3 protein-coding genes (1 of these 3 running past the window's edge) are annotated in these 57,671 nt (G+C 74.4%); all 3 read right to left on the bottom strand.

All coding sequences use genetic code 11. The features are described 5' to 3' along the window. Window positions 1-19,148 carry the 5' portion of a type I polyketide synthase gene (locus ACGFMK_RS25605; protein WP_392767955.1) on the bottom strand. The gene continues 3,532 nt to the left of window position 1, outside the view, so only the first 19,148 of its 22,680 coding nucleotides appear in the window; its start codon is at window positions 19,146-19,148; the stop codon falls past the left edge of the window. 48 nt (window positions 19,149-19,196) lie between these two features. Next, window positions 19,197-35,342: an SDR family NAD(P)-dependent oxidoreductase gene (locus ACGFMK_RS25600; RefSeq protein ID WP_392767953.1), complete on the bottom strand. Its 16,146-nt coding sequence runs from the start codon at window positions 35,340-35,342 to the stop codon at window positions 19,197-19,199. A 250-nt stretch (window positions 35,343-35,592) separates the two neighbouring features. Next, window positions 35,593-57,671 (bottom strand): type I polyketide synthase (locus ACGFMK_RS25595; RefSeq protein ID WP_392767951.1); only part of this gene is annotated, 22,079 nt, incomplete at its 5' end.

Below are 57,671 nucleotides of genomic sequence, written 5' to 3'. Positions count from 1 at the left end.
GCGGCCCAGTCCACCTTGGACGATGGCTCGTCGACGTGCAACGTCTTCGGCAACACTCCGTGCTGCATCGCCTGGACCATCTTGATGATCCCGCCGACACCCGCAGCGGCCTGCGTGTGCCCGATGTTGGACTTCAACGACCCAAGCAACAACGGCGTCTCACGATCCTGGCCGTAGGTGGCCAGCAACGCCTGCGCTTCGATCGGGTCGCCTAGTGTCGTGCCGGTGCCGTGACCTTCGACGGCGTCGACGTCCGAAGTGGACAGACCGGCACTGGCCAGCGCCTGCCGGATCACGCGCTGCTGCGCGGGACCGTTGGGCGCGGTCAAGCCGTTCGACGCGCCATCCTGATTGATCGCGCTCCCCCGGACGATCGCCAGCACCGGGTGACCGTTGCGCTGCGCGTCGGACAGCCGCTCCAGCAGGAGCATGCCGACGCCTTCACCCCAGCCGGTGCCGTCGGCGGCCTCGGCGAAGGCCTTGCAGCGGCCGTCCGCCGACAGTGCGCGCTGGCGGGAGAACTCGATGAACGTGCCCGGGGTGGCCATGACCAGGACACCGCCGGCCAGCGCGAGTTCGCACTCGCCCTGCCGCAGCGCCTGGGCCGCGAGGTGCACCGCGACCAGCGACGACGAGCAGGCCGTGTCGACCGTCAGCGCCGGGCCTTCCAGGCCGAACGTGTAGGAGAGCCGTCCGGAGACGACGCTCGCCGCGTTGCTGGTGGCGACGTACCCCTCGGTGTTCTCCGCCGCGCCGAACAGCAGCGCCGCGTAGTCCTGGCTGTTGGTGCCCGCGAACACGCCGGTCCGGCTGCCGCGGAAGGCCTCCGGCGGGATGCCCGCGCGCTCGAACGCCTCCCACGACGTCTCCAGCAGCAGCCGCTGCTGCGGGTCCATCGCGAGGGCTTCGCGCGGGCTGATCCCGAAGAACGCCGGGTCGAAGTCCGCCGCGCCGCGCAGGAACCCGCCTTCCTTGGCGTAGCTCGTGCCGGGCGCTTCCTGGCTCGGGTCGTACAGCGTGCCCAGGTCCCAGCCGCGGTCGGCGGGGAACTCGCTCACCGCGTCGACCCCGTCGGCGACCAGGTGCCAGAGGTCTTCCGGCGACCGTACGCCACCGGGGTAGCGGCAGCTCATCGCCACGATGACGATCGGGTCGTCGTCCACAGTGGACACGGTTTCGACGGTCGCGATCGTCGTCTCGCCGACCAGGTCCGCCCGCAGGCTCGCGGCCAGCGCGGTCGTGTTCGGGTGGTCGAAGACGAGGGTCGCGGGCAGCCGGACGCCGGTCGCGGCGGTGAGCCGGTTGCGGAGTTCGACGGCGGTGAGCGAGTCGAAGCCGAGGTCCTTGAACGCCCGGCCGGGCTCGATCGCCGCGGCGCCGTCGTGCCCGAGCACCGCGGCCGCCTCGGCCCGGACCAGCGCGACGAGCGTCCGGTCCTGTTCGGCGCGACCCATCTCGATCAGCCGGGTGCGGAACGTGTTGTCGCCGGTCACCGGCCCGGCCTCGGCCGCGGCGAGGGCGGCTCGGGCCTCGGGCACACCGTCGAGCAGCGGACGCGGGCGGACCGAGGCGAACGCCGGCGCGAACCGCGTCCAGTCCACATCGGCCACGACCACGGCCGGTTCCTGGTTCACCGCCTGGGCGAGCGCGGCGATCGCCGCCTCCGGCCGCATCGGCGTGACACCGCGGCGGCGCAGGTGCGCGGTCGCGTCCCCGCGCGAAGCCATGCCACCGCCGGCCCACGGCCCCCAGGCGACGGCCGTGGCCGGCAGCCCGCGGTCGCGGCGCGACTGGGCGAGCGCGTCCAGGTAGGCGTTGGCGGCGGAGTAGGCGGCCTGCCCGCCCGCGCCCCACACACCGGAGATCGAGGAGAAGAGGACGAACGCGTCGACGTCCCCGGCGAGGCTGTCCAGGTGGGCCGCCCCGAGCACCTTCGCGGACAGCACCTCGGCGAACGCCTCGGTGTCCACAGTGGTCAGATCGGTCGGCAGGTCGACACCCGCGGTGTGCACCACGGCGTTCACCGGGTACTCGGCCAGCAGTGCCTCTACCGCACTGCGGTCGGCGACGTCGCAGGCAGCGATCACGACGTCCACACCGGACTCGGCGAGTTCGTCGCGCAGCTGCACGGCCCCCGGCGCGTCGAGGCCGCGGCGACTGGTGAGGACCAGCCGTTCGGCGCCGTTCGCGGCGGCCCAGCGGGCGACTTCCGCGCCCAGAGCGCCGGTGCCGCCGGTGACCAGGACGGTTCCGCGCGGTGTCCACGACGCGGTGGCGGCCGGTCGCGGGGCCCGGACGAGACGGCGCACGTAGACCCCCGAGCCGCGGACGGCCACCTGATCTTCGTTGCCGCCGTTGAGGATCGCGGTGAGGCGGCCGCCGGCGCGCTCGTCGAGGTTCTCGGGCAGGTCGATCAGGCCGCCCCAGCGCTGGGGCAGTTCGAGCGCGGCGACGCGGCCGAGGCCCCAGACCATCGCCTGGGCGGCACTACGCAGCCGGTCGGCCCGGCCGGTCGAGACGGCGCCGCTGGTCAGCACCCATAGCGGGGCGTCGACGCCGGCCTGCACTGCGGTCAGCGCAGCCTTGACGCTGCCCGGCATCGCGAGTTCGCCGTCGTGCTCGGCGAGCACGGCCAGCACACCCGCCACCTCGCCGACGTCGGCGAGCTGCGCGGCGAGGGTCTCGTCCAGGGTGATCCGGACGACGTCTGCGCCGGCCCTGGTCACGGCGTCGGCCACGGCGGGGTCGCCGTCGGAAACCAGCCAGGTGCCGGACAGGGTGGGCTCGCCGAGATCCGTCCAGGGCTGCCAGGTCGTCCGGTAGCGCCAGCCGTCCACTGTGGACTCGGTGTGCTGCTGCCGTCGCCAGGCCGACAGCGCGGGCAGGACCTCGCTGAAGGGCTCGTCGCCGGTGAGCGCGAGGGTGCCGGTGAGGCGGTCGAGGTCGGCGTTCTCCACCGCGGTCCAGAACTCGCGCTCGGCTTCGGTCCCGGCCACAGGCTCGGCCGGGGCCGGGGCCGGGGCCTCGGGCCAGAAACGACGGCGCTGGAACGCGTAGGTCGGCAGCTCGACGTGGGCACCACGGCCACCGGCCACGGCCACCCAGTCCGGCGAAACGCCGTTAACGTGCGCGGTGGCGACGGCCGCGACGAGCGCGTCCTCCTCGGGACGGTCACCCCGCAGCGCCGGGGCGAACACCCCGCCGGCCACGCAGTCCTGGGCGAGGGTGGTCAGCACGCCGTCCGGGCCCAGCTCGAGGAACGTCGAGACCCCGGCAGCTTCCAGCGTCCGCATCCCGTCGACGAATCGGACGGCCTCGCGCACGTGGCGGACCCAGTACTCCGCGTCGAACTCGGTGATCAGCTCACCCGTGACGTTCGAGACTATCGGTATAACCGTCTTACCGTAAGACAGAGAGTCCGTAATACTGCGGAACTCGGCCAGCATCGGGTCCATCAGCGGTGAGTGGAACGCGTGGCTGACCGTGAGCCGCTTGGTCTTGCGGTCCGCGAAGTGCGCCGTGACCGCGAGCACGGCGTCCTCGTCGCCGGAGATCACGGTTGAGGTCGGGCCGTTGAGGGCGGCGATGGTCACACGGTCTGACAGATATACCGAAACCTCGGCCTCGGTCGCCTGGATCGCGACCATCGCGCCGCCGGACGGCAGCGCCTGCATCAGGCGGCCTCGTGCGGCGACCAGCGTGACGGCGTCGGACAGCGTCAGCACGCCCGAGACGTGCGCCGCGGCCAGCTCGCCGATCGAGTGGCCGACCAGGAAGTCCGGTCGCAGGCCCCAGTGCTCCAGCAGCCGGAACAGGGCGACCTCGAGCGCGAACAGCGCGGCCTGGGTGTAGGCGGTCTGGTCGAGCAGAGCCGAGTCCTCGAAGACGACTGTCCGGAGTGGACGGTCCAGGTGGGTGTCGAACTCGGCGCAGACCGCGTCCAGGGCGTCGGCGAAGACCGGGTGGGCCGTGTAAAGCTCACGTCCCATCCCGGCGCGCTGGCTGCCCTGGCCGGTGAACAGGAAGGCCAGGCGGCCGCCGGTCGCCGTGCCGGTGACGATTCCGGCCCCGGCTTCGCCGCGGCAGAGGGCGCCGAGGGCGGCGCGCAGCTCGTCGCGCCCGGTGGCCAGGAGCGCGGCGCGCGCCGGCAGCGCGGCCCGGGTGGTCGCCGTCGCGACGGCCAGCTCGGCCGGCGCCACCTGCGGAGCGGCGTCCCAGTGCGCGAGCAGTCGACGGGCCTGCGCCCGGACGGCCTCGGCATCGGTACCCGACACCAGCAGCGGCACGCGGCCGACCGGACGACTCTCCGGCGCGGTGCCCGCCGGCGACGCCGGTGTGAGGCCTGGCTCCTGCCCGGTGACCGCCTCCGCGCCGGAGCCTGGCAGCGACACCCGGCTGACCTGCGACTCCGGCACAACGTCCGGCGCCTGCTCGATCACCGCATGCGCATTGGTCCCGCTCATTCCGAACGACGACACCGCGGCCCGCCGCGGCCGGTCCACCGAAGGCCACTCGACCGCCTCGGTCAGCAGCGAAACCGCCCCAGCCGTCCAGTCGACGTGCGGAGAAGGCTCGTCTACGTGCAGGGTCTTCGGGAGCACGCCGTGGCGCATCGCCTCGACCATCTTGATGATCCCGCCGACGCCCGCCGCGGCCTGGGTGTGGCCGATGTTCGACTTCAGCGAGCCTAAGAACAAGCGCTCGGACCGGTCCTGGCCGTAGGTCGCGAGCACCGCCTGGGCCTCGATCGGGTCGCCCAGCACCGTGCCGGTGCCGTGCGCCTCCACCGCGTCGACGTCCGAAGTGGAAAGTCCGGCGTTGGCCAGCGCCTGGTGGATGACGCGCTGCTGGGCCGGGCCGCTGGGGGCGGTGAGGCCGTTGGACGCGCCGTCCTGGTTGATCGCCGTGCCGCGGACCAGGGCGAGCACCGGGTGACCGTGGCGGCGCGCGTCGGAAAGCCGCTCCAGCAGCAGCATTCCGGCGCCCTCGCCCCAGCCCGTGCCGTCGGCGGCCGCGGCGAACGCCTTGCAGCGGCCGTCCGGCGCGAGGCCGCGCTGGCGCGAGAACTCGACGAACGTGCCCGGCGTGGCCATCACCAGCGCGCCGCCGGCCAGGGCCAGCGAGCACTCGCCGTTGCGCAGGGCCTGCGCCGCGAGGTGCAGCGCCACCAGCGAAGACGAGCACGCGGTGTCCACCGTGACGGCCGGGCCTTCGAGCCCGAAGGTGTAGGCGAGCCGGCCGGAGACGACGCTGGCGGAGTTGCCGGTCGCGACGTGCCCTTCGGCGCCCTGCGGCGCGGTCATCAGCAGCGCCGCGTAGTCCTGGCTGTTGGTGCCGGCGAACACACCGACCTCGGTGCCGCGCACCGACTTCGGGTCGATCCCGGCGCGTTCGAACGCCTCCCAGGTGATCTCCAGCAGCAGCCGCTGCTGCGGGTCCATCCCGAGCGCTTCACGCGGCGAGATGCCGAAGAAGCCGGCGTCGAACTCGGCCACGTCGTGCAGGAAGCCGCCTTCGCGGGCGTAGGACGTGCCCTCGCTCTCAGGGTCCGGGTCGTACAGCGCGTCGAGGTCCCAGCCGCGGTCGCCGGGCATCTCGGACACGGCGTCACGGCCCTCGGCCACCAGCCGCCAGAGGTCCTCCGGCGAGCGGACGCCGCCGGGGTACCGGCAGCTCATGGCCACGATCGCGATCGGGTCGTCGGCGTCGCGCACGGTGCTGACCGCGGCCCGCGCGACGACCTCGCCGCCGAGCAGCTGCGTGGCGAGGTGGGTGGCCAGCACGGACGGCGTCGGGTGGTCGAACACGAGCGTCGCGGACAGGCGCAGGCCGGTCGCGGTGCCCAGGGCGTTGCGCAGCTCGACCGCGGTGAGCGAGTCGAAACCCAGCTCACGGAAGGCTCGGCGCGGTGCTATCTGGTCGACACCCGAGTGGCCGAGCACCGCGGCCGCGTGCGTGCGCACCAGGTCCAGCAGCACCCGCTCACGCTCGGCGCCGGCCAGCCCGGCCAGCTGCCGGGCGAACTCGGACGTCTCGGCTGTTTCCTCATCACCGGCCAGCGCCGCGGCGACCTCGGGGATCGTGTCGAGCAGCGGACGCGGGCGGGCCGCGGCGAACGACGGCGCGAACCGCGCCCAGTCCACATCGGCCACGACCAGCGCGGTTTCACCGGCGCCGACGGCGTTGGCGAGCGCGCGGACCGCGAGCGTCGCGGACATCGGCTCGAGACCGCGGCGGCGCAGCTGGTCGGCGGCGTCGCCGCGCGAGGCCATGCCGCCGCCGTCCCACGGGCCCCACGAAACGGCGGTCGCGGTCAGGCCGCGGTCGCGGCGCGACTGCGCCAGCGCGTCGAGGTAGGCGTTGGCCGCCGAGTACGCGCCCTGGCCACCGGAACCCCAGGTCCCGGAGATCGAGGCGAACAGGACGAACGCGTCGAGCGCGGTCTCGCCGAGGACGGCGTCGAGGTTCGCCGCGCCGGCGACCTTGGCCGCCAGGACGTCGGCGAACTCGCCCGGGTCGCCGTCGGCCAGTGGTGTCGGGCGGTCGACACCGGCGGCGTGCACCACGGCGTCCACCGGGTGTTCGGCGATCAGGGCGGCGACGGCGTCCCGGTCGGTGACGTCGCAGGCGGCGATCACGACGTCGACGCCGAGCTCGTCGCGCAAGGCTTCGGCGCCCGGCGCGGCGAGTCCGGAACGGCTGGTCAGGACGAGCTGTTCGGCGCCGTTTTCCGCGGCCCAGCGGGCGACCTGCGCACCCAGCGCGCCGGTGCCGCCGGTGACGAGCACGGTGCCCCGCGGCGTCCAGACGTCCTTTGCGGACTTCTCCGCGCGGACGAGACGGCGGACGTGGACACCCGAGCCGCGCACGGCGACCTGGTCCTCGGCACCGGCCAGCACCCCGGCGAGCCGGGCTCCGGCCCGCTCGTCGAGCACCTCCGGCAGGTCGACGAGCCCACCCCAGCGCTGCGGCAGCTCGAGGCCGGCCACCCGGCCCAGGCCCCACGCGGCGGCCTGGCCGGCAGTGCGGACGCGGTCGGCGCGCCCGGTGGAGACGGCGCCTTCGGTCGCCACCCACAGGGGCGCGACGACGTCGGCGTCACCCAGCGCCCGCAGCACGTCGAGCAGCTGCGCGGACGCGGTGGCCGGGTCGTCGGCCGTGACCAGCGCAAGCACCCCGGTGATCTCGCGGTCCCAGACGGCGCCGGCGATCTCGACGGCCGGCGCCTCGCGGGCCGCGGGCTCGACGACGACGGTGTCCGCGCCGTAACGGGTCAGGACCCCGGACAGCGGGTGGCCGGTGGGGGCCAGCAGCAGCCAGGTGCCGGACAGCACCGGCGCGGGCAGGTCGGTCAGCGGCTGCCAGGTGATCCGGTACCGCCAGGAGTCCACAGTGGACGTCTCCTGACCCGAGCGGCGCCAGTTCGCCAGCGCGGGCAGCAGTGTCTCGGCGTCGTGCTCGGTGATGGCCAGGGTCTCGGCGAGCGAGGCGACGTCGTCGGCCTCGACGACGGACCAGAACTCGGCGTCGCCCGAAGTGGCCTCGAAACCGTTGGGCAGCTCGACTTCCGGCCAGTAGCGGCGGTTCTGGAAGGCGTAGGTGGGCAGGTCGATCCGGCGGGCGCCAGCCAGGACGGTGGCCCAGTCCGGGACGTGGCCGCGGACGTGCGCCTGGCCGAGGGCGTGGGCGAACGCCTGTTCCTCGGGCCGTCCGCTCCGCAGCACCGGGGTGAAGACGGCGTCGGCGACGCAGTCCTGACCCATCGCGGACAGCACACCGTCCGGGCCCAGCTCGAGGAACGTCGTGACCCCGGCCGCCGCCAGCGTCCGCATGCCGTCGGCGAACCGGACCGCCTCACGCACGTGACGGACCCAATAGTCCGCGTCGAACTCGGTGATCAGCTCACCGGTGACGTTCGAGACAATCGGTATAACCGACTGACCGTAAGACAGAGACTCAGCTATACCGCGGAACTCGTCCAGCATCGGGTCCATGAGCGGCGAATGGAACGCGTGGCTCACGACCAGGCGCTTGGTCTTGCGGTCCGCGAACTGCGCTGCCACGGCCAGCACCGCGTCCTCGTCGCCGGAGATAACCGTCGAGTCCGGGCCGTTCAGGGCGGCGATGGTCACACGGTCAGACAGATATACCGAAACCTCCGCCTCGGTGGCCTGGATCGCGACCATCGCCCCGCCTGAGGGCAGCGCCTGCATGAGACGGCCGCGCGCGGCGACCAGCGTCACCGCGTCGGCCAGGGACAGGACCCCGGCGACGTGCGCCGCGGCCAGCTCGCCGATCGAGTGCCCGGCCAGGAAGTCGGGCCGGAGACCATAGTGCTCCACCAGCCGGAACAGGGCGACCTCGAGCGCGAACAGCGCGGCCTGGGTGTACGCCGTTTGGTCCAGCAGAGCGGAGTCGTCGAAGAGGACAGTCCGGAGTGGACTGTCCAGGTGCGTGTCGAACTCCGCGCAGACCGCGTCCAGCGCGTCGGCGAAGACCGGGTGCGCCGCGTACAGCTCACGGCCCATCCCGGCCCGCTGGCTGCCCTGGCCGGTGAACAGGAACGCCAGCCGGCCTTCCCCGGCGACGCCGGTGACGGCCGACGGCTCGCCCGCGGCCAGCGCGGCGAGCCCGGCCAGCAGGGTCTCGCGGTCGGTGCCGAGCACGGCCGCGCGGTGCGGCTGCCGGGACCGGGTCGTGGCCAGCGAATACGCGACGTCCGCCGGCTCCCAGCCGCCGGTGTCCAGGTGCGTCAGCAGCCGGGCGGCCTGCTCGCGCAGGGCCTCGGCGGTGTGCGCGGACAGCGTCCACGGCGCCATCGGCACCGCGACCGCGGGTACCTGGTCGGCGGGCGGTGCCTCCTCCAGCACGACGTGCGCGTTGGTACCGCTCATGCCGAACGACGACACGGCGGCGCGGCGCGCGCGACCCACCTCGGGCCACGGCCGGGCCTCGGTGACCAGCTCGACCGCGCCGGCCGTCCAGTCCACCTGGGACGACGGCGCGTCGACGTGCAGCGTCTTCGGCACGGTGCCGTGCCGCATCGCCAGGATCATCTTCATCATCCCGGCGACGCCGGCGGCGGCCTGGGTGTGCCCGATGTTCGACTTCAGCGAGCCCAGCAGCAGCGGCTCGCCGTCGCGGTCACGACCGTAGGTGGCGAGCACGGCCTGCGCTTCGATCGGGTCGCCCAGGGTGGTTCCGGTGCCGTGCGCCTCGACGACGTCGACGTCCGAAGTGGACAATCCGGCAGTCGCGAGCGCCTGGCGGATCACGCGTTGCTGAGCCGGGCCGTTGGGCGCGGTCAGGCCGTTGGACGCACCGTCGGAGTTGATCGCCGAGCCGCGCAGCACCGCGAGGACGGGGTGGCCGTTGCGGCGGGCGTCGGAAAGCCTTTCCAGCAGCAGCATTCCGGCGCCTTCACCCCAGCCGGTGCCGTCGGCCGCGTCGGCGAACGCCTTGCAGCGGCCGTCCGCGGCGAGGCCGCGCTGGCGCGAGAACTCGATGAACGTGCCGGGCGTGGCCATCACCAGCGCGCCGCCGGCCAGCGCGAGTGAGCACTCGCCGGCCCGCAGCGCCTGCGCGGCCCAGTGCACCGCGACCAGCGAAGACGAGCACGCGGTGTCGATCGTCGCGGCCGGGCCCTCCAGCCCGAAGGTGTAGGCGAGCCGGCCGGACACCACGCTCGCGGCGTTGCCGGTGGCGACGTAGCCCTCGGCGTCCTGCCGCGCGACCATCAGCAGGGTCGCGTAGTCCTGGCTGTTCGAGCCGACGAACACGCCGGTCCGGCTGCCCCGCACGGACTCCGCCGGGATGCCGGCCCGCTCGAACGCCTCCCACGACGTCTCCAGCAGCAGCCGCTGCTGCGGGTCCATCGAAAGCGCTTCACGCGGGCTGATGCCGAAGAACGCCGGGTCGAAGTCACCCGCGTCGTGCAGGAAACCGCCGGTGCGGGCATAGGACGTGCCCGGGTGGGCGGGGTCCGGGTGGTAAAGCGCGCCGAGGTCCCAGCCGCGGTCGGCGGGGAACTCGGTCACCGCGTCGCCGCCGGAGACGACCAGGTCCCAGAGGTCCTCCGGGCTGCGCACGCCGCCGGGCAGGCGGCAGCTCATCGCGACGACGACGATCGGGTCGTCGTCGGCGGACGTCGTGACCCCCGGCGTCTCGGTTCCACTGTGGACGGTGCCAAACAGCTCGGCGTCGAGCATCCGGGCCAGCGCTTCGGAGTTCGGGTGGTCGAAAGCCAGGGACGCGGGCAGTCGCAGGCCGGTCGCGGTGGCCAGCCGGGTGCGCAGGTCGACCGCGGTCAGCGAGTCGAACCCCAGGTCGCGGAACGCGCGAGCGGGCGGCACGGCGGCCGGGGCGTCGGGGCCGGTGTGGCCGAGCGCAAGGGCGGCCTCGACGCGGACGACGTCCAGCAGCGCACGCCGCCGTTCGGCGGCGGCCAGCGGCGCCAGCCGGGCGACCAGCACCGGCCGGTCCCCGGCGGCCAGGGCCGTGTCCAGGGCGCGGACCTCGGGCAGGTCGGCGATCAGCGGCCGCGGCCGGGCCAGCTGGTAGCCCGGCGCGAACCGGGCCCAGTCGACGTCGGCGACGACAACGGCGGTGTCACCGCAGGTCAACGCGGTGACGGCGAGTTCGGGGGCGAGTGCCGGGAGGCCGCGACGGCGCAGGTCGGCCTCGGCTTCGGCGCCGACCATGCCGCCCTCGGCCCACGGGCCCCACGCGATCGCGGTCGCCGTGACACCCCGGGCACGGCGCTGCTCGGCGAGCGCGTCGAGGTAGGCGTTGGCGGCGGCGTAGGCGGCCTGGCCGCCACTCCCCCACACGCCCGCGATGGACGAGAACAGCACAAACGCGTCGAGTTCGGTGTCCCACAGCAGTTCGTCGAGGTTCGCCGCGCCGGCGACCTTGGCCTCGACGACGGCGGCGAGCCCGTCCCGCGTCAGGTCGGCGAGCCGGGCCGGGTCGCCCGCGCCGGCCGCGTGCACCACGGCGTCGACCGGGTGCTCGGCCAGCAGGGCGGCGAGGGCGTCGCGGTCGGCGACGTCGCAGGCCGCGACGACCACGTCCACACCGGACTCGGCGAGTTCGTCACGCAGCTCGGCCGCGCCCGGCGCGTCCAGCCCGCGACGGCTGGTCAGCACCAGCCGGTCGGCGCCCTCGGCGGCGAGGTGGCGGGCGACGTGGGCACCGAGCGCGCCGGTGCCGCCGGTGACCAGCACGGTCCCGCGCGGGGTCCAGGCGGTGGCGGCGGGGGCCGCGTGCACGAGGCGACGGCCGAACACACCGGTGGCGCGGATCGCGACCTGGTCCTCGGTCCCGTCGGCCAGCACTCGGGCGAACCGGGTGGCGGCGCGCTCGTCCAGTGTGGTGTCCAGGTCGATCAGGCCACCGCCGTGTTGCGGGTACTCCAGGCCGACCACGCGGCCGAAACCCCAGGTCATCGCCTGGGTGGCGCTGCGAGGCCGGTCCACGCGGCCGGTGCCGACCGCGCCGGAGGTGACCAGCCACAGCGGGGCGGCGACCTCGTGCGCGGCCAGGGTCTGGACCAGGTCCAGCGTCGCGGCGAGGCCGTCCCGCTCGTCGAGCGAGAGCAGGGAGACGACTCCGGCAACCGGGCCGTCGAGTGCTTCCGGGGTCAGCGGCTCGACCTCGGCGCCGTGCGCGGTGAGGGCGGCGGTGACGCCGAGGGCGTCGGCCCCGGCCAGCAGCCAGCGGCCGGACAGGCCGGGGGTCGTGTCCGACGGCACCGGCAGCCAGTCGATCCGGTAGCGCCAGGAGTCCACAGTGGACCTCTCCTGGCCGCGACGGCGGTAGCCGGCGAGCGCGGGCAGGACGTCGGCGAGCGAGCCGGCGGGCAGGTTGAGGGTCGCGGCGAGCGCGTCCGCGTCGCCGGTTTCGACGGCCTGCCAGAACCCGGCGTCCTCCGCGCCCGAGGCCTGAATGGTGGCGGGCTCGGGCCAGAACGTCGTGTGCTGGAAGGGATAGGTGGGCAGGTCGATCCGGCGGACGTCGGTGCCCGCGAACAGGCCTGGCCAGTCGATCTTCGCGCCGTGCGCGTACGCCGTGGCCAGCGCGGTCGCGACCGTGTCGCGCTCCGGGCGGCCGGACCGCAGCAGCGGCGCGAAGGTGCCCTCGGCGACGCAGTCCTGGCCCATCGCGGACAGCACGCCGTCCGGACCCAGCTCCAGGAACGTCGTGACGCCGCGGTCGGCCAGCGTGCGCATGCCGTCGGCGAACCGGACGGCGTCGCGGACGTGCCGCACCCAGTACTCCGGGTCGGTGACGTCGCCGGCGACGATCGGGATCCGCGGCGCGGCGAACGTCAGCGACCGGGCGACCGCGCGGAACTCGTCGAGCATCGGGTCCATCAGCGGCGAGTGGAACGCGTGGCTCACCGCGAGCCGCTTGGTCTTGCGGTCCGCGAACTGCGCGGCGACGGCCAGCACGGCGTCCTCGTCACCGGAGACGACTGTCGCGTTCGGACCGTTGAGCGCGGCGATGCTCACGCGCTCGGTCAGGTGCGGGGTGACCTCGTCTTCGGTCGCCTGGATCGCGACCATCGCGCCACCGGTCGGCAGCGCCTGCATCAGGCGGCCCCGAGCGGCGACCAGCGTCACTGCGTCGGCCAGCGACAGCACCCCGGCGACGTGGGCCGCGGCCAGCTCGCCGATCGAGTGCCCGGCCAGGAAGTCCGGCCGCAGGCCCCAGGATTCGACCAGCCGGAACAGCGCGACCTCGACCGCGAACAACGCGGCCTGGGTATACGCGGTCTGGTCAAGCAGGTCGGAGTCGTCGAACAAGATCGTCCGGAGTGGACGGTCGAGGTGCGTGTCGAACTCCGCGCACACCGCGTCCAGGGCGTCCGCGAACACCGGGAACGCCGCGTACAGCTCGCGGCCCATCCCGGCCCGCTGGCTGCCCTGGCCGGTGAACAGGAACGCCAGCCCGCCGCCCGCTTCACCGCGGACGAGGGCGGCGTCGGAGCGGTCCTCGGCCAGCGCCCGCAGGGCCCGCTCGACGTCCTCGGCGGTCTCGCCGGTGACGACCGCGCGGTGTTCGAGCGCCGCCCGCGAGGTAGCCAGGGAGAAGGCGAGGTCACCCAGGTCGGCGTCGACGGTCAGAGCCGCGGCCTGGGCCCGCAGCGCTTCCGGTGTGCGGGCGGACAGCACGACCGGGGCGAGCGACGGCCGGGAACCGCGTTCCGGAGCCGGCTCGGTGGCCGGGGCCTGCTCGATGATCGTGTGCGCGTTGGTCCCGCCGACGCCGAACGACGACACGCCGGCGCGGCGCGGACGTCCGGTCTCGGGCCAGGCCCGCGCCTCGGTCAGCAGTTCGACCGCGCCGGACGCCCAGTCCACGTGCGGGGACGGCTCGTCGACGTGCAGCGTGCGCGGCAGGACACCGTGCCGCATCGCGAGGACGGCCTTGATCACGCCGCCGACCCCGGCGGCGGCCTGGGTGTGCCCGATGTTCGACTTGAGCGAGCCCAGCCACAGCGGTTCGCCGTCGCGGTCGCGGCCGTAGGTGGCCAGCAGGGCCTGCGCCTCGATCGGGTCGCCGAGCACCGTGCCGGTGCCGTGCGCCTCCACGGTGTCCACATCGGACGGCGTGAGGCCGGCCGCGCCGAGCGCCTGGCGGATCACGTTCTGCTGGGCCGGGCCGTTGGGCGCGGTGAGGCCGTTGGACGTGCCGTCGGAGTTGACCGCGCTGCCCGCGACGAGCGCGAGCACCGGGTGGCCGTGGCGCTGTGCGTCGGAAAGCCTTTCCAGCAGCAGGAGCCCGGCGCCCTCGCCCCAGCCCGTGCCGTCGGCCGCGGCGGCGAAGGACTTGCAGCGGCCGTCGGCGGCCAGGCCGCGCTGGCGGGAGAACTCGGCGAACGCGGTCGGCGTCGTCATCACCGTGACGCCGCCGGCCAGGGCCAGCTCGCACTCGCCGTTGCGCAGGGCCTGAGCGGCCAGGTGGAGCGCGACCAGCGACGACGAGCACGCCGTGTCGATGGTCAGCGCGGGGCCTTCGAGGCCGAACGTGTAGGCCAGCCGGCCGGACACGACGGCGGCGGCGTTGCCGGTGGCGAGGTAACCCTCACCGGCGTCGCCGGAGCGCATCAGCAGGGCCGCGTAGTCCTGGCCGTTCGAGCCGACGAACACGCCGGACCGGCTGCCACGCACCGAACGCGGGTTGATGCCCGCACGCTCGAACGCCTCCCACGCGGTCTCCAGCAGCACCCGCTGCTGCGGGTCCATGGCCAGCGCCTCACGCGGCGAGATGCCGAAGAAGGCCGCGTCGAACCCGCCGACCGCGGGCAGGAACCCGCCCTCGCGGGTGTAGCTGGTGCCCGGGTTGTCCGGGTCGGGGTCGTACAGCGCGTCGAGGTCCCAGCCGCGGTCGGCCGGGAACGGGCCGATGCCGTCGACGCCGCCCTCGACCAGGCGCCAGAGGTCCTCGGGCGAGGTGACACCGCCGGGGTACCGGCAGCTCATCGCCACGATCGCGATCGGGTCGTCCACAGTGGACGTCGTAACGACGGTGGCGACCGGTGCGTCGCCGATCAGCTCGGCGTGCAGGTGCGCCGCGAGCAACTCTGGCGTCGGGCGGTCGAACACCAGGGACGCGGGCAGGTTCAGGCCGGTCTCGGTGGCCAGGAGGTCACGCAGCTCGACCGCGGTGAGTGAGTCGAAGCCGAGGTCGGCGAGCGGCCGGTCGTCGCGCACGTCGGCCACCGACGTGAACCCCAGCACGGCGGCGACGCCGGCGCGGACGATTCCGGCGAGGACCCCGAGAGCGTCCTTTTCGGACGGTTGCGCGGCGAGCCGGGCCCGGAGTTCGGCCCCCGCGCCGGACTCGGTGCGGGCGGGCCCGCCGGTCAGCGCGGCGACCGCTTCGGGCAGCTCGGCGAGCAGCGGACGCGGGCGGGCCGCGGCGAACCCGGGTGCGAAGGACGCCCAGGTCACGTCGGCGACGGTCAGCGTGGTCTCGTCCCCGTCGAGCGCCCCGGCCAGCGCGGCGAGCGCCGGTTCGGCCGCCATCGGCGGCAGGCCGCGACGACGCAGCTGCTGCTCGCCGTCACCCTCGACCATGCCGCCCCCGGCCCACGGGCCCCAGGCGATCGCGGTCGCGGCCAGCCCGCGCGCACGGCGCTGCTCGGCCAGGGCGTCCAGGTGGGCGTTCGCCGCGGCGTACGCGGCCTGCCCGCCACTGCCCCAGACCCCGGCGATCGAGGAGAACAGGACAAAGGCGTCGACGTCGCCGACAAGTGCATCGAGGTTGGCTGCGCCAACGACCTTGGCGCGCACCAGCTCCGCGAACCCGGCGAGGGAAGTCTCGTGCAGCGGCGCCGATCCGGTCGCGCCGGCGGCGTGGAACACCGACGTCACGGGGTGTTCGGCGAGCAGCGCGGCCAGGGCGTCGCGGTCGGCGACGTCACACGCCGCGACGACGACGTCCACACCGAGTGCGGTGAGCTCGTCACGCAGCTCGGCCGCGCCCGGGGCGTCGAGGCCGCGGCGGCCGGTCAGCACCAGGCGTTCCGCGCCGGTGACGGCGAGGCGGCGGGCGACCTGCGCGCCCAGGGCGCCGGTGCCGCCGGTGATCAGCACGGTGCCGCGCGGGGCCCAGGACCGCACCGGCGTCGCCGGGGCCCGGACCAGGCGGCGGGTGAACACGCCGCTGGCGCGCACGGCGACCTGGTCTTCACCGGCGTCGGCGAGCACCGCGGCCAGCCGGGCGCCGGCGCGGGCGTCCAGCTCGGCGGGGAGGTCGACGAGCCCGCCCCAGCGGCCGGGCTCCTCCAGGCCGAGCACCCGGCCCAGGCCCCAGACCTGCGCCTGGACCGGCGAGACGGCCCGGTCGGCGCGGCCGGTGGCGACGGCGCCGGAGGTGGCGAGCCACAGCGGCGCGGTCACGCCGAGGGCCTGGATCAGTTCGATCGTGCTGGTCAGGCCCGTGGTGAGGCCGGGGTGCGCGGGGTCCGGGGTCTCGTCGAGGGCGAGGAGGGAGAGCACCCCGGCGAACGGTTCGGCGGGCAAGCCGCTCACGTCGACGGGTTCGCCGGCCAAGCCGCTCGCACCGGCGCGGTCACCGCGCAGCTCGCTCGGGTCGGCGATCCAGCGGACTCGCGCGCCGTGCGTGGTCAGGGCTTCCACGGCCGAGTCGGCGAGTGGGCCGGGCGGGCCGACCACCAGCCAGGTGCCGGACAGTTCGGCGGCCGCGGTCGGCTTGGGGGTCCAGGAGATCCGGTACCGCCAGCCGTCCACGGTGGATTCTTCGCGGCGGCGGTCGCGCCAGGAAGCGAGCGCGGGCAGGACGTCGCCGAGTGACGACGCCAGGTCCGTGTTGCCCGGGTCGAGCGTGGCGGCGAGCGCGGCCGGGTCGCCGGTTTCGACGGCCTGCCAGAACCCGGCGTCCTCGGCGGTGGTGGCCGGCGTGGAACCGCTCGGCTCGATCCAGTAGTGCTCGCGCTGGAACGGGTAGGTCGGCAGCTCGACGCGCCGGGTGCCCTCGAACAGCACCGGCCAGTTCACAGCGACACCCTGCACGTGGACGGCGGCGAGGGCGGCCAGCGCCGAGCCGGGCTCGGGACGGCCGGCCCGCAGCACGGTGGCGAACACCGCGTCCGGGCCGGCGGACTCGCGGCCGAGCGCGGACAGCACACCGTCCGGGCCCAGCTCCAGGAACGTCGTGACGCCCTTCGCGGCCAGCGTGCGCATGCCGTCGGCGAACCGGACGGCCTGGCGGACGTGCCGCACCCAGTACTCCGGGTCGGCCAGCTCGGCCGCGGTCGCCGGGGCGCCGGTGACGTTCGAGACGATCGGTATAACCGGCTGGCCGTAAGACAGAGACTCCGCTATACCGCGGAACTCCGCCAGCATCGGATCCATCAACGGCGAGTGGAACGCGTGGCTCACGACCAGGCGCTTCGTCTTGCGGCCCAGGTCGGCGAAGTGCGCCGCCACGGCCAGCACGGCGTCCTCGTCCCCCGAGACGACCGTCGACTCCGGGCCGTTCACCGCGGCGACGGTCACCCGGTCTGACAGATATACCGAAACCTCGGCCTCGGTCGCCTGCAACGCCACCATCGCGCCACCGGAAGGCAGCGCCTGCATGAGACGGCCGCGCGCGGCGACCAGGGTCACCGCGTCCGCCAGGGACCAGACCCCGGCGACGTGCGCGGCGGCCAGCTCGCCGATCGAGTGGCCGACCAGGAAGTCCGGCGTGACGCCGAAGTGCGCCAGCAGCCGGAACAGCGCGACCTCGAGGGTGAACAGCGCGGCCTGGGTGTACTCGGTCCGTTCCAGCAGAACGGTTTCGTCGAACAAGATCGTCTTGAGTGGACGGTCCAAGTGGGACTCGAACGCGGCGCAGATCTCGTCGACCGCGGCCACGAACTCCGGGAACGCGGTGTACAGCTCGCGCCCGGCACCAGCGCGCTGGCTGCCCTGGCCGGTGAAGAGGAACGCCAGGCGGCCGCGGACGGCCGTGACCCCGCGGACCAGCCCCGGCGCAGACGTGTCGGCGGCCAGCGCGGTGAGACCGGTGAGCAGCGCGTCACGGTCGTCGGCGAGCAGGACGGCGCGGTGCTCCAGGGAGGAGCGACCGGCGGCAGCCGAGAAGGCGACCTCCGCGAGGCCCAGCTCGGGACGAGCGGTCAGGTGGGTGACGAAGTCCCCGGCTAGCGCGCGCAGGGCTTCCGCACTGCGGGCGGACACCAGCACCGGCAGCGGCGACGGCAGGGCACGCGGCGGGATGACCACGACGTCTTCGGTGTCTTCGGCAACCGGCGCGAGAGGTGCCTCCTCCAGGATCGCGTGCGCGTTGGTGCCGCTGATCCCGAAGCCGGACACCGCGGCGCGCCGGGGACGTCCGGTCTCCGGCCAGTCGCGTTCCTCGGTGAGCAGCTCGACCTCACCCGAGGCCCAGTCGACGTGCGGGGTCGGCTCGTCGACGTGCAGGGTGCGCGGCATCTTCGCGTGCCGCAACGCTTCGACCAGCTTGATCACGCCGCCGACGCCGGCCGCGGCCTGGGCGTGGCCCAGGTTCGACTTCAGCGAACCGAGCCACAGCGGCAGGCCCGGCTCGCGCTCCTGGCCGTAGGTGGCGAGCAGCGCCTGTGCCTCGATCGGGTCGCCCAGCTTCGTGCCGGTGCCGTGCGCCTCGAGCAGGTCGACGTGCGCGGCGGACAGCCGCGCGTTGGCCAGGGCCTGGCGGATGACCCGGCGCTGGGACGGGCCGTGCGGGGCGGTCAGGCCGTTGGACGCGCCGTCGGAGTTGACCGCGGTGCCGCGCACGACGGCGAGGACGTCGTGGCCGTTGCGGCGGGCGTCGGAAAGCCTTTCCAGCAGGATGATTCCCGCGCCCTCGGCCCAGCCGGTGCCGTCGGCCGCGGCGGCGAAGGCCTTGCAGCGCCCGTCCGGGGAAAGCCCTTGCTGGCTGTCGAAGGCGACGAACGTGCCCTGGTGCGCCATCACGGTCACGCCGCCGGCCAGCGCCATCGAACACTCGCCGGTGCGCAGCGCGTGCACCGCCAAGTGCAGTGACACCAGCGAAGACGAGCACGCGGTGTCCACAGTGACCGCCGGGCCCTCGAGCCCGAAGGTGTAGGCCAGGCGTCCGGAAACAACGCTGGTCGCGTTGCCGGTCAGCAGGTGCCCCGCCAGCCCGGCCAGCTCCGCGCCGCTGCCCGCGCCGTACTGCGAGGACGCGGCGCCGATGAAGACGCCGGTGTCCGAGCCGCGGAAGGCGTCCGCCGGGATGCCCGCCCGCTCGAACACCTCCCAGGCGACCTCGAGCAGGACGCGCTGCTGCGGGTCGACGGCCAGTGCCTCGCGCGGGCTGATGCCGAAGAACCCAGCGTCGAACTTCGGTGCGTCGTAGAGGAACCCGCCCTGCGGCACCCGGCCGCCGGGACCGGGCTCGAGCTGCCAGCCGCGGTCGCCGGGGAAGTCCGCGATCGCGTCGCCGCCGGTCGTGACCAGCTCCCACAGGTCCTCCGGGCTGCGCACGCCGCCCGGGAAGCGGCAGCTCATCGCGACGACGGCGATCGGCTCGGTGTCCCGCTCCTCGACGTCGCGCAGCTGCCGGCGGGCGGTGCGCAGGTCGGCCGTGAGCCGCTTCAAGTACTCGAGGTACTTGCTTTCGTCAGGCATTCGAAGTCACCTCGGGGACGCGGGGGGAACGGGGGCTCGGGCGGGGGTTCACGACATGCCCAGTTCTTTGTCGAGCAGCTCGAAGATGTCGTCGCCGGTGGCCGACTCGAGCTCGGCGTCGGCGGTCTCCGCGCTCCGGTGCGCGTCGCTCCACTTCGCGAGCAGGCTCTGCAGCCGCAGCGTGATGCGGGGGTGCTCGGCCTGGTCGTGGCCGGGCGCCAGCAGCAGCGCTTCGAGCCGGTCCAGCTCGCCGAGCACGGCCGGGCGGGCCGCGGCGACGGGCTCGTCCAGCAGCGCCTCGCGCAGGTACCGGGCCAGCTCCAGCGGGGTCGGCTGGTCGAACACCACCGTCGCGGGCAGCCGCAGGCCGGTACCGGCGTTGAGCCGGTTGCGCAGCTCGACCGAGGTCAGCGAGTCGAACCCGAGCTCCTTGAACGGCCGGGCCGGGTCGACCTCGGCCGCCGAGAGGTGGCCGAGCACCGCGGCGACCTCGCCGCAGACCGTCTCGGTCAGCAGCTGCTCACGCTCCACTTCGGACATCGCGGCCAACCGCGTCTTCAGCGCGGCCCCGCCCGCGGCGGAGTTCTCGGCGACCCGGCGGGCGCGGTGCCGGATCAGTCCGTTGAGGACGGTCGGCACCCCGCCACCGGCGGCGCGGGCCCGCAGCGCGGCCAGGTCCAGCCGCACCGGCAGCAGCGCCGGTTCGGCCGAGGCCAGCCCGGCGTCGAACAGCGCCAGGCCTTCGGCGGCGGTCAGCGGCGGGATCCCGCCGCGGGTCATCCGGCGCACGTCGGCCTCGGTCAGGCTGCCGAGCATGCCGCCGCCCGCCCAGGGACCCCAGGCCAGCGACGTCGCGGGCAGCCCGGCCGCCAGGCGCCGCTGGGCGAGGGCGTCGAGGAACACGTTGGCCGCGGCGTAGCCGGCCTGCCCGGCGTTGCCGAACGTGCCGGCGACCGAGGAGAACAGGACGAACGCGGCCAGGTCGGTGTCCGCGGTCAGCTCGTGCAGGCGTTGGGCCGCAAGGGCTTTCGGTGCCCACACGGTGCCGAGCCGCTCGGGGGTGAGGGACTCGACGGTGCCGTCGTCGAGGACGCCGGCGGTGTGCACGACGGCGGTGAGCGGGTGCTCGGCGGGGATGGTGCCGAGCACCGCCCCCAACGCCGCGCCGTCGGTGACGTCGCACGCCGTGACCGTGACTTCGGCGCCCAGCCCGGCCAATTCCTCGACGAGGTCTCCTGCGCCACCGCTGCGGCTGAGCAACAGCAGGTGCTTCAGGCCGTGAGTGGCGACCAGGTGCCGGGCCACCAGTCGGCCAAGGGCTCCGGTGCCGCCGGTGATCAGCGCGGTGCCCGCCGGGTCGAGCTGCCGTGGGATCCGCAGCACGACCTTGCCGACGTGCTTGGCCTGGCTGAGGTGGCGGAACGCCTCCGGCGCGTGCCGGACGTCCCATGTGGACAGTGGCAGCGGCTCGAGCGCGCCGCTCGCGAACAGCGCGAGAACGTCGGCGAACAGCTCGGCGATCCGGTCCGGCCCGGCGTCGATCAGGTCGAACGCCTGGTAGCGGACGTCGTGCGCGGCGGCCACCTGCTCCGGGTCCCGGACGTCGGTCTTGCCCATCTCCAGGAACCGCCCGCCGGGTGCGGTGCTGCGCAGCGACGCGTCGACGAACTCGCCGGCCAGCGCGTCGAGCACGACGGCCATCCCGCCGCCGAACGACTGCTCGAACTCGAGCGTGCGGGAGCTGGCGAGGTGCGCGTCGTCCAGGCCCATCCCGCGCAGGACGTCCCACTTGCCGGGGCTCGCGGTGCCGAAGACCTCGGCGCCGAGGTGCCGGGCGAGCTGGACGGCGGCCATGCCGACGCCACCCGCGGCGGAGTGGATGAGCACGCGCTCACCGGCCTGCAGTGCGCCGAGCTGGACCAGCGCGTAGTACGCGGTCAGGAACACAATCGGCGCGGACGCGGCCTGCTCAAAGCTCCAGCCGTCGGGAATCGGGACCAGGTAACGGTTGTCGGACACCGAGACCGGGCCGAACCCGCCGGCGAGCAGACCCATCACGCGGTCGCCCGGGGCCAGCCGGGTCACGTCGGCCCCGACCTCCAGCACGACGCCCGCGCCCTCGATGCCGAGCAGCCCGGCCTCGCCGGGGTACATGCCCAGCGCGTTCAGCACGTCGCGGAAGTTGAGCCCGGCGGCGCGGACGCCGACCCGGACCTCGTGGCCGGCCAGCGGCGCGACGGCCTCCGCGCTGGGCACCAGAACCAGGTTGTCCAGGGTGCCCTTGGCCCGCGTGTCGAGCCGCCAAGCGCGGTCACCGGTCGGCGGTTGCAGCGCCCCGCCACCCCGCGTGACCCGCGGGACGAACAGGTCCCCGCCCCGGACCGCGACCTGCGGTTCGCCGGTGGCCAAAGCCGCGTCCAGCGGCTCGCCGTCGGGTGCGTCGACGAGGACGAACCGGCCGGGGTGCTCGGCCTGCGCGGACCGCACCAGGCCCCAGACGGCGGCCACGGCCGGATCCGGTGCCTCGGTGTACACCGCTTCGCGGGTCCGCAGCACCAGCTTCGAGTCGGCGAAGCGTTCTTCGGAAATCCAGCTCTGGACCAGCTCCAAGACCTCGGCGACGCTCGTTGCGTCGGCCACGACCAGTTCGGGCACGTCGTCGGCGATCTCGCTGAGCGGGACTGCGACGGCGACCGCGACGGGCTTCGGGATCGGCGTCCAGGCGAGCCGGTACAGCGATTCGGGTGCCGCGGGACCCGGGTCCGCCACGGCCGAAACCGGGCGCAGCACCAGGGATTCGACGGTGGCGACCGGCGCTCCGGACGCGTCCGCGACCAGCAGCGACACCGCGTCGTCGCCGGATGGGGTCAGCCGGACGCGCAGTTTCGCGGCACCGGCGGCGTGCAGCGTGACGCCGGTCCACGCGAACGGCAAGCGGGCCGGCCGCTCGCCGGGCTGGGCGACCTGGTCGCCGGTGCCGAGGGCGAGCGCGTGCAGGGCCGAGTCGAGCAGCCCCGGGTGCAGGCCGAACTCCGCGGTGCCGGCCGGCAGCGCGACCTCGGCGTAGATCTCGGTGGCCGTCCGCCAAGCGGCGGACAGGCCGCGGAAGCTCGGGCCGTAACCGAATCCGGCTTCGGTCATACCGTCATACAGACCGCTGACGTCGATGGGTTCGGCACCGACCGGAGGCCAGACGGCCAGGCCGTCGGACGGTGCGGCCGCGGCCGTCCCGAGCGCGCCTTCGGCGTGCAGGGTCCATTCGCCGCCACCGGCGATGCGGGCGTGGACGGTCAGCGGACGGAGTCCCCGTTCGTCGGTCTCACCCACGCGGACCTGGACGTCGACCGCTTCGTCCTCGGGCAGCACGAGCGGGGCGTGCAGGGTCAGGTCTTCGATCCGGTCGTGGCCGGCCTCGTCGCCGGCCCGCACGGCGAGCTCGACGAACGCGGTGCCGGGCACCAGGATCGCGCCGCGCACCCGGTGCTCGGCGAGCCACGGGTGGGTCCGGACGGAAAGCCGTCCGGTGAGCAGGAACCCGTCGTCGCCGGCGGTCGCGACGGCCGCGCCGAGCAGCGGGTGCCCGGCCGCGGCGACACCGAGGGCCGACGGGTCGCCGGTGACGGATACCCGCAGCGTCGGCCAGTAGCGGCGGCGCTGGAAGGCGTAGGTCGGCAGGGCGACCCGCGCCACCGTTCCGGGGAAGGCGGCGGTCCAGGTGACCGGGGTGCCGTTTACGAACGCCGTCGCCAGGCCGCCGAGCAGGGCGGGCTCCTCGGGGCGTCCGGCGCGCTGGGTGGGCGCGAACACGGCGTCGCCGGTGACGCAGTCCTGGCCCATCGCGGACAGGACACCGTCCGGGCCCAGCTCGACGAAGCGCGTGACGCCCGCGGCTTCCAGCGTGCGGATGCCGTCCAGGAACCGGACGGCGTCGCGGGCGTGCCGGACCCAGTAGCCGGCGTCGAACTCCAGCACCGGCTCACCGGTGACGGTCGAGACGATCGGTATAACCGACTGACCGTAAGACAGACTCTCCGCTATACCGCGGAACTCCGCCAGCATCGGATCCATCAGCGGCGAGTGGAACGCGTGACTGACGACCAGGCGCTTGGTCTTGCGGTCGGCGAAGTGCGCCGCCACGGCGTTTACGGCGGCCTCGTCACCGGAGATGACCGTCGAGTCCGGGCCGTTCAGGGCAGCGATGGTCACACGGTCTGACAGATATACCGAAACCTCGTCCTCGGTGGCCTGGATCGCCAGCATCGCGCCGCCGGACGGGAGCGCCTGCATGAGACGTCCGCGCGCGGCGACCAGCGTCACCGCGTCGGCCAGCGACAGGACCCCGGCGACGTGCGCGGCGGCCAGCTCGCCGATCGAGTGCCCGGCCAGGAAGTCGGGCCGGACGCCGAAGTGCTCCAGTTGCCGGAACAGCGCCACCTCCAGCGCGAACAGCGCGGGCTGGGTGTACTCGGTCCGGTCGAGCAGCTCCGGTTCGCCGAACATGACCGTCTGCAGTGGACGGTCGAGGTGCGTGTCGAACTCCGCGCACACGGCGTCCAGCGCCGAGGCGAACACCGGGTGCGCCTCGTACAGCTCGCGGCCCATCCCGGCCCGCTGGCTGCCCTGGCCGGTGAAGAGGAACGCGGTCCGGCCGGTGGCCGGCGCCGTCCCCTCGATCAGGCCGGCGAACGACTCGCCGCGGGCCAGCGCGCCGAGCCCGTCGAGCAGGGCGTCGCGGTCACCGGCGAGCACGACCGCGCGGTGTTCGTGGACGGCGCGGGTGCCCGCCAGCGCGGCGCCGAGACCGGCCAGGCCGAGTGCCGGCTGGTCGTCGAGCTGGGCGCGGAGGCGCTGGGCCTGGTCGCGCAGGGCGTCGGCGTTGCGGGCGGACAGCACGAACGGGGCCGTCGACAGCTCGGGCTCCGGCGCCTCCACCGCTTCCGGCGGCGGGGCCTGCTCGAAGACGGCGTGGGCGTTGGTGCCGCTCATGCCGAACGACGAGAGCCCGAACCGGCGGGGCGCGCCGGTCTCCGGCCACGGCGTCGGCTCGGTGACGAGGGCGACCGACCCCGCCGACCAGTCCACATGGGACGACGGGGCGTCCACGTGCAGGGTCTGCGGCAGCACGCCGTGTTCCAGCGCGAGCACCATCTTGATCAGCCCGGCCACCCCGGCCGCGGCCTGGGTGTGCCCGATGTTGGACTTGACCGAGCCGAGCCACAGCGGTCGCTCGCGGTCACGACCGTAGGTCGCGATCAGGGCCTGCGCCTCGATCGGGTCGCCCAGCTGGGTGCCGGTGCCGTGCGCCTCGACGACGTCGACGTCCGAAGTGGACAGTCCGGCGGCCGCGAGCGCCTGGCGGATCACGCGTTGCTGCGACGGGCCGTTCGGCGCGGTGAGGCCGTTGGACGCGCCGTCGGAGTTGACGGCGGAGCCGCGCAGCACGGCGAGCACCGGGTGGCCGTTGCGCCGGGCGTCGGAAAGCCGCTCCAGCAGCACCATGCCGGCGCCCTCGCCCCAGCCGGTGCCGTCGGCGGCGTCGGCGAACGCCTTGCAGCGGCCGTCGACGGCGAGACCGCGCTGGCGGGAGAACTCGATGAACGCGGCCGGGGTCGCCATCACCGTCGCGCCGCCGGCCAGAGCCAGCGAGCACTCGCCCGAGCGCAGGGCCTGGGCGGCGAGGTGCACCGCGACCAGCGAAGACGAGCACGCGGTGTCGACGGTGACCGCCGGGCCCTCGAGCCCGAAGTTGTAGGCCAGCCGCCCGGACACGACGCTCGCCGCGTTGCCGGTGGCGACGTGGCCCTCCATCGCCTCGACCGAGGCCATCAGGAGGTTGACGTAGTCCTGGCCATTGGTGCCGGTGAAGACGCCGGTCCGGCTGCCCCGCACCGTGCGCGGGTCGACGCCGGCCCGTTCGAAGACCTCCCACGACGTCTCCAGCAGCAACCGCTGCTGCGGGTCCATGGCCAGGGCCTCGCGTGGGCTGACCCCGAAGAACGCGGCGTCGAACTCCTCGGCGCCGTCGAGGAAACCGCCCGAGCGGGAGTAGCTCGTGCCCTGGTTGTCCGGGTCGGGGTCGTAGATCGCGTCGGCGTCCCAGCCGCGGTCGGCGGGGAAGTCCGACACGGCGTCGCCGCCGGCGCGCAGCAGCTCCCAGAACTGTTCGGGGGTGCGGACACCACCAGGGAAGCGGCAGCTCATGGCCACGATCGCGATCGGCTCGGTACCGTCCACAGCGGACTCGACGACGTCGTCCACAGCGGACTCGTCGAACAGCTCCGCGGCCAGCAGGTCGGCGAGCGCCAGCGGGCTCGGGTGGTCGAAGACCAGCGTCGCGGGCAGCCGCAGGCCGGTCGCGGACTCGACCAGGTCGCGCAGCTCGACGGCCATCACCGAGTCGAAGCCGAGTTCGCGGAAGGCCCGGCCGGGCTCGACGGCGTCGGTCCCGGCGTAGCCGAGCACCCCGGCGACCTGGTGACGCACGAGTTCCAGCAGGACGGCCGAACGCTCCGAAGCGGACGCCCCGGCGAGCCGGCTGCGCAGCGCCGATCGCACCGCGGGCTCGGCGGACTCGGCGGCGGGGCGGCTGTCCAGGGCCGCCCGGACCTCGGGCAGCTCACCCAGCAGCGGGCTGGGCCGAGCCGCGGTGAAACCGGGGGCGAAGCGCGCCCAGTCGACGTCGGCGACCGTGACCGCCGGCTCGTCCCCGGCGACCGCGCGGGCCAGCGCGGCGACCGCGAACCGCGGCGCCATCGGCGTCACGCCCCGGCGGCGCAGGTGCTCGGCGGCGTCGCCGGTCGCCATCCCGGCCTCGGCCCACGGACCCCACGCGACGGACGTCGCGGGCAACCCGGCGGCGCGGCGGGCCTGGGCCAGCGCGTCGAGGAAAGCGTTTCCGGCGGCGTAGGCCGACTGGCCGGCGCCACCCCAGGTGCCGGCGATGGAGGAGAACAGGACGAAGGCGTCCAGCTCACCCAGCAGTTCGTCGAGGTGCGTGGCCCCGGCGACCTTCGCGGTGACGACGTCGGCGAGGTCGGCCGGCGACATCTCCTCGAAGGCCTGCGCCTGGGCGACGCCGGCCGCGTGCACGACGGCGTCGAGCTCGAAGCGGGCGACCAGCGCGGCCACCTCGTCGCGGTCGGCGATGTCGCAGGCGACGATCTCGACGTCCACATCGGACAGTTCGGCCCGCAGCTCCGCGGCACCCGGAGCGTCCGGGCCGCGGCGGCTGGTGAGCACCAGCTTGCTCGCGCCGTTCGCGGCGAGCCAGCGGGCGACTTCGGCGCCGAGCGCGCCGGTGCCGCCGGTGACCAGCACGGTCCCGCGCGGCGTCCAGACGCCGTCGCGGCCGGTGGCGCGGGTGAGACGGCGGGCGAAGAGACCGTTGGCGCGCACCGCGATCTGGTCTTCGGCACCGAGCCCGGCCAGCACGCCGGGCAGCCGCAGCAGGGCGCGGGCGTCGAGGTCGTGCGGGAGGTCGACGCTCCCGGCGATCCGGTCGGGGTGTTCGAGCGCGACCGCGCGGCCGAGCCCGGCGACCGCGGCCTGGGCGGCGAAATGCTGCCGGTCCCCGGCCGGGCGATCAGCACGGCTGACGGCCACCGCACCCCGGGTGACCAGCCACAACCGGGCCAAGGAGGCGACGCTGCCGAGCGCCGGGGCCGACGCGGCACCCCCCGGCATCCCGACGTTCTTGTCGGTCGCCGCCGGCACTCCCGCGCTCGCACCGGCAACGTCGCCGAGGGCCTGGGCCGACGCGGCACCGCCCGGAATCCCGATGTTCTTGTCGGTCGCCGCCGGCACTCCCGCGCTCGCACCGGCGACGTCGCCGAGGGCCTGGGCCAACGCCGCGGTTGCCGCGACGCCGTCCGGCACTCCGGCGTTCGCGCCGGGCTCTGCCGTGGCGAGCAGCGACAGCACACCCGAGACCGGACCCTCCGCGAACACCTCGCGCAGCAGTTCGGCGAAGATCGGGCGGTCGGCCGCGACCGGGACACGCAGGATCCGCGTCTCGGCGCCCGCCTCGGTCAGCGTGTCGACGACCGCGGCGAGGATCTCCTCCTCGCCGTCCGGCGCGACGAGCAGCCAGGTGCCGCCGACCCGGTTCGCGGCCGCGGGCAGCGGCTGCCAGGTGACGCGGTAGCGCCACGAGTCCGCGGTGGACAGTTCGGTGCGGGACCGGCGCCACGCCGACAGCGCGGAGACGACCGGGCCGACCTCACCCTCGGGCAGGGTGAGCGTGCCGGCCAGCGATTCGACGTCCTCGCGCTCGACGGCGTCCCAGAACCGCGCCTCACCCTCGTCGACCGGGCCGGACGCGGACACGGCCGGGACGTCGAGCCAGTAGCGCTGCTCCTGGAAGGCGTACGTCGGCAAGTCGACCCGGGCGGCGGGGCCGAAGACGGCGGTCCAGTCCACCCGGGCGCCGCCGGTGTGGGCGGCGGCGAGCGCGGTCAGCGCCGTGCGGGCGGCGGGACGTCCTTCGCGCAGTGCGGCGGCGAAGGTGCCGATGCCCTCCAGGCAGTCCGGGCCCATCGCGGTGAGCACGGCGTCCGGGCCCAGCTCGACGAACGTCGTGACCCCGCGGGCCGCCAGCGTCCGCATCCCGTCGGCGAACCGCACGGCCTCCCGTACGTGCCGCACCCAGTAGTCCGCGTCGAACTCCGCGATCAGCTCACCGGTGACGTTCGAGACGATCGGTATAACCGTCCGACCGTATGACAGAGACTCCGTAATACCGCGGAATTCGGCCAGCATCGGCTCCATGAGCGGCGAGTGGAACGCGTGGCTGACGACCAGGCGCTTGGTCTTGCGGCCCAGGTCGGTGAAGTGCGCGGCGACCGCGAGCACGGCGTCCTCGTCACCCGAGACGACCGTCGAGTCCGGGCCGTTGATCGCGGCGATGGTCACACCGTCTGACAGATATACCGAGACCTCGGCCTCGGTCGCCTGGATGGCCACCATCGCACCGCCGGACGGCAGCGCGTCCATCAGCCGGCCACGCGCCGCGACCAGCTTGACCGCGTCGGCCAGCGAAAGCACCTCGGCGACGTGCGCCGCCGCGATCTCCCCGACGGAGTGGCCGAGCAGGTGACTCGGCCGCGCGCCCCAGTGCTCGAAGAGCCGGAACAGCGCGACTTCCAGCGCGAACAGCGCCGGCTGCGCGTACCCGGTGCGGCCGAGGAGCGCGGCGTCGGACGAGCCCGCCTCGGCGAACATGACCATCCGCAGCGGCCGGTCCAGGTAGGCGTCGAACTCCGCGCACACCGCGTCGAGCGCGGCGGCGAACTCGGGGTGGACGTCGTAGAGGTCACGGCCCATGCCCGGTCGCTGGCTGCCCTGGCCGGTGCACAGGAACGCGGGCGCGACGCCGGCCGCCGAGCCGCGGACGACGTTCGCCGCCGCCGCTCCCCCGGCCAGCGCCGTCAGGCCGCGGACCAGCTCGTCGGTGTCCTCGCCGACGACCGCGGCGCGGACGTCGAACGCGGTGCGCGCGGTGGCCAGCGCCCGGCCGATGTCGTGCGGGTGCCCGGCGCCGGCGTGCTCCAGCAGCCGGGACGCCTGCCCGCGCAACGCGGCTTCGGTCCGTCCGGAAAGGACCCAGGCCACCGGCCCGCCGGTGGGGGCGGACGTCTCGGGAGCCGGGTCGCCCTGCTCCAGCACGGCGTGGGCGTTGGTCCCGCTGATGCCGAACGACGACACCCCGGCGCGGCGCGGGCGCCCGGTCTCGGGCCAGTCGCGCGTGTCGCGCAGCACTTCGACCGCGCCGTCCGCCCAGTCGATCCGGGTGGACGGCCGCTCGGCGTGCAGCGTCTTCGGCAGCGTGCCGTGGCGCATCGCCATGACCATCTTGATGATCCCGGCGACGCCGGCCGCGGCCTGCGTGTGGCCGAAGTTCGACTTGATCGAGCCGAGCCACAGGGGTTCCCCGGCGCGGTCGCGGCCGTAGGTGGCCAGCAGGGCCTGTGCCTCGATGGGGTCACCGAGCGAGGTGCCCGTGCCGTGCGCCTCGACGGCGTCCACATCGGACAGTTCGAGGCCGGCCGCGGCGACCGCCTGGCGGATCACCCGTTGCTGGGCCGGGCCGTTCGGCGCGGTCATGCCGTTGGACGCGCCGTCCTGGTTGACCGCGCTGCCGCGGACCACCGCGAGCACCGGGTGCCCGTTGCGGCGCGCGTCGGAAAGCCTTTCCAGCAAAAGCATGCCGACGCCCTCGCCCCAGCCGGTGCCGTCGGCGCCGTCGGCGAACGACTTGCACCGCGCGTTCTCGGCGAGCCCGCGCTGGCGCAGGAACTCCATGAAGATCGTCGGGGTGTTCATCACGGACACGCCGCCGGCCAGCGCCATCGAGCACTCGCCGGTGCGCAGCGCCTGCGCGGCCAGGTGCAGCGCGACCAGCGACGACGAGCAGGCCGTGTCGATGGTGACGGCCGGGCCCTCGAGGCCGAACGTGTAGGCGATCCGGCCGGACGTGATGCTGCCCGCGCCGCCGTTGCCGAGGTGGGCGCTGTACTCGTCGAGGCCGTCCGAGGCGTAGAGCCGGGAGCCGTAGTCGTGGTACATGACGCCGGCGAACACGCCGGTCCGGGAGCCGCGCGCGGCCGCCGGGTCGATCCCGGCGCGCTCGAAGGCCTCCCAGGTCGTGGTCAGCAGGAGCCGCTGCTGCGGGTCCATCGCCATCGCCTCACGCGGGCTGATGCCGAAGAACTCCGGGTCGAAATCGGCTGCGTCGTAGAGGAAACCGCCCTCGCGGGCGAAGCGCGAGCCGTCGCCGTCCGGGTCCTGGCCGTAGAGCAGCTCGGGGTCCCAGCCGCGGTCGGCGGGCAGCGCGCCGATGGCGTCGGTGCCCGAGGAGACCAGCTGCCACAGGTCTTCCGGCGTCCGGACGCCGCCGGGATAACGGCAGCTCATCGCGACGATGGCGATCCGGTCGTCCGTGTCGTCCACAGTGGACTTCGCCCGCCGGACCGGCACGATCTCGCCGGCGCCGAACAGTTCCCCGCGCACGTGCCGGGCCAGCGCGAGCGGCGTCGGGTGGTCGAACACGAGGGTCGCGGGCAGCCGCAGGCCGGTCGCGAGGTTGAGGCGGTTGCGGAGGTCGACCGCGGTCAGCGAGTCGAACCCGAGGTCCTTGAACGGCTTGCCGTCGCGCACCTCGTCGGCGGACGCGTGGCCCAGCGCGGCGGCCGCGGTGGTCCGGACCAGGTCGAGCAGCTGCTGCTCGATCTCGGCCTCGCCGAGGCCGCTCAGCCGTTCGCGCAGCAGGGACTCGTCCTCGGCGGCGCCGGCCGCGGCACGGCGCGCCGGAGCGCGGACGAGCCCGCGCAGCAGCGCCGGCACCGAGCCGGGCTTCGCCGTCGACGCGGCCAGCCGCACCGGCACGAGCAGGGCGTCGCCGCCGCCGGTGGCCAGGTCGAACAGGGTGAGGGCGTCTTCGGTGGGCAGCGGCTCGATGCCGCCGCGGCTCATCCGGCCGAGGTCGCCGTCGTCGAGGTGGCCGGTCATGCCGGACGCCTGCGCCCACAGGCCCCAGGCCAGCGACGTCGCGGGCAGCCCGGCGGCGCGCCGGTGCGCGGCCAGCGCGTCGAGGAAGACGTTGGCGGCGGCGTAGTTGGCCTGACCCGGCCCGCCGAAAGTCCCGGCGGCGCCGGAGAACAGCACGAACGCGCGCAGCGGCAGCCCGGCGGTCAGCTTGTGGAGGTTCGCGGCGGCGTCGACCTTCGGGCGCAGCACGGCGGCCAGGCGTTCGGGCGTCAGGGACTCCACGGTCCCGTCGTCGAGCACGCCCGCGGTGTGCACGACGGCCGTGAGGTCCGCGGTCCGCGCCAGCAGCGCTTCGAGGGCGTCGCGGTCGGCGACGTCACACGCCGCGATCTCGACGTCGGCACCGAGTGCGGTCAGCTCTTCCGCCAGTTCGACGGCACCGTCGGCGGCGAGGCCACGACGTCCGACGAGCAGCAGGCGCCGGACGCCACGCTCGGCGACGAGGTGGCGGGCCACCAGCCCGCCGAGGGTGCCGGTGCCGCCGGTGATCAGGACCGTCCCGTCCGGACCGAACACCGTGTCGTCCACATCGGACACGCTGTGCCGCGTCAGGCGCGGGGCGTACGCGACGCCGTCTCGTACGGCCAGCTCGGCCTCGTCGGCGGCGAGTGCGGCCGGCAGCAGGTCGAGCAGGCTGTCGGGCGTGACCGCATCGACATCAACGACAGCAAAGCGGCCCGGGTGTTCCGAACGCGCCACGCGCAGCAGACCCCAGACGGTCGCCGCGGCGGGGTCGCCGCTGCCGTCCGGACCGAGCGCGCCGCGGGTCACGAAGACCAGCCGGGAGCGGTCGAACTTCGGCTCCGCGAGCCAGGCCTGGACCAGGTCGAGGGTGTCCCGCGCGGCCCGGTGCGCGGCGGCCGCGAGCCCGTCGCCCCCACCCGGGGAGACCACGACGAAGTCCGGTGCGCCGCCTTCGCTCGACGCCGCGAGCGCGGCGAGGTCGGCCCAGGAGGCGACCGAGCCACCCAGAGGCGTGCCGAGCTGCGCCCAGGTGGCCGAACCGTCCACTACGGACAGCGGCAGCTCCGGCCAGTCCACCCGGTACAGCGCGTCCCGGACCCGGCCGGCGTCACCGATGGCCGCGGCGTCGACCGGACGCAGGACCAGCGACTCGACCGCGGCGACCGGGCGGCCGCTCTGGTCGGCGACGTCGAGCGAGACCGTGTCCTGACCGGCCGGGCTCAGCTTGACGCGGATCGCGTCGGCCCCGGCCGCGAACAGCGTCACCCCGCTCCAGGAGAACGGCAGCAGCCCGCGGGCGGACCCGGTCAGGCCGACGCCGTGCAGTGCGGCGTCGAGCAGGGCCGGGTGCAGGCCGAACCGCCCGGCGGCAGGCTTGACGGCGTCGGGGAGGCGGACGTCGAGGTAGAAGTCGTCACCGGCGCGCCAAGCGGCGTGCAGGCCACGGAAGGCGGGCCCGTACTGGAAACCGGCGGCGGCGAAGGCGTCGTAGAGGCCGTCGACCGGGACCACCTGCGCGCCTTCCGGCGGCCAGGTCACGGTGCCGTCGGGCGCCGGGTTGCCGGACGTCGTGAGGGTGCCGGTGGCGTGCCGCGTCCACGGCTCGTCGAAGGCGGCGTCGGCGGGCCGGGAGTAGAACTCGATGGTCAGCGGGTCGCCGGCGCCGACCGTCACCTGCAGCGTGACCCCGCCGCGTGCGGGCAGCACCAGCGGTGCTTCGAGGGTCAGCTCGGCCAGCCGGTCGCAGCCGGCCTGGTCCCCCGCCCGCACGGCCAGCTCGACGAAAGCCGTGCCGGGGAACAGGATCGTGCCGCCGACGGCGTGGTCGGCCAGCCACGGCTGGGTGTGCGCGGACAGCCGGCCGGTGAACAGGAACCCGTCGCCGTCGGCCAGCGCGACGGTGGCGCCGAGCAGCGGGTGCGCGGCCGCGCCGAGCCCGGCTGAGCCGAGGTCGCCGGTGCGGATCGCGGAGACGTCCGGCCAGAACCGGCTGGGCTCGAAGGCGTAGGTCGGCAGGTCGGCGCGCTCGCCGGTGCCGTACAGCACGGCCCAGTCGGGCACGACCCCGCCGGCCAGCGCCTCGGCCAGGGACAGGTGGAACCGCGCGAGGCCGCCTTCACCGCGGCGCAGCGTGCGCACGGCGACCGCCTCGACGCCCTCGTCCTCGAAGATCTCCTGCAGCCCCACGGTGAGCACCGCGTGCGGCGCGACCTCGAGGAACGCGCCGATCTCTTCGGCGAGCATGACGCGGACGGTGCCGTCGAACCGCACGGTCTCGCGCAGGTTGCGGAACCAGTAGTGCACGTCGAGGGTCGTGGTGTCGATCCGCTCGCCGGTGACGGTCGAGTAGAACGGCAGGTCGGTGGCGCGCGGGCGGACCGGGGCGACGGCGCGTTCGAACTCCTCGCGCAGTTCCTCCAGCTGCGCCGAGTGTGCGGCGTAGTCGACGGCGACCCGCTTGGCGCGCACGCCGTCACGCTCGCACCGGGCGAGCAGTTCGTCGAGCGCGGCGACGTCACCGGAGACAACCGTGCTGCCGGGGCCGTTGACCGCACCGATCGAGAGCGGGCCGCCTGCGATCAGGGTTTCGACTTCGGCCTGCGGCAGTGCCACGGAGACCATGCCGCCCCGGCCGGACAGACGGAGCGCCAGCCGGCTGCGCGTCACGATGACCAGGGCACCGTCCTCGATGGACAGTGCGCCCGCGGCGACGGCCGCGGCGATCTCGCCCTGGGAATGTCCGACGAACGCGTCCGCGGTCACGCCGTGCGCGCGCCAGACCTCGGCGAGTGAGACCATCACGGCCCACAGCACGACCTGCTGCACGTCCACGCGGTCCACTTCGGACGGTGCGCCTTCGGCACCCGCGATCACGTCCAGCAGCGACCAGTCGACGTGCGGGGCCAGCGCGGCCGCGCACGCGCGCATCCGGTCGGCGAAGACCGGGGACGCCGTTATCAGCTCACGGGCCATGCCCTCCCACTGCGCGCCGGCGCCGGGGAAGACGAAGGCGGTCCGGCCGGAGGAGGTGACCGAGGCCCGGGTGGCCGTCGTCAGGTCGTCCAAAGCGGACAGCAGCGCGTCCCGGTCGGAAGCCTCCACGACGGCGCGGTGTTCGAAGACCGCCCGTGTCGTGGCCAGTGTGCGGGCGACGTCCACAAGGGACAGTTCAGGGTGCGCGGCGAGGTGGTCGCGCAGGACCTCGGCCTGCCGGGTCAGCGCGGCCTCGGTACGCCCGGACAGCAGCAGCGGCAGGGTGCCGCCGACGGGCACCCGAGGCGCTTCGGGGGCCTCCTCCGGTTCGGGGGCCTGTTCGATGATGGCGTGCGCGTTGGTGCCGCTCATGCCGAACGACGAGACGGCCGCGCGGCGCGGTTCGCCGGTCTCCGGCCAGGTCCGCGCCTCGGTGAGCAGCTCGACGGCGCCGGCCGCCCAGTCGACGTGCGGGGTGGGCTCGGTGACGTGCAGGGTCTGGGGCAGGACGCCGTGCCGGATGGCCTGGACCATCTTGATGATGCCGCCGACGCCGGCCGCGGCCTGCGAGTGGCCGATGTTGGTCTTCATCGAGCCGAGCAGCAGCGGGCGTCCGTCCGGGCGGTCCTGGCCGTAGGTGGCGAGCAGCGCCTGGGCCTCGATCGGGTCGCCGAGCGAGGTGCCGGTGCCGTGCGCCTCGACCGCGTCGACCTGCCCGGCCGACAGCCGCGCGTTGGCCAGCGCCTGCAGGATGACCTTCTGCTGGGCCGGGCCGTTGGGGGCGGTGAGGCCGTTGGACGCGCCGTCGGAGTTGATCGCCGTGCCGCGCACCACCGCGAGCACGGGGTAACAGAGGCGGCGCGCGTCGGAGAGCCGGGCCAGCAGCAACATGCCGACACCCTCGGCCCAGCCGGTGCCGTCGGCGGCGGCGTCGAACGCCTTGCAGCGGCCGTCCGGCGCGAGCCCGCGCTGGCGGCTGAATTCGACGAACGCACCCGGCGTCGACATCACGGTCACGCCGCCGGCCAGCGCGAGCGAGCACTCGTCCCGGCGCAGCGCCTGCGCGGCGAGGTGCACCGAAACGAGGCTCGACGAGCACGCGGTGTCGACGGTGACGGCGGGCCCTTCGAGCCCGAAGCTGTAGGCGACCCGGCCGGAGAAGACGCTCGCCGCGCTTCCCGTCGCGACGTGGCCTTCTACGCCTTCGGGCGCGTCGGCGAGAAGCGTCGCGTAGTCGTGGCTGGTGGTGCCGACGAAGACACCGCACTGGGTGCCCTTCAGCGAAGCGGGGACGATGCCGGCGCGCTCGAAGGCTTCCCACGACGTCTCGAGCAGCAGCCGCTGCTGCGGGTCCATGGCGAGCGCTTCGCGCGGCGAGATGCCGAAGAACGCGGCGTCGAACCGGCCGGCTTCGCTGAGGAAGCCGCCTTCGTTCGCGTAGGTCGTGCCGCTGTGGTCGGGGTCCGGGTCGAAGACGGCGTCGGTGTCCCAGCCGCGGTCCTCGGGGAACGGGCCGATGACGTCGCGCCCCTCCGACACCAGCTCCCAGAGCTGCTCCGGCGTCCGCACACCGCCGGGGTACCGGCAGCTCATCGCGACGACGGCGATCGGTTCCTGCGTCCGGTCCTCGAGGCTGCGCAGTTTCTGCCGGGTCTGGTGCAGGTCGGCGGTGACCCACTTCAGATAGTCACGGAGCGTCGCCTCATCGGCCATCGCCGCACACCTCACTTGTCGCCGTGTCTGCGTCTCCCGGCTTCGTTCGGTGAGGCTGTTTTCCACGGTCTTTCCCGTGGTCACAGCGCTGCGCCGACGAACCGGTGCCAGGGAAACCTATGAATCCGCAGACTCCCGCGACAACCCTTAGCGACCCCCTACGCCCCTAGGCGAACCCGGCTCCGACCTGCGGAAAAGCCCCGGGACGCCCCGCTTTCGCGAGGCGTCCCGGGGCCGGGTGCGACCAGGGTCAGGAGCGGCCGAGGTCCTTGTTGATGAACTCGAAGAGCTCTTCGTCGGACGCGCCGTCGAAGACGCTCGCCGGGCTGTCCTCGACCACGGCCTCCTCGTTCTCCCACTTGGCCAGCAGCGCCTGGACGCGGACCTTGACCTTGGCGCGGGTCAGCTCGTCCGTGGCGGCCGCCGACAGCACGGCCTCGAGCCGGTCCAGCTCGCCGAACACCGACGCGACGCCGTCTTCGCCACCCAGCTCGCGGCCCAGGTGCGCGGCCAGGTCCTGCGGGGTCGGGTAGTCGAACACCAGCGACGCGGCCAGCTTCAGCCCGGTCCCGGCGGTCAGCCGGTTGCGGAGTTCGACCGCGGTCAGCGAGTCGAAGCCCAGCTCGGTGAACGCCTTGTCCGGCCCCACCGCCGCCGTGCCGCGGTGCCCGAGCACCAGCGCGACGTCGGTGCGGACCAGCTCCAGCAGCGTCCGCCGGCGGCCAGCCTCGTCCAGCTCCGCGAGCTTGCCGCGCAGCTCGGCACCCGTGTCGGCCTCCTCGGCGACCTCCGCCGCGAGGACCGCCTGCACCTCCGGCAGATCCGCGATGAACGCGTTCGGCCGCAGCGCGGTGAAGCCGGGCGCGAACTTCGCCCAGTCGACGTCGGCCACCGTGACCGCCGCGTCGCCGTGGTCGACGGCCTGGGTCAGCGCCGCGACGGCCAGGTTCGGGTCGAGGGCGGGAAGGCCGCGGCGACGCAGCTGCTCCTCGTGCTCACCCTCGGCCGCCATGCCGCCGCCACCCCACGGGCCCCACGCGATCGACGTCGCGGCCAAGCCGGCCGCCCGCCGCCGCTGTGCCAAGGCGTCCAGTGCCGCGTTCGCCGCCGCGTACCCGGACTGGCCGCTGCCACCCCAGGTCGCCGCGACCGACGAGAACAGCACGAACGCGTCCAGCTCGCCGAACAGCTCGTCCAGCGCGAGCGCACCCGTCACCTTGGCGTCCACCACGGAGGCGAACTCCGCGACGCTGCTCGCCGCGATCGGCGTGCCCTGACTGACCCCTGCGGCGTGCACAACCGCCCGCACCGGGGACTCCAGCCCGCCGACCAGCGCGGCCAGCGCGTCCAGATCGCCGACGTCGCAGGCGGCGACGGTGACCTCGACGCCGGTCGCGACCAGCTCGGCCCGCAGCTCCTCGGCTCCCGGCGCGGCCGGGCCACGACGGCTGACCAGCACCAGGTGCTCGGCGCCGTGCTCGGCCAGCCACCGCGCCATCCGGGCACCGAGACCGCCGGTTCCGCCGGTGACCAGCACCGTGCCGCGGGGCTGCCACGGCTCGGCCGACGTCGCGGGCAACGGTGCCCGCGCCAGCCGCCGGGCGAAGACCCCGTCGGCCCGCACCGCGAGCTGGTCCTCCGCGCCGTCCCCGGCGAGCACGCCCGCCAGGAGCCCGGCGACGCGGTCGTCCAGCACCGCGGGCAGGTCGATCAGGCCACCCCAGCGGTCCGGGTGCTCCAGGGCCGCGACCCGGCCCAGGCCCCAGACCTCGGCGCCCGCGATGTCGACGTGGCCGCCGTACACCGCGTCCCGCGTGATCGTCCACAGTGGAGCGTTGATCCCCGCCGCGCCGAGGGCCTGGATCAGCTCCAGGGTGCCCGCGACGCCGGTGGCGACCATGCCGTACTCGGTGTGCGGCCGCGTGTCCACGGCCAGCAGCGAGAGCACCCCGGCGAGCGGGAGGCCATCTTGCGTGAGATCCGCCGTGCCGCGGACCGTGCGCACCTCGGCGCCCTGGGTCCGCAGCGCCTCGACGACCCGGCCGCACCACGCGGCCTCCGTCTCCGGCAGCACGACCAGCCAGCCGCCGGTGAACAGCGGCGGCTCCGGTTCGGCCACCGCGGTCCACGACACCCGGTACCGCCAGTCGTCCAGTGTGGACAGCTCGCGGCGTTGCCGGCGCCAGCCGGACAGCACCGGCAGGAGCGTGCCGAGTGATTCGCGGTCGACGCCCGCCGGGAGCGTCCCGGCCAGCTCGTCGACGTCCTCGCGCTCGACGGCCGCCCAGAACCGGTCCTCGGCGGCGTCCCGCGGCGCGGGCGCGGACACCGGTTCCGGCCAGTAGCGCTCGCGCTGGAACGGGTACGTCGGCAGCGCGACCACCCGGCCCGGCGTGAACAGCGCCGCCCAGTCCACGGCGACGCCGTTTACATGGGTCGCGGCCACCGCCGTGAGCAGCGCCTCCGGCTCGGGACGCCCGCGCCGCAGGGCGGGCACCACCACGGGCGTGCCGCCGTCGACCGCGGCGCAGTCCTGCGCCATCGCCGTCAGCACGCCGTCCGGGCCGAGTTCGACCACAGTGGACACCCCGGCGGCGAACACCGCGCGGATGCCGTCGGCGAACCGGACCGCCGCGCGGACGTGGCGCACCCAGTAGTCCGCCGTGCGGAACTCGTCCGCGGTGACCGGCGCCCCGGTCAAGGTGGACACCAGCGGAACCGTCGGCTCGTGGTAGTCCAGCCGCTGCGCGATCGCGGCGAACTCGGCCAGCATCGGCTCCATCCGCGGCGAGTGGAACGCATGGCTGACGGTCAGCCGCTTCGTCTTGCGCCCCAGCGCGGCCAGCCGCGCCGCGACCTCGGCCACCGGCTCCTCGTCGCCGGCGATGACCACCGCGACCGGGCCGTTGACCGCCGCGATCCCGACGACGTCCTCGAAGCCCGCCAGCAGCGGCACAACCTCCTCTTCGGACGCCTGGACCGCGACCATCGCGCCACCCGAAGGCAGCTCCTGCATCAGCCGCCCGCGCGCGGCCACCAGCTCGACGGCGTCGGCCAGGGTGAGCACCCCGGCGACGTGCGCCGCGGCCAGCTCGCCGATCGAGTGGCCGACCAGGACGTCCGGCCGGACGTCCCAGCTCTCCAGCAGCCGGAAGAGCGCCACCTCCAGGGCGAACAGCGCGGGCTGGGTGTACACCGTACGGTCGAGCAGGTCGTTCCCGGTGAACATGACCGTCCGCAGTGGACTGTCCAGCCGGGAGTCGAACGCGGCGCAGATCTCGTCGAGCGCCGCGGCGAACACCGGGTACGCCTCGTACAGCTCGCGGCCCATACCGGCTCGCTGGCTGCCCTGCCCGGAGAAGGCGAACGCCAGGCCGCCCGGCCGGGCCGTCCCGCTCGTGACCCCTGCCGCCGGGGCGCCGGACGCGACCGCGTCCAGTCCGGCGAGCAGTTCGCCGCGATCGCTCGCGAGCACCACGGCGCGGTGCTCGAAGACGGACCGGGTGGTGGCCAGCGCGTAGGCCAGCTCCGCCGGTTCGCCGTCGTGGTCCCGCAGCCGGGACGCCTGCGCGGCGAGCGCGGCGGCGTCGTGACCGGAGAGCACGACCGGGACCACGGCCGGGCCCTGCACGTCCGGCAGGGCCGCGGGTTCCGGGGCCTGCTCGATGACGACGTGGGCGTTGGTGCCGCTGACCCCGAACGAGGAGACACCGGCCCGGCGCGCCCGGCCGGTCTCCGGCCACGCGCGCGCCTCGGTCAGCAGCTCGATCGCGCCCGCCGTCCAGTCCACCTGGGACGACGGCGCGTCGACGTGCAGCGTCTTCGGGAGCTGCCCGTGCTGCATGGCCAGCACCATCTTCATCACCCCGGCCACCCCGGCGGCCGCCTGCGTGTGCCCGATGTTGGACTTCAGCGAGCCCAGCAGCAACGGCGTCTCCCGGTCCTGGCCATAGGTCGCCAGCAGCGCCTGCGCCTCGATCGGGTCGCCGAGCTTCGTGCCGGTGCCGTGCGCCTCGACCGCATCGACGTCCGATGTGGACAGACCGGCGGCGGACAGGGCCTGGCGGATCACCCGCTGCTGCGAGGGACCGTTCGGCGCGGTCAAGCCGTTGGACGCGCCGTCCTGGTTGACCGCGCTGCCGCGGACCACCGCGAGCACCGGGTGGCCGTTGCGGCGGGCGTCGGAAAGCCGTTCCAGCAGGAGCATTCCGGCGCCTTCACCCCAGCCGGTGCCGTCGGCGGCCTCGGCGAAGGACTTGCAGCGGCCGTTCATCGCGAGCCCGCGCTGCCGCGAGAACTCGACGAACACCCCCGGCGTCGACGTGACGATCACGCCGCCCGCCAGCGCCAGCGAGCACTCACCGGCCCTCAGTGCCTGCGCCGCGAGGTGCAGGGCCACCAGCGAAGACGAGCAGGCGGTGTCCACAGTGACCGCCGGGCCTTCGAGCCCGAAGGTGTAGGACAGCCGGCCGGAGACGACGCTCGCCGCGGTGCCGGTGGCCAGGTAGCCCTCGGCCTCCTCGGTGCCGGCGAGCAGCGTGCCGTAGTCCTGGCCGCTGGTGCCGGCGAACACGCCGGTCCGGCTGCCGCGCACCGACTGCGGGTCGATCCCGGCCCGCTCGAACGCCTCCCAGGTGATCTCGAGCAGCAGGCGCTGCTGCGGGTCCATGGCCAGCGCTTCCCGCGGGCTGATCCCGAAGAACGCCGGGTCGAACTCCCCCGCACCGGCCAGGAAACCGCCTTCGCGGATGTAGCACGTGCCGCTGTGGTCGGGGTCCGGGTCGTAGAGCGCGTCCAGGTCCCAGCCGCGGTCGGCCGGGAACGGCGTGATCGCGTCCGTGCCCTCCGACACCAGCCGCCACAGGTCTTCCGGCGTGGTGACGCCGCCGGGGAAGCGGCAGCTCATCGCCACGATGGCGATCGGGTCGTCGTCGGTCGCGGTCGGCGTGATGACGTCGTCCGCCTCGTCGCCGCGCAGGTGTGCGGCGAGCACGGCCGGGGTCGGGTAGTCGAACACCAGCGTCGAGGGCAGCGTCTGGCCCGTCGCCGCGCTGACCCGCTTGGCCAGCTCGACCGCGGTCAGCGAGTCGAAGCCCAGCTCGCGGAACGGCAGGTCCGGTTCGACCTCGGCGGCCGAGCGGTAACCGAGCACGGCCGCCACTTCGGCGCGCACGAGGTCGAGCAGTGCCCGGGTGTCGCGCCGCTTCGGACGTTCTACTGTGGACACTTCCGCCCGGCGGCGCGGGACGGTGACCAGGCCGCGCAGCATCGGCGGCACGTCACCGGTGAGGCTCGCCCGCAGGGCGGGCAGATCCAGCTTGATCGGCACGAGCACGGCGTCCCTTGTGGACACTGCCGTGTCGAACAGCGCCATGCCGTCCGCGACGGACAGGGCCCCGATCCCGGCTTCGGTCATCCGCCGCAGGTCCGCGGCGGTGAGCCGGGCCGCCATGCTGCCGGCGCCGGACCACATGCCCCAGGCCAGCGACGTCCCGGGCCGCCCGCTGTTCCGGCGGCGCTGCATCAGCGCGTCGAGGAACACGTTCGCCGCCGCGTAGCTCGCCTGGCCGGCCCCGCCGAGCACCCCGGCGGCCGAGGAGAAGACGACGAACGCCGTCAGGTCCCGGCCGGCGGTGAGCTCGTGCAGGTGCCAGGCCGCGTCGACCTTGGGCCGCAGCACGGTGGCGACGCGCTCCGGCGTCAGGGACGCCAGCACGCCGTCGTCGAGCACGCCCGCGGTATGCACCACCGCGGTCAGGTCGGTGATCCGGTCGAGCAGGGCCGCCGCCGCGGTGCGGTCGGCGACGTCGCAGGCCACGACGTCCACCTCGGCACCCGCGGCGACCAGCTCTTCGGCCAGCTCCGCCGCGCCCGGCGCGTCGGGCCCGCGGCGGCTGGTGAGCACCAGCTTTCGCACGCCCTGGGTCGCGACCAGGTGCTTCGCCAGCTCGGCGCCCAGCGCGCCGGTGCCGCCGGTGACCAGGACCGTGCCCTCGCCGAGCGCCCGCGCTTCGGCGGGGACGGCCGCCCGCACCAGCCGCGGCGCGAACGTCTCCCCGGCGCGGACGACGACCTGCGGTTCCCCGGTGGCGACGGCCGCGGCCACCGCGTCGGGATCGTCGGTGTCGACCAGGACGAACCGGCCGGGCTGCTCGGACTGCGCCGAACGCACCAGGCCCCAGACGGCGGCACCCGCCAGGTCTTCCCCGGCGTCCGGGCCGGCCGCGCCCTGCGTCACGACGACCAGCTTCTCGCCGGTCTGCAGCTTCGCGAGCACGTCTCCGACGATCCGGTGGACGTCCTCCGGGGACTCGCCTTCCGGCACCCGGTAGACCTCGGACAGGTCGGCGTTAAGTCCTGTTTGGACCGGCACCCAGTCGACCCGGAACAGCGAGTCGACGGTCTTCACGGACTCCACCGGCCGCAGCGTCACCGCGTCGGCGGTGACCACGGCCGTGCCTTCCGCGTCGACCGCGTGCAGCGCAACCGTGTCGTCACCCAGGTCAGTCAGGCGGACCCGCAGGTCACGGGCGCCTGAGGCGTGCAGCGCGAACCCGGACCAGGCGACCGGCGAAAGCCCGCCGAACGCCGCGTCGAGCAGCGCCGGGTGCAGGCCGAACCGCCCTGGCTCGACGCCTTCCGGCAGTGACACCTCGACGACGTCCTCGTCCGTCCACTCGGGAACCTTCGGCGGTGCGACCGCGAGCACACCTTCGGCGTGCCGCGTCCACGTGCCACCGTCTTCCGGTCGCGAGTGGACGGTCACGTCCCGGCGGCCGGAGCCGTCCGGCTCGCCGACCCACACCTGCAGCTGGAGCGCCCCGCGCTCGGGGAGCACGAGCGGCGCGTCGACGGACAGCCGTTCGACCAGCCCGCAGCCCGCCTCGTCCGCGGCCCGCGAGACCAGCTCGGCGAACACCGAGCCCGGTGCCGCGCCGCCCAGGAGCTGCGCGGACAGGCGCCCGGTGAGCAGGAACCCGTCGCCGTCGGCCCGGGCCACCGCCGCGCGCAGCAGCGGGTGCCGGGTGGCGCCGAGACCGGCGGCCGTGACGTCACCGCCCGCGCTGGTCCGGAGCCAGAAGCGCTGCCGCTGGAACGGGTAGGTCGGCAGCTCGACCCGGCGCCGGGCGGCGGTGCCGAACACCGCGGCCCAGTCCGGCTCGACGCCGTGGACGTGCGCGCCGAGCACCGCGGTCAGCAGTGCCTCGGGCTCGGCCCGGCCGGCCCGCAGGGCGGGGACGAACTCGCCGTCGGCGCTCGCCTGGGCCAGGGCCGAGAGCACGCCGTCCGGGCCCAGCTCCACGAAGACGGAGACGCCGCTCGCGGCGAGCGTCGCGACGCCGTCGGCGAACCGCACCGCCTCCCGCACGTGCCGCACCCAGTAGTCGGCGGTGAACTCGGTGATCAGCTCACCCGTGACGTTCGAGACGATCGGTATAACCGGCTTACCGTAAGACAGAGACTCCGCTATACCGCGGAACTCGTCCAGCATCGGGTCCATCAGCGGCGAGTGGAAGGCGTGGCTCACCACCAGGCGCTTCGTCTTGCGGTCACCGAACTGTGCCGCGACCGCCAGCACGGCGTCTTCCTCGCCGGAGATGACCGTCGAGTCCGGGCCGTTCAGCGCGGCGATGCTCACCGCGTCCGACAGGTGTGGCGTGATCTCGTCCTCGGTCGCTTGGATCGCCAGCATCGCGCCGCCCTCCGGCAGCGCCTGCATCAACCGGCCCCGCGCGGCGACCAGCGTCACCGCGTCGGCCAGCGGGAGGACCTCGGCGACGTGCGCTGCGGCCAGCTCGCCGATCGAGTGCCCGGCCAGGAAGTCCGGCTGGAACCCGAAGTGCTCGAAGAGCCGGAACAACGCCACTTCCAGGGCGAACAGCGCCGCCTGGGTGTAGGCGGTGCGGTCCAGCGGCTCTCCGTCGTCGAACAGCACCGCCCGCAGCGGACGGTCGAGGTGCGCGTCGAACTCGGCGCACACCGCGTCCAGCGCGTCGGCGAAGACCGGGAACGCGTCGTACAGCTCGCGGCCCATGCCGGTCCGCTGGCTGCCCTGGCCGGCGAAGAGGAACGCCAGCTGCCCGCGGTCGCGGGCCACCCCGCTCAGCACGCCGGGTGCCGTGCCGTCCTCGGCCAGCGCGGTCAGCGCCGTCCGCAGCTCGTCGTGGTCGGTGGCCAGCAGGGCCGCGCGGTGGTCGAGCGCGGACCGGGTGGTGGCCAGGGCGTACCCGAAGGCGTCCAGGTCCGATGCGTCCGCAGCGGCCAGCGCGGCCGCCTGGGCCCGCAGCGCGGCGGCCGTCCGTCCGGAAAGGACGATCGGCACCGGCAGCGGCGACTCGACCACCGCGGCCGGTTCCTCGGCGGGAACGGCCTCGATGATCGCGTGCGCGTTGGTGCCGGAGACACCGAACGCGGACACCCCGGCCCGGCGCGGCACACCGGTTTCCGGCCACGGCCGGGCCTCGGTGAGCAGCTCGACCGCGCCGGCGGTCCAGTCGACCTGCGTCGACGGCTCGTCGACGTGCAGGCTGGCCGGCAGCACCCCGTGCCGCATGGCCTGGACCATCTTGATCACGCCCGCGACCCCGGCCGCGGACTGGGTGTGCCCGATGTTGGACTTCAGCGAACCGAGCCACAGCGGTTCGGACCGGTCGCGGCCGTAGGTCGCCAGCAGCGCCTGGGCCTCGATCGGGTCGCCGAGCCGGGTGCCCGTGCCGTGGGCTTCGACCACGTCGACGTCCGAAGCAGCCAGACCGGCGTTGGCCAGCGCCTGGCGGATCACCTTCTGCTGTGCGGGCCCGTTGGGGGCGCTGAGGCCGTTGGACGCGCCGTCGGAGTTCACCGCGGAGCCTCGCACGACCGCCAGGACCTGGTGACCGTGGCGCTGGGCGTCGGACAGCCGCTCCAGCAGGAGCAGACCGACACCCTCGGACCAGCCGGTGCCGTCCGCCGCCTCGGCGAAGGGCTTGCACCGGCCGTCGGCGGCCAGGCCGCGCTGCCGGGCGAACTCGACGAACCCGCCCGGGTCGGCCATCACGGCGACGCCGCCGGCCAGGGCCATCGAGCACTCGCCCGACCGCAGGGCCTGCGCCGCCCAGTGCAGCGCGACCAGGGACGACGAGCACGCGGTGTCGAGCGTGACCGCCGAGCCCTCGAGCCCGTAGGAGTAGGCCAGCCGTCCGGAAAGGACACTGCCGACGTTGCCGGTCAGCATGTGGCCCTCGACACCGTCGGGCAGCTCACCGGCGCCCGCGCCGTACCCGGAGGCCGCCGCACCGAGGAACACCCCGGTGCGGGTGCCGCGCAGGGTCCGCACATCGATGCCGGCGCGCTCGAAGACCTCCCACGACGTCTCCAGCAGCAGCCGCTGCTGCGGGTCCATCGCCAGCGCCTCGCGCGGGCTGATGCCGAACAGGCCGGGGTCGAACTCGCCGGCGTCGTGCAGGAAACCGCCTTCCTTGGTGTAGGTCGTGCCCGCGTGCTCCGGGTCCGGGTGGTACAGCGAGTCCAGGTCCCAGCCGCGGTCGGCCGGGAACGGCCCGATCGCGTCGTCGCCGGCCGCGACCAGCCGCCAGAGGTCCTCGGGCGAGCGGACGCCGCCGGGGAACCGGCAGCCCATCGCGACGATCGCGATCGGCTCGTCGGACCCGGTGGTGACGACCGCCGTCACCTTTTCCGGCTCGGCGCCGAGCAGCTCGCTCAGCAGGAACGTGGTCAGCTCCAGCGGGGTCGGGTAGTCGAACACCAGGGTCGCGGGCAGCTTGAGGCCGGTGGCCGTGGCCAGCCGGGTGCGCACCTCGACCGCGGTCACCGAGTCGAAGCCCAGCTCGCGGAACGCCCGGGCGGGCGGGACGGCGTCGGTGCCTGTGTGGCCGAGCACCGCGGCCGACTCGCCGCGGACCAGGTCGAGCAGCACGCGCTTGCGTTCGGCCGCGGGCAGTTCACTGAGACGTCCAGCGAGTCCACTGTGGACTACTGCGGTCGGTTCTACGTCCAAAGCGGACACTTCGGGCAGGTCGGCGATCAACGGACGCGCGCGCAGCGCCGTGAACGCGGGCGCGAACTTCGCCCAGTCCACGTCGGCCACCGCGAGGAACGTCTCGTCCGCGTCGAGGGCCTGCTGCAGCACCGAGATGGCCAGCTCCGGCGCCATCGGCCGCAGCCCGCGCCGGCGCATCTGCTCGCCGGCCTCGCCTTCGGCCATGCCGCCTTCGGCCCACGCGCCCCACGCCACCGAGGTGGCCTGGGCGCCGCGGGCGCGGCGCTGTTCGGCGAAGGCGTCGAGGAAGGCGTTGGCCGCGGCGTACGCGCCCTGGCCACCGCCGCCCCAGACCCCCGCGTTGGAGGAGAAGAGCACAAACGCGTCCAGCTCGACGTCCGCCAGCGCGCGGTCCAGGTTGACCGCGCCCGCGACCTTCGCGGCCGCGTTGACCGCGAGGTCGGCCGGGCCGGTTTCGGCGAGCGGCGGCGAGACCCCGACCCCGGCGGCGTGCAGCACCGCGGTGAACCGGTGCTCGGCGGTGAGGCGTCGCACCGACTCGAAGTCGGCGACGTCGCACGGGTCGACGGTGACCCGGGCGCCGAGCCCGGTCAGCTCCTCGACCAGCTCTCGTGCGCCAGGCGAGTCGAGACCGCGACGGCTGGTAAGCACCAGGTGCCCGGCGCCGTTGCGGGCCAGCCAGCGCGCGATCTGCGCACCGACGGCGCCGGTGCCGCCGGTGACGAGCACCGTGCCACGCGGAGTCCAGCCGGTGATCGCCGGCCGCTCGGCCAGCGGAGCCCGCACCAGGCGGCGGGCGAAGACCCCGGACGGGCGTACCGCCAGCTGGTCCTCGTCCGTGTTACCGGCGAGCACCGCCGCTACCCGGGCCGAGGCCCGCGGGTCGAGGTCTTCCGGCAGGTCGAGCAGGCCACCCCAGCGTTCGGGGTGTTCCAGCCCGGCGACCCGGCCGAGGCCCCAGACCTGCGCCTGGACGGCCGAGGCCAGCCGGTCGGACCGGCCCGCGGAGACGGCACCGCGGGTGACGAGCCACAGCGGAGCCGCGACACCGTCCAGTGCGCGGATGAGCGCGGCGGTCAGGGCGAGCCCGGCCGAGACGACGGGGTGCTCGGGATCAGGCCGCTCGTCGAGCGCCAGCAGGGACAGCACACCACGGAACTGCAGCGGCTCGGCAGGTGCGCCCGACTCCGCCGGAAGCGAGCCGGCTGCGCCGGCTGCACTGCCTGCGAGCGGGTCTGCCCCGTGAGCAGCCAGCAGCGTCGCCAGTTCCTCGGCCGACGTGCCCGGTTCGACCGGGACCACGTGCGGCCGGGCGCCATGAGCGGTCAGCAGCGCCGTGACCGCCTCGATCTCGGCGTGCGCATCGGCCGGGACCGGCACCAGCCAGTCACCGTCCAGGTCCGCGGCCTCGAAGTCCAAAGCAGTCCACGCGATCCGGTACCGCCACTTGTCCACAGTGGACTTGTCACGGCGGTTGCGGCGCCAGGTCGACAACACCGGCAGTGCGGCCCGCAGCGTCTCCTCGTCGGTGCCGTCGATCTCCAACGCGGCCGCGACGGCAGCCGGGTCGTCGCTGTCGACGGCGTCCCAGAAGGAGCTGTCGGCGAAGCCGTCACCGGAAACCGTCGGCTCGGCGAGTTCCGGCCAGAAGCGGCTGCGCTGGAACGCGTAGGTCGGCAGGTCGATCCGCCGGCCACCCGCGAACACGGTGTCCCACGCCACCTGCGCACCACCGGTGTGGGCCTGGGCGAGCGACGTGAGCACCCGTGCGAAGCCGCCCTGGTCTCGGCGCAGGGTGCCGGTGACCGTCGCCGGCACACCCGCGTCCTCGAGGATGTCCTGCAGGCCGGTGGCGACCACCGGGTGCGGGCTGACCTCGACGAACACGTCGTGGCCGTGCCCGGCCAGCGCCTCGATCGCGTCGGTGAACCGCACCGTCTGGCGCAGGTTCCGGTACCAGTACCCGGCGTCGAGGCCGGAGTCGAGCAGTGAGCCGGTCACCGTCGAGTAGAACGGGATCTCCGCCGGGCGCGGGCGCACCGGAGCTAGCACGTTCAGCAGTTCCGTCTCCAGGGACGCGACGTGCGCCGAGTGGGACGCGTAGTCCACCGGGATCCGCTTCGCCCGGATCTCCTGCTCCTCGCAGCGGGCGAGGAACTCGTCCAGGGCGTCGGCGTCACCCGAGACCACGGTTGCCCGCGGTCCGTTGGCGACGGCGATCGAGATCCGGTCTTCCCACGGCTCGAGGGACGCGGCGACCTCCTCCGGCGGGAGCGGCACGGAGACCATGCCGCCGCGCCCGGCCAGCGCGAGGATCGCCCTGCTGCGCAACGCGACCACCAGGGCGCCGTCCTCAAGGGACAGTGCACCCGCGACGACCGCCGCGGCGATCTCACCCTGCGAGTGGCCGACCACCGCGGCCGGCTCGACGCCGTGGTGGCGCCAGACCGCGGCCAGCGAGACCATCATCGCCCACAGCGCGGGCTGGACGACGTCCACGCGTTCCAGCGGTTCCGCCGCACGCAGGACGTCCAGCAGGGACCAGTCGACGAACGGCGCCAGCGCCTCGGCGCATTCGGCCATCCGCGCGGCGAAGACCGGTGAGGTCTCCAGCAGATCGACGGCCATCCGCGGCCACTGCGAACCCTGGCCCGGGAAGACGAACGCGACCTTTCCGGTGCCCGCCAGGCCGTGCACGGCGTTGGCGGGCTCCCCGGCGGCCAGCGCGGCGAGACCCGTGCGGGCCTCGTCGGCGTCCCGCGCGAGCAGGACGCTCCGATGCTCCATCCGGTGGCGGCACCGAATCAGCGAAAGTGCCACATCGGTCATGCGCGGAGGGTCCACTTCGAACAGTTCCAGCAGGCGGCCCGCCTGGGCGCGGACGCCGTCGGCGGTCTTCGCCGAGAGCACCAGCGGAGCCAGGACGTCCTCGCCCGCGGCGACCTCTATCGAAGCCGGTGCCTGCTCGATGATCGTGTGCGCGTTGGTGCCGCTGAAGCCGAACGACGACACCGCCGCGCGGCGCGGCCGATCCACCGACGGCCACGGCCGGGCCTCGGTGAGCAGTTCCACCGCGCCCGCGGTCCAGTCGATGTGCCCCGACGGCTCGGAGACGTGCAGCGTCTTCGGCAGCGTGCCGTGCCGCATCGCCATGACCATCTTGATGATCCCGCCGACACCGGCCGCGGCCTGGCTGTGGCCGAGGTTCGACTTCAGCGAGCCGAGCCACAGCGGGTCGCCGGTGCGGTCGGCACCGTAGGTGGCGAGCAAGGCCTGCGCCTCGATCGGGTCGCCGAGTGACGTCCCGGTGCCGTGCGCTTCCACCGCGTCGACGTCCGAAGTGGACAGACCGGCGTCGGCGAGGGCCTGGCGGATCACGCGTTGCTGCGACGGGCCGTTCGGTGCGGTCAGGCCGTTGGACGCGCCGTCCTGGTTGATCGCGGTGCCGCGCACGACGGCGAGCACGGGGTGCCCGTTGCGCTGCGCGTCGGACAGCCGTTCCAGCAGGAGCATGCCGGCGCCTTCGGCCCAGCCCGTGCCGTCGGCGTCCGCGGAGAACGCCTTGCAGCGGCCGTCCGGCGAAAGCCCGCGCTGCTTGCTGAACTCGATGAACGCGGCGGGCGTCGACATCACCGTGACGCCGCCGGCCAGGGCCATCGTGCACTCGCCGTTGCGCAGGGCTTGCGCCGCAAGGTGCAGCGCCACCAGCGAAGACGAGCACGCGGTGTCCACAGTGACCGCTGGGCCTTCGAGTCCGAAGTGGTAGGACAACCGCCCGGTGACGACGCTGCCCGAGTTGCCGGTGCCGAGGTGCCCGGCGACGTCGTCCTTCGAACGCTCGAGGAGGCTGACGTAGTCGTGGTACATCAGGCCGGCGAACACGCCGGTCCGGCTGCCGCGCACGGCATCCGGGTCGATCCCGGCCCGCTCGAAGACCTCCCACGACGTCTCCAGCAGCATCCGCTGCTGCGGGTCCATGGCCAGGGCTTCACGCGGGCTGATCCCGAAGAACTCGGGGTCGAACTCGGTGACGTCGCGCAGGAATCCGCCGTGGCGGGTGTAGCTCGTGCCCGGCCGCGTGGAGTCGGGGTCGTACAGCGCGTCGAGGTCCCAGCCGCGGTCCGCGGGCATCGGCCCGATCGCGTCCTGCCCGGACTCGACCAGCGCCCACAGCTGCTCGGGACTGGTGATACCGCCTGGGAAGCGGCAGCTCATCGCCACGATGGCGATCGGCTCGTCGTCCCGCGCCACCACCTCGGCGACGGCCTGCTCTTCGACGCCGAACAGGCGCCCGGCGATCTCCTCGGCCAGCGCCGACGACGTCGGGTGGTCGAAGATCAGCGTCGCGGGCAGCCGCAGCCCGGTCGCCGCGTTGAGCCGGTTGCGCAGCTCGATCGCGGTCAGCGAGTCGAAGCCGAGCTCGGTGAACGCCCGGGTCGCGCCGACGGCGGCGGCCGAGGCGAACCCGAGCACCGCGGCGACCTCGTCGCGGACCAGGTCGAGGATCCCGTCGCGGCTCAGCCGCGAGCCGGTGACGGCGACCGCGGTCCGCCGCAGCGGGGCGGTCACCAGGCCGCGCAGCAGCGGCGGCACCTGGCCGGACGCCCGCACGGCGGCGAGGTCCAGCCGGATCGGCACCAGCACGGCGTCCTCACTGGACAGTCCGGCACCGAACAGCGCGAGACCGTCCTCGGTGGACAGTGCGGCGACACCCGCACCGGCGAGCCGGTCCAGGTCCGTGTCGCCGAGGTGCCCGGCCATGCTCGTGCCGGTCGCCCACAGGCCCCAGGCCAGCGACGTCGCGGGCAGCCCGGCCGCCTGACGGTGGGTGGCCAGGGCGTCGAGGAACGCGTTGGCCGCGGCGTAGTTGCCCTGCCCCGCGCCACCGAACACGCCGGCCGCGGAGGAGAACAGCACAAACGCGTCGAGGTCCGAGGTCAGCTCGTGGAGGTTCCACGCGGCGTCGACCTTCGGCCGCAGCACCGCGTCGAGCCGCTCGGGCGTCAGCGACGACAGCACCCCGTCGTCGAGGACACCGGCCGCGTGCACCACGGCCTTGAGGTCGGTGATCCCGGCCAGCAGCGCGGCCAGTGCGTCGCGGTCGGCCGCGTCGCAGGCCACGATGTCGACCTCGGCACCGGCGGTGACCAGGGCGTTCCGCAGTTCCGCGGCGCCCGGGGCGGCCGGGCCACGGCGGCTGGTCAGCACCAGCCGCCGGACACCGCGTTCGGTGACCAGGTACTCCGCCACGGCGGCGCCGAGCGCGCCGGTGCCACCGGTGAGCAGGACCGTGCCGTCGGTGGTGAACGCCGGTGCGGACACCGTCGCCCGCGCCAGCTGCGGCGCGTACAGCTTGCCGTCGCGGACCGTCACCTCGGGCTCGCCGGACGTCAGCGCGGCCCGCAGGTCCTCGGGTCCGGCTTCGACGTCCAGGCTGACCAGCGCAAACCGGTCCGGGTGCTCGGTACGGGCCGAGCGGACCAGGCCGTGGACGGCGGCCGCGGCGAGGCTGTCGCCCCGCGTGACGATCGCTAGCCGCGCGTCTTCCGGCTTGGTCAGCCAGTCCTGTAGGACGGCCAGGACGCGGTGGGTGGCCGCGCGGACGTCGTCCGGCGTGTCACCGGTGCCGGTCTGGTCGTACACCTCCCAGTCCGTTGTGGACTGTCCACCAGGGACTTCCACCTGGTTGATGCGGAACAGCGATTCGGGCCGCTTCGCGAGGTCCTCCACCGCCATCGGGCGCAGCACCAGCGACTCGGCCGACACGACGATCGCGCCGGACTCGTCGGCGGCGGTCAGCGACACCGCGTCCGGGCCCGCCTTCGCCAGCCGGACCCGCAGGGTGCGGGCGCCTTCGGCGTGCAGGCCGACACCCGCCCACGAGAACGGCAGGCGCGCCCGGTCGTCGCCGAGCAGATCACCCAGGCCGACCGCGTGCAGGGCCGCGTCGAGCAGCGCCGGGTGCACGCCGAAGCCGGTGACCTCGACGTCCTCGGGCAGGCTGACCTCGGCGAACACCTCACCGTCCCGGCGCCAGGCCGCGGTCAGGCCCTGGAACGCCGGGCCGTACCCGAAGCCGGCGGCGGCCAGGTCGTCGTACCGCGTGCCGACGTCGACCGGCTGCGCGGCGGGCGGCCACTCGGCGAGCGTCTCCGGAACCGCCGGGGCGTCGGCGGCGAGCAGGCCGCCGGCGTTGCGGGTCCACGGCAGATCGGCCGCGTCCTCGGCCCGCGAGTACAGCGTCAGCTCGCGGCGCCCGGCCGCGTCCGTCATGCCGGCCCACAGCTGGACCTGCACCGCGCCGCGCTCCGGGAGCACCAGCGGGGCCTCGATGGTCAGCTCCTCGACCTGGCGGCAGCCGGCGAGGTCGGCCGCGCGCACCGCGAGCTCGACGAACGCCGTGCCCGGCACGAGGATCGCGCCGCCCACCGCGTGCTCGGCCAGCCACGGGTGGGTCTGCGTGGACAGCCGGCCGGTGAGCAGGAACCCGTCACCGTCGGCGCGGCTGACCGCCGCGCCCAGCAGCGGGTGCTCCGCCGCACCCAGGCCGAGACCGGTGGCGTCGCCCGTGGTGTTGCCCGGCCGCGGCCAGTACCGCACCCGCTGGAACGGGTAGGTCGGCAGGTCGACCCGCGCGGCCACCGGGTACAGCGCCGTCCAGTCGACGGCCGTGCCGTGGACGTGCGCCTCGGCCAACGCCGTGACCAGGGTATCCGGCTCGGGCCGGCCCCTGCGCAGCGCGGGCGCGAAGGTCGCGTCCGGCAAGAGCTCGCGGCCGAGCGCGGACAGCACACCGTCCGGACCCAGCTCGACGAACGTCGTGACCCCACGGGCTTCCAGCGTCCGGATCGCGTCGGTGAACCGGACGGTGTTGCGGACCTGGCCGACCCAGTAGTCCGGAGTGGACGGTCCGGCCGTGCCGCCGGTGGTGACCAGCGGGATGCGCGGCTCGTGGTAGGTCACCGTTTCGGCGACGGCACGGAAATCGTCCAGCATCGCGTCCATGTGGGGCGAGTGGAACGCGTGGCTCACCGTGAGCCGCTTGGTCTTGCGGTCCTGGAACTGCGCCGCGCTGGCCAGCACCGCGTCTTCGTCGCCGGAGACCACAGTGGACTCGTCGCCGTTGAGGGCCGCGATGCTCACCCGGTCCGACAGGTGTGGCGTGATCTCGGCTTCGGTCGCCTGGATCGCGACCATCACCCCACCGGCCGGGAGTGCCTGCATGAGACGGCCGCGGGCGGAGACCAGCCGCACCGCGTCGGCCAGGGAGAACACCCCGGCCGCGTGGGCGGCGGCCAGCTCGCCGATCGAGTGCCCGGCCAGCGAGCCGGGCGTGACGCCGAAGCTTTCGAAGAGCCGGAACAACGCCACTTCCAGCGCGAACAGGTTCGCCTGGGCGTACTGCGTCTCGTCGACGGCACCGCCGTCGAGGTCGAAGTCGAACTCGGCCCGCACCGCGTCGAACGCCGCGGCGAACACCGGGAACTTCTCGTACAGCTCGCGGCCCATGCCGGCCCGCTGGCTGCCCTGCCCGGTGAAGAGGAACGCCGTGCCGCCGTCGCCGGCCTCACCGGTGACGACACCGGCGCCGGAGAGCCCGTCGAGACCCGCCGGGTCGAGGACGACCGCGCGGTGCTCGAACAGCGAGCGCCGGGTGACGAGCGCCGAACCCAGCTCGGCGACGTCCACTGTGGACAAGGCGGTGCGCAGCCGTCCGGCCTGCTCCCGCAGGGCTTCCGGTGTCCGCGCCGAGAAGACCAGCGGGGTGACGACCGGAGCCGCCACCTCGACCGGCTCCGGCGCCGGGGCCTGCTCGATGATCACGTGCGCGTTGGTTCCGCTGAACCCGAACGATGACACGCCGGCCCGGCGGGTCCGGCCGGTGTCCGGCCAGTCCCGCGTCTCGGTCAGCAGCTCGACCGCGCCGGATGCCCAGTCGACGTGCGGCGACGGCTCGGTGACGTGCAGCGTCTTCGGCAGGACGCCGTTGCGCAGCGCCTGCACCATCTTGATCACGCCGCCGACACCGGCGGCCGCCTGGCTGTGCCCGATGTTGGACTTCAGCGAGCCCAGCCACAGCGGGTCACCCGCACGCTCGGCGCCGTAGGTCGCCAGCAGCGCCTGCGCCTCGATCGGGTCACCCAGAGACGTCCCGGTGCCGTGCGCCTCGACCGCGTCGACGTCCGAAGTGGACAGACCGGCGTCGGCGAGGGCCTGTCGGATCACGCGTTGCTGCGAGGGACCGTTCGGCGCGGTCAGGCCGTTGGACGCGCCGTCCTGGTTGATGGCGCTGCCGCGCACGACCGCCAGCACCGGGTGACCGTTGCGCTGGGCGTCGGAGAGGCGTTCCAGCAGGATCATGCCCGCGCCCTCGGACCAGCCCGTGCCGTCAGCGTCCGCGGAGAACGCCTTGCACCGGCCGTCGGCGGCGAGACCGCGCTGACGCGAGAACTCCAGGAACGCGCCCGGCGTCGCCATCACCGTGGCGCCACCGGCCAGAGCCATCGTGCACTCGCCGTGGCGCAGTGCCTGGACCGCCCAGTGCAGGGCGACCAGCGACGACGAGCACGCGGTGTCGATGGTCACCGCCGGGCCCTCGAGCCCGAAGGTGTAGGACACGCGGCCGGAGGCGACGCTGCCCGCGTTGCCGGTGCCGAGGTGGCCGACGTAGTCCTCCGGCGCGGCCTCGAGCAGGTTGGCGTAGTCGTGGTACATGATCCCGGCGAACACGCCGGTCCGGCTGCCCCGCAACGCTTCCGGCGCGATACCGGCCCGTTCGATGGCCTCCCACGACGTCTCCAGCAGCAACCGGTGCTGCGGGTCCATCGTCACCGCTTCACGCGGCGAGATGCCGAAGAACTCGGGGTCGAAGTTCGCCGCGTCGCGCAGGAACCCGCCCTCGCGGGCGTAGCTCGTGCCGACGTGGTCGGGGTCCGGGTGGTACAGCCCTTCGACGTCCCAGCCGCGGTCGGCGGGGAACGGCGTCATGCCGTCCACTCCCCCGGCGACCAGGTCCCACAGCTCTTCCGGGGTCGTGACGCCGCCGGGGAACCGGCAGCTCATCGCGACGATCGCGATCGGCTCGTCCACCGCCAGCACGGTGTTGACCTCGGCCGGACCGTCCACTCCGAACAGTTCGTCCGTGAGGTACGCGGCGAGCGCGTCCGGGGTCGGGTAGTCGAAGATCAGCGTGGCGGGCAGCCGCAGGCCGGTCGCCGTGTGCAGCTTGTTGCGCAGTTCGATCGCGGTGAGCGAGTCGAAGCCGAGCTCGGTGAACGTCCGGGTGGCGCCGACCGCGTCCGCCGAAGCGAACGCGAGGACCTGCGCGACCTCGGTGCGGACCAGATCGACGAGCGCCCGTTCCCGCTCGGCCGTGGCCAGCGCGCCGAGCCGCTGTTCCAGCGACGCGGTGACGGTCGAGACCGCGGCCCGCCGCTTCGGCGCCGGCACGAGCCCCCGCAGCAGCGACGGCACGGTACCCCGGGCCCGGATCGCGGCCAGGTCCAGCCGCACCGGCACCAGCACGGCGTCTCCTGTGGACAGTGCGGCGTCGAAAAGTGTCAGGCCGTCCTCGGTGGACAGTGCGCCGATCCCGGCGGCGGACATCCGCCGCAGGTCGGCCTCGGCCAGGTCGGCCGCCATGCTGTCGTCGCCGGCCCAGAGGCCCCACGCCAGCGAGGTCGCGGCCTGCCCGGCCGCGTGCCGGCGGTGCGCCAGCGCGTCCAGGTAGGCGTTCGCGGCCGAGTAGCTGCCCTGGCCCGCGCCGCCGAACACCCCGGAGGCCGAGGAGAACAGCACGAACAAGGACGCGTCGCCGGCCAGCTCGTGGAGGTTCCACGCGGCGTCGACCTTCGGCCGCAGCACGGCGTCGACGCGCTCGGGGGTGAGCGACGCCAGCACGCCGTCGTCGAGAACCCCGGCCGCGTGCACCACGCCGGTCACCGGGTGCTCGGCCAGCAGCGCGGCCAGCGCGTCCCGGTCCGCGACGTCGCAGGCCGCGACGGTCACGTCCGCGCCGAACCCGGTGAGTTCGGCGGTCAGGTCGGCCAGGGAGTCCGCGGTGGCGGACCGGCTGACCAGCAGCAGGTGCCGCGCGCCGCGTTCGGCGAGCCGGCGGGCGAAGGCCGCGCCGAGCGCGCCCGTCGCGCCGGTGACCAGCACCGTTCCGTCGAACGCCGCGGGCTCGTGGTCGGCGACCGCGGCCCGCGCCAGCCGCGGCGCGAGCACTGCTCCGCCGCGAACGGCGAGTTGCGGTTCACCGGAGGTGAGCACGCCCGGGAGCTCGGCGAGGTCGGCCGCCGCGTCGAGGTCGACCAGCGTGAACCGGCCGGGCTGCTCGGCCTGGGCCGCGCGGACCAGGCCCCAGACGGCGGCACCGGCGAGGTCCGGCTCGTCGCCGTCCAGCACCGCGGCCGCGCCGCGGGTGACGACGGCCAGCCGGCCGTCCAGGTCGGCCTGCCGCTGGAGCGCGTCGAGCACGAGGTGCACCGCCGCGCGGACCTCTTCCGGGGTTTCCCCGCGCGGCACCAGCAGCACCGGGGTGTCCGGGTCGGCGTCGGCGGGCACGGCGACGGCCGTCCAGTCCACTGTGTACAGCGATTGGCGGACGACGTCGTCGACCGGAACGCCCGAAACCGGGCGCAGGGCAAGGGATTCGACCGACAGCACCGGCTCGCCGGCGGTGTCGGCGGCGTGCACGGACACCGCGTCGGTGCCCGCTGCCGCCAGCCGGACCCGCAGCGTGCGGGCGCCGGTGGCATGCAGCGTGAGGCCGGCCCAGCTGAACGGCAGCCGCGCCGTCCCGGTGTCCTCGACGAACGCGCCGAGCCCGACCCCGTGCAGGGCCGCGTCGAACAGCGCCGGGTGCAGGCCGAACCCGGTGACGTCGGTGTCTTCCGGCAGCGTGACCTCGGCGAACACCTCGCCGTCCCGTCGCCAGGCCGTGGTCAGGCCCTGGAACACCGGGCCGTAACCGAGCCCGCCGGCCAGGAGACCTTCGTAGAGCGCGGAAACGTCGACCGGTTCGGCACCGGACGGCGGCCACTCGCCCACGAACGGCGTCGCGGCGATCGCGCCGGGGGCCAGTTCACCGGTGGCGTGGCGCACCCAGGGTGCGTCGCCGACGCGGGAGTGCACCACGAGCGAGCGATGGCCCGCCTCGTCTTCGGCACCCAGCGAGACCTGGACGACGACACCGTCGGCCGGGACGACCAGCGGCGCCTCGAGGACCAGTTCCTCGAGGCGGTCGCAGCCGGCCGGTTCGCCGGCGTGCAGCGCCAGGTCGGCGAAGGCCGTCCCGGGCAGCACGACGACGTCGCGGACGGTGTGCTCGGCCAGCCACGGGTGGGTCTTGAGCGAGAGCCGGCCGGTGAGCAGGAACCCGCCGTCGTCGGCCCGGGCGACGGCCGCACCCAGCAGCGGGTGGTTCGCCGCGCCGAGGCCGGCCGCGGTCAGGTCCCCGGTGCGGGTGCCCGGCTTCGGCCAGTACAGCTCGCGCTGGAAGGCGTAGGTCGGCAGGTCGACGTGCTGCCCGGCACCGCCGAGGACGGCGGCCCAGTCGACGTCGGCACCATGGGCGTGCGCCGCACCGAGCGCGGTGACCGCGGTCAGCGCCTCCGGCCGGCCCTTGCGCAGGGCCGGGACGAAGGTCGCGTCGGGGACGATCTCCTGGCCGAGCGCGGACAGCACGCCGTCCGGGCCCAGCTCGACGAACGTCGTGACACCCTGCGCCGCGGCCGTGCGGACACCGTCCAGGAAGCGGACGGCCTCTCGGACGTGCCGCACCCAGTAGTCCGCGTCGAACTCACTGATCAGTTCGCCGGTGACGTTCGAGACGATCGGTATAACCGTCTTACCGTAAGACAGAGACTCAGCTATACCGCGGAACTCGTTGAGCATCGGGTCCATCAACGGCGAGTGGAACGCGTGGCTCACCTTGAGCCGCTTGGTCTTGCGGCCCTTGAACTTCCGGGCGACCGCCCGCACGGCCTTCTCGACGCCGGAGATCACCGTCGAGTCCGGGCCGTTCAGCGCGGCGATGCTCACGGAGTCCGAGAGGTGTGGCGTGATCTCGTCCTCGGTGGCCTGGATGGCCAGCATCGCGCCGCCTTCCGGCAGCGCCTGCATGAGCCGGCCGCGCGCCGACACCAGCGTCACGGCGTCGGACAGCGTCAGCACGCCCGCGACGTGCGCGGCCGCCAGCTCGCCGATCGAGTGGCCGACCAGCACGTCCGGCCGCAGGCCCCACGACTCGTACAGCCGGAACAGGGCGACTTCCAGGGCAAACAGGGTCGCCTGGGTGTACTGCGTCCGGTCGATGTCCCCGTCGA

The organism is Amycolatopsis sp. NPDC049252, assembly GCF_043197175.1.
Classification (GTDB): domain Bacteria; phylum Actinomycetota; class Actinomycetes; order Mycobacteriales; family Pseudonocardiaceae; genus Amycolatopsis.
This window is presented reverse-complemented; position numbering and strand designations above follow the sequence as displayed.

What these genes read in the sequence shown, in the direction of transcription:
- ACGFMK_RS25600 (WP_392767953.1), bottom strand. Translation starts at nt 35,342, where the DNA reads ATGGCCGATGAGGCGACGCTCCGTGACTATCTGAAGTGGGTCACCGCC.